The sequence below is a fragment of the Psychrobacillus sp. INOP01 genome, from assembly GCF_018140925.1.
GTDB lineage: Bacteria > Bacillota > Bacilli > Bacillales_A > Planococcaceae > Psychrobacillus.
The window spans coordinates 2306090-2363760 of the sequence record NZ_CP073315.1 but is presented as its reverse complement, the minus strand read 5'-3'; the positions used below and the strand labels follow the sequence as shown (position 1 = coordinate 2363760).

The window sequence follows — 57671 nt, the reverse complement described above, 5'->3', positions numbered from 1 at the left end:
GATAAGTAATAGACCCCTTTACGCGCTGGTATTTATCACTTTTTATACTATTACAGCTATTTTCACGGTTACTTTGAACAAATCTCCGTCTACTTCCATTCTTAAGCTGCCTCCGTGTAAATCCACGATGGATTGTGCGATGGCAAGGCCTAGTCCCGAACCTTCTGTATGACGAGATGTGTCTGCTCTTTTGAATCGCTCGGTAAGTTCATTCACATCATTTCCTAACTCATACTTCGCTATATTTTTGACGACGAAAATGGCTTCTCCGTCAATTTGATCCAAATTGATATACACGCGAGTATTAGGCAAGGCATATTTCAACGTGTTGATAATCAGGTTATCTAGAACTCTCCACCACTTTTGTCCGTCTACATAAGACATGATTGGCTTTGTACCAATGGCTACTCGATACTCTAGCCCTGATTTATCAATGTCTTCCTGGTGCTCTGCGATTGCTTGCTGCAGTAGTTGGGTTAAATCCACTTTTCTTTTATCTAACTCGATATTTCCCGTTGCCATTTTAGATACTTCAAACAAGTCTTCAATTAGCGTTTTCAAACGCATCGACTTTTTATCTAAAATCGCAATATAGGATGCTCGTTCTTCATCTGTAATACTTGGATTTTTCAACAAATCGGTGTAAGTGATGATAGATGTTAAAGGCGTACGCAAATCATGGCTAACATTTGTAATAAGCTCGGTTTTCAAGCGTTCACTTTTCGCTTGCTCAGAATGGGATGATTTTATTCGATTACGAAGTCCGTTTAAGCTAGCCGCATGCTCAGCAATCGGCGACTTCCCTCTCACTTCGATTTCGTTGCCAATTACGCCTCTTGCCATTTCCTCTGTTTTCATAATAATTCGGTTAAGATATGCCATTCTAGACAATAAAAACACAAGTACTGGTATACCAATTAAAATCGTTGCGGGAACCCATACTATTAGAGCAAATGGTTGAACAAGTGTCAGCAACGTGCCAAATCCCCAGAAGAAAATGACAATCAGCATGATCAACGTTTGTACCCCGATAGTGCGTTTTAAGAAAAAGCCCTCTAATGACTTAAACCAACTGTATACGAGGCTTTTCCTCCAATCTATATGTCCAAATCCTTCTTTTACCCACTCCCATTGATAAAATACAAAAGTGGTTGTAAGAATAGCAATAATAAGCATAAAGATCGGAATATCGGCTCCATAATAATGTAAAATACTTATTCTCAATTCATTCGTAGCTGCAAATACAATAAAAATACTGATAAAAAATAATACCCATTGTACATCTATTGGCAGGCTATGATACTTTCGCTTTCCTTCCTCATTCTGAAAATGACTCTTGTCTTTTCTCCATACGAAAGTAAAAGCAATAGTTGCTAGGGCACCTAGGATTAGTATTCCATAAAAGAATCTCTCTTGTTTTTTAAAGTACTGATAACTGTCCGCTCGATCGCCATTCATAATACTTGCCTCAGATATAGCAATAGTTCCTTCAAATTGGGGGAAGCTATAGCCAATTAAATTTTGCACATACCAAGAGTTGTCTATATTTTCATTTATAACATTTCCTCTTAAATAGTTGGACTTACTAGAGTATTCCTTTTTATAAGCAAGCTTAGAGTCCAAGTCGCCTCTTGTAAATTCCTCACCTGTCTCTTCATTTTTCAAACTATAAATAAACCCATCACCATAGTTAATAAATTCATTCTTACGTCGCTCTAATGCTAGGAAATATTCATCCACTTGCTTTTCTTTTTCAAGTCGTACCTTATCTGCTACATGCACATTATCCTCAAAATTTTTCGTTATGTCTTCCATTTTTTTATTACGTTCTGCAATGGATGCTTCGTCCGTTCTTCCTTCATATTGAGATACGATGGAATCTAGTTGATCTTGCAGACTACCAAACCGGTAGCGATGTTCATCTATTTCTTCTGCTGAGACGGTAATATTTTTCTTTATTTCTTCAATATCTGGAACAGCTAAAATAAGTGAAACAATGGAAGACTCAAAGCTACTCACTTCTGCCTCAAAACCATCGCTATCAAAATAGTTTTTCCCAATATAATTACCACCATCTCTGATTAGCGTTATGAAGGCTAAGACCATCATTACCGCTAACAAAGATAACAATATATTCTTTAAAATTGATTTCTTCACCCTGCAACGCCCCCTTTCATGTTTTGGATGATTTCCACGAAGCTCTCTCTAATTTCTACTAAAGGCACTAAGTTGGTTATACAATAAAACAAACAAAGTATTCCACAGACGATTGCCACTATAGATAGGAGGAAACTCATTTTACTTGTCGATTTTATAGCCAACACCCCACACCACCTTTAGATATCTAGGATTTTTAGGATCTGTTTCTATTTTTTCTCTAATTTTTCGGATATGAACTGCTACTATATTTTCAGCGTTATAGGCTGGTTCATTCCAAACTCGTTCGTATATTTCATTGATGGAAAAAACGCGTCCTGCATTTGTCATCAGTAGCTCTGTGATTTTAAATTCAATTGGCGTTAGTTTAACAGACTCTCCTTCTATAGAAAGATCCTTCGCTTCTTTGTTTAAAATTAGTCCATCGATTTCAATCACTTGCTGCTGCCCTTGATAATTGCCTAACTTCGTATATCTTCTAAGCTGGGACTTCACACGTGCCACCAATTCCATCGGATGAAAAGGCTTTGTCACATAATCATCTGCTCCAACAGATAGCCCATGAATTTTATCCGAGTCCTCTGCTTTCGCGCTTAGCATAATAATTGGGATATTTTTTTGTTCTCTGATTTTAAACGTTGCTGATATTCCATCCATTTTCGGCATCATAATATCTAACACGATGACATGAACTTCGTTTTCTTCTATTAACTGCAATGCTTCTAACCCATCTGCAGCTTTTAAAACTCGGTAGCCTTCATTTTTCAAATAAATTTCGATACCATCTCGAATATCTTGGTCATCATCCGTAACCAATACCGTAAACTGTGTCATTCGCTTACCTCCTAGGGGTCATGTATCCGTCCGTTGCCACAGGATGTGGTGTTCTATAGGATGCCCTCTCCGTTGTTCTTATGTTACTTATTGTACCCCTCATTCCTTAACATTCCAGTAGGGAAAATATGAAGAAATTCTTAAGAAAACAATAAATGCGTTCTCAATGGGTTAACCACTAATGAACGCATCTAAGTACCTTTATTTAATTTTTTTGTATGAGTATTTATTAAATACGTTATATTTAACATAAAAGCCATCTATAATGGCAGGGTATTCTCCTTGTTCTATATCAAAACCAAACATTTCGTCCGGCCCCATCCCAACACCATCTGTTTCTATTTTATTATGATTTTTATCAAATAGCAGAATATCATTCATACTACTCTCAGTTGTTATCCCTCCACCTGGATTAATCGTATAATTTACAAGCAAATTGCCGCTTTCTCGATTCAACCGATACTTTGTATCAAAAGAAAAGGTTAAATGCTCGCCTCGTTTCATCACTTCCATTAGAACTACATTTGTTTGATCATCAGTATAGACTATTTCATCAATTTTTAAGGGTTCTTCAGAAGAAAGAGGAATCCAATCTGATTTGATAAAGAACTCAATTGGGACATTCTCCTTTTGGAGCTTGAATGTATAGTCTTTTTGGTTAACTATTTTCTTTTTAATGGCATCTGCACTAAACTGTTCATTATAAATAAAAATTCCAACCATCACAAAAATTATCAGCAAAAATAATATAGATATCTTCCTATTCACTGAATCTCCCCCCATTACACAACTATACCAATTTCTTATTTTTCCGACAATTCATCCTGTAACTTTCTTCAAACTAAAGTGTCTAATATTTAAAGGAGTGATTAAGATGAAAAGAATAATATGGGGTGTATGTTCGATTTTTATTATTTTGATCTTAGCGAGCTGCGGAACAGATAATTCAGATAGCATTACTTCCAGTGAACCGCAACAACAGGAGGGCAAAAATATTACAACTGAACTAGAAGTTAAAGAGGATGGTAATGCTTCATTTACTATGAAAAATGAAACAGCAAAAGAAATGACATTAACATATCCGAGCGGGCAGGAAATTGAGTATCAGCTTTTAAACAATGAAGATAGCATTGTATTCACCTATTCAGCCGATAAGGTATTTGTCCTTATGATTTCTGAAAAAGTGCTAAAGCCAAATGAAGAAATCGTCATACCACTTGACTTAAAAACAGAATTGACAGAAGTACCTGCTGGTTCATACACACTAGTAGCTTGGTCAACCGCAGAAGAATTAAGTGACCAGAAACAAGAGGTATCCTATGACTGGGCGGGAAATGGAATAGCAGAAGAAAGTAATGAAACAATTACCGTCTATAGAGGGGACGCAAATGCGGAGTATGTTGAACCATACGACGTAACTATTGACCCTACAAGCGATTTAGTTCATCAAATTTTTGATGAAATTATGGTGCTCGAAGTTGGGTTAATTGATTATCGTTTGGAGAATAATAACACAAAGCTATTCTTGAATATGGATAGTGGATTAGAGAATGTACAAGGAAGTGCCGGGGAGAATATATTTATTGGGACAATTGTTCATTCCTATTTTGAAAACTTTCCCGATGTAGAGGAAATTTATTTCGAAGAGGAAGGCAAGTCTCCCGTTGAACTCGCACATATAGTGGTGTCGGAGCCATTTACACGCGATCAAGACTATACAAATAAAAAATAGCCTTTTTATACCCATAGTCCGAAATCAGTTTAAAGTGTACACTTAGTTATAACCAACAAATTTTTTAGTAAGGTGGGCTATGGATGACAAATCACGAAGAAACAAATTTACCTCCAAAGACATGTTCCGTTGAAAGATTAGTAACAATGGAATCAGATGTTGCTTTAGTATTACAAGGAAAAAAAACTGCTACACGACGTAATGGTCGCTATGCAGACGTAGGCGAAATTATGGAGCTTCAAGGACAGTCCTTCGTTGTAGACCGTGTTTATATTCAAACACTTGGTGATTTGACGGATGAACATGCAAAACAAGAAGGCTTTGAATCTGTAGAGGATTATAAACAATCCATTCTGTCTTACCATCCTGGTATGCCTTGGTTACCTCATATGACTGTATGGGTTCATGAATTTAGTCCTGTAAAGGCGTAACAATTACTTCTCTGTGTTTCACACAGGGAAGTTTTTTTGTTATACAAAGTATATGGATTATCCCGCTGCAAACCAAGTGTTCACAGAATTAAAAGATACTGCTGACTTCCGTTTCAGGTGGACGCTTTCCGCGGGCGGTCCGTGAGCCACCTTTCACTACAATCAATTAAGTGAGTAGTACCCAACAAGAAGCCTATCGCTACGATAATAGAATTAGTTTAGGTTAATGTGTAGTGATAAAACCATCCAATCAATCGCTATTGTAATAGGGATGTTAATATCTTTTTACGCAAAATTATTGTTCTCATCGTGTGAAACTTTTTATCCAAAAAATGGTCTAATTCGTAAACAGGAGGTGTACAACATGAGAAGTGGCAAAAGAATTAGTTGGTTTTTACTATTTGCAATCCCTCTCTTTATCTTGGCTAGCTGCGGGTCCAGTACAACTGAATCTACAAAAGGTAGCGAAGTGACAGAGGAGCATTTATCCACACGACTTGACCTTACAGGAGATGGAGAAGGATCTTTTACGATTAAAAATGAATCCTCAAAAGAAGCTGTTTTGGAGATGTCGAGTGGTCAACAAATCGAATTCCAACTATTAAATAAAGCGAATGCAGTTATTTACACGTATTCGGCAAATAAATTATTCATACAAGAAATGCAAGAAAAGAAATTACAATCTGGTGAAGAATGGACGATTCCACTCAATCTGGAAGAAGAACTTGCGGGAGTTCCCCCGGGGTCTTATACATTGGTCGTTTGGTCAACAGCAGAAGGATTAAATGAACAAAAAGAAAAGATGGCGTATGAAATATTGACGTCACCCGGAAAACTTGTCGTTCAAACACAGGAGGTCACTTTTACCGGACTAGTGGATTCACACTCCATTGAAGTGAAAAACTTAGATGGTGGTACAGAAGTAATGCAACTATCTGAGGTGGCAATGCCTCTGTTTGAAAACCTGGAGGATGGCACACAAATAATCATTGAATATGTAGAAGAAAGTGGTCAAAAGGTCGTCCAAACTATGTATCTTGCTGAATAGGATTCTAAACAACCATATAAAAATGCACCGCTATTTTGCGGTGCATTTTGTAGAATGATTTTAATTTCTAAAGGATAAACCCTCTCCCTCTAAACTAGACCTAAGTGTTGGTAATGAAGCTGGGCCTATACCATGAAGTTTCAAAATTTCTTTTTCACTGAATTCAGAGAGCTTCTGCAAAGAAGTTATCCCATCATGTACTAGTGCTCTTCTTGCCGGTGCAGAGAGTAGCGAAAGAAATCCACTCTCAGGCTTGTTTTCTTGCTCACAAGTAGGGCAGGTCGGACAGTCACTGCTTTTGTAATATTTATGCCCTTTGCTGCAAGTCCTTAATTCTTTTTCAGAAGTTGCCATCTTAACATGTCTCCTATCATAGGAACTTTTTGATATTTGTGTACCAATTAATTTATCTTAATAATACTTCGTGTTAGTTAATAATAATAGTGGAATGCATAAAAAACCAGCGAGACATAAGCGCCCTCACTGGTTTTTTCGAGTTTAAAGTTATTCCTCGTACATGCCGATGCAACGTTCGCATTCGTAAAGGGATGATTCTACTTGCTCATTAATAACACATCCACACTCACGACAATGCTTTGTATTTACTTCTTGAGTAGTTATTTTCATGCAAATCACCTCCTCGAATGGAATGTTTTTTTTAGCTAATCTTTTCGTAGCCTGGCAATGTTAGAAATTCGATAAATTCATTTTCTCTTACTAATGATAGGAATAGATCTGCTGCTTCTGTGTATCGACCATTTACGTAAACTTCATTGCCAAATATGGCTTTTAGTTTCCCTAATTCTTCTGCTATCACTTGCTCTACTAGAGGTATGGTAATTTTACGTCCATCTTCTAGCTTTCCTTCTGGATGTCTGATCCATTGCCATACTTGTGTACGTGAAATTTCTGCTGTTGCAGCATCTTCCATTAAATTATTGATCGGGGCTGCTCCATTTCCACGTAGCCAAGAGGCTATATATTGAACCCCTACACTACAGTTCATGCGAAGCCCTTCTTCAGTAATGGTTCCCTTAGGTACTTCTAGTAAATCAGCTGCTGTTACGTGTACATCCTCTCGTTTACGATAAATCTGGTTTGGGGTAGGCATATGCTCTTGGAATTGCTCCCAAGCGACGGGTACAAGACCTGGATGCGCTACCCATGTTCCATCATGTCCGTCCGTTGCTTCCCTACGTTTGTCTTCGCTTACTTTTGCAAAAGCCGCAGCATTGGCTGATTCGTCCCCTTTTATCGGAATTTGTGCGGCCATTCCACCAATGGCAGATGCATTTCGTCGATGGCAGGTTTGGATACATAATTGCGAATAAGCACGCATAAAAGGTGATGTCATCGTCACCTGACCTCGGTCTGGCAAAATGACCTGTGATTGATTGCGAAGTCGTTTAATATAACTAAAAATATAATCCCAACGTCCACAGTTTAGACCAGAAGAATGATCGCGAAGCTCGTATAATATTTCATCCATTTCGAATGCTGCCGTAATCGTCTCGATTAATACAGTTGCCTTAATCGTCCTGTTAGGAATCCTCAATTGTTGCTGTGCGTATACGAAAATATCATTCCATAACCGTGCTTCCAAATGACTTTCTAGCTTTGGCAAGTAAAAGTAAGGGCCAGTTCCTCGAGAGATTGCTTCCTTTGCATTATGAAAGAAATAAATTCCAAAGTCGAAGAAACTACCTGAGATTGGCTCACCATCAATTTGTACATTTTTCTCCAAAAGGTGGAGTCCTCTAGGTCTTACAATGAGTACTGCTGGCTTTTCTTGCAGGCTATATACTTTACCATTGTTAGGCTGTGTATAAGAGATTGTTTTGCGAACAGCATCACGCATATTGAGTTGACCTTCAATCATATTTTCCCAAGTTGGTGAAGTAGCATCTTCAAAACAAGCCATAAATGCCTTTGCACCTGAATTTAATGCATTGATGACCATTTTACGACTAACTGGGCCAGTTATTTCGACGCGGCGATCCTGTAAATCCTCTGGGAGTGGAGCAATTGTCCAATCTCCTTCTCGAACCGCTTTTGTTTCTGGTAAAAAGTCTAATGTTCCACCGTTATCTAACTTCTCTTGACGAACTTGACGTGCCTGTAGCAATTCTTTTCTTCTAGTATCAAAGAGATGATGGAGGGAAGCCACGAAATCTAATGCTTCTGGCGTTAAGATTTCGCGTATCCCTTCAACCTCTCTCCCTACGATTTCAATTCTTTTAGTCGTTATTTGTTCCATTTATCGTTAACCTCCCATCCCCATGTTTGGTTTAAGCAAATTGCGCTACCTCTGTAGAGCCTTTCATCGCTGTGGTAGAAGAAGTTCCTCCTGAAACGATTTGTGAAATTTCATCGAAGTATCCAGTTCCTACTTCACGCTGGTGTTTAGTCGCGGTGTATCCTTTTGCTTCGTTTGCGAATTCTGCTTGTTGAAGCTTAGAGTAAGCAGCCATACCATTTGTTTTGTATTCATGTGCTAGTTCAAACATGCTGTGGTTTAAAGCGTGGAAACCTGCAAGTGTTACGAATTGGAATTTGTATCCCATTTTCCCTAGCTCTACTTGATATTTTGCAATTGTATCTTGGTCCAGGTTAGCTTCCCAGTTGAATGATGGCGAACAATTGTAAGCTAGCAATTTGCCTGGAAATTCTGCATGAATAGCATCAGCAAATTGTTTTGCCTCCTCCAAACTTGGATGAGACGTTTCACACCAGATAAGATCTGCATATGGTGCATACGCTAAGCCACGCGAGATTGCTTGCTCAATTCCTGGTTTAGTTTTAAAGAATCCTTCAGGTGTTCTCTCTCCTGTTAAAAAGTCTGCATCACGTGGATCAATGTCACTTGTAACCATGTCTGCAGCATCTGCATCTGTACGTGCAATTAGTACAGTTGGCACACCCATTACATCCGCAGCTAGTCGAGCTGATACTAAATTACGAATAGCATTTTGAGTAGGTAAAAGAACCTTACCTCCAAGGTGACCACATTTCTTTTCAGAAGCAAGCTGATCTTCTAAATGTACGCCAGCTGCTCCAGCTTCAATCATACCTTTCATCAATTCAAAAACATTTAATGGTCCACCAAACCCGGCTTCCGCATCTGCAATGATAGGTGCAAACCAGTCAAACTCATCTTCTCTACCTTCTGTTTGATCAATCTGATCAGCACGTTGTAACGCTTGGTTAATACGCTTGACTACGGCCGGCACACTGTTAGCTGGGTATAAGCTTTGGTCCGGATACATTTGACCTGAAAGGTTTGCATCTGCCGCCACTTGCCAACCACTTAAATAAATTGCTTGAAGACCAGCTTTTACCTGTTGTACTGCCTGATTACCCGTTAAAGCTCCGAGGGCATTGATGAAGTCCTCTTGATGAAGCGACTTCCATAAACGTTCTGCTCCTTTTCGAGCTAGTGTTTGTTCAATGATGACAGATCCACGTAATTTCACTACATCCTCTGCAGAATACGGACGTTCAATCCCGTTCCAACGACTTTCTTCTTTCCATTGTTGCTGAAGCTGCTCTACCTGTTGTTGTCTTTTTGACATTTCCATACACCCCTTAATAGTTTGTGAAGGAACAATGTTTAAAAAATACGACTTTTTTACTGTATCATAACAGTTCCTTTTCTTGTAATCTAATATATAACACAATGATATTTCTTGTATTGGTTTTTGGATGAAAGATCACTTTTTAAGGATGAAAGAAGAATTAGAATGACGAATGCATAATATATAATTTCGGGGGTGTGCTAGTGGATTTTAATAAAGAACAATTAAAACAGTACAGTTTAATAATGGAGGAATGGGTTCCGAAAGAAGCCTCTATTGCTATAGCAGCGGGGGATGAGTATATTTACTATCTCCCAGGGGGACACGATCTTCATGTAAAAGAAGGACAAAAAATCCAGACTAATAGTATTGCAGATTTGGTACTTAAAAAAGCTTGTAGAACTGAGGCTGTACTCGTAGACACATCATTTCAAGTACCTTATTACGGAATCGGTTATCCGATTGAGATTAACGGAGAGAGGGCTGCATTAGTTGTTATACTCCCTCCTCATCACGCAGCAGTACCCATTACTTCTCCTTATAAGTTTTTGACTGGGAAGCAAGAGGATGAGTGGAAGCCTATCCCAATCGAAAAAGTGTCTCATATAGAGAGTCTCCAAAAAAAGACATGGTTCTATGCCAATAAGGAACCGTATAAAACAAGTATCCCATTAAAGGATTTACAACTACGACTACCAGATAGCTTTTTACGGATCCACCGCTCTTATATTGTAAATATTTCATTTATTGACCGAATCGTCCGCGATTTTTCTTCCAATTTACTAGTTCAGTTACTGGATGGGACCGAGTTGCCTGTAAGTCAATCTTATATGGCCGATGTTAGAGGTGCGTTGGGGTTTTAAACTCAGAGAAATGCACCAAATGCTCGTTAAACAAAATCACGCTTAAAAGAGAGCTCATCATTATAATGGTAAGCTCCTTTTTTTAGTTGGTAATAGTTTCTGAGCCAAAACCTATAAAGAATTGTCTTAATTAGTAGTTTTACGTAATATTAATTTAATACATAAAGGAGGTTAATAATGGAAATATTGCATAAGTATATTAAAGCAACGAACACACATGACTTTGAGGAAGTCCGAAAAATTTTACACCCAGAGGCTATATATTTTTTCTCAAATAAAACTTGTATTAATCACCAAGAAATACAGTCCTATTTTGAAAATGCTTGGACTTATATAAGGGACGAGAACTATGAAGCACGAGAAGTTAAATGGCTCTTCAAAGGAGATTCATCTGCTTCATGTATCTATACTTATTTCTACGAGGGTTATATTAACGGAGCTTACGTCAGTGGTGAAGGAAGAGCAACCAATGTATTTGTGAAAATTCACGATGAATGGCTATTAATACACGAACATTTAAGCCCTTCTCCTAATTAATAACAGTATTTTCTAATCTATAGTTTTAAATAAAGTAGGAGAGCACCATATGAGTAGTTTAATTGCCTTTATTCCCGTACTTATTTTCTTTGCTTTTTGGATCTTTTTTATTTGGTTTGTAATAACACTTGTTAAATCTAGTAACGAACGTAATATGCTTTTAAGAGAAATTTCTAGAAAGCTAGACGTGTTACGGAACAACAATAAGATTGATTAGGAAGCTTAACATTTTAAGGAGGGCATGACTCACGTCACACCCTCCCTTTTTGTTATACAAATTGTAATTAGGTTATATAACACTTATTTATTCTGCTAAAATAATTTCTTCGGATATTCGAAGATCTTCTTTGTCAGTTAATAATTCCCAATCCAATACTTTGTCTTTATCTAATAAAAGATATTGTAACTTACCCAACTTTACTAATGGTTTAATGCTTGTTATATTGGTTCCTCGAATATCAAGATATGTTAATTCCTTTAAGTTTTCTAAAGGTGCCAGATCTGATACTTTTGTTTCTGCTATATTTATTCGATTTAAGTTTTCCATTTTGTGAACAAATGTAAGCGTATCTAACTGCGTGTCTTGTAAAGATAGAAATGTTATATTTTCAAGTTTGCTAATAATAGTAAAATCAACAATGGGATTATTGTCTAAAAAGAGAATATCTAAATCAGTTAGACCTTCTAGAGCTTCTATAGAAATAATTTGGTTATTACTTAACTCTAGATACTTGAGTTTTACTAAATCCTTCAATGAAGTTATATCCACTATACCGTTGTCAGCTAAAAAAAGATTTTCTGTATTCTTCAGGATTTCTGCCCCTTGTAAATTCCCTATTCCATTTCCTGTCAATTCTATTGTTTTTAAATGAGCTAGGTCCTCCCAAAAGCTAACTTCCTTGTTTTTATCCCTAGCTGGAATAGGGAGTGTCCCGTCCTCTACATGGCTTTCACTCTGTTCCATATTATCCGTATCATACACATGTTTCTCGTAAGTGAATGTACCATCTTGGTTCACTTTAACAGACATAATCTCTTCTCTTAGTGTTAGGTCTGTAATAATTGGAGTAACAATATTATCTTTAATATTTAGCTCATATAGCTTCCCTCCCATTGTTACCATCCCATGTGCATAGCCTATAATGACAAACATTCTGTCTTCGTCAATCCACTCTACTTTCTTAGGAGTATATTGACCTTGCTCATTGTCTTTCAATTTATAAATGGTAGATTGGTCTGTTTCCAAGTTTTCTATAACTAGTATTCCTTCCCCTTCTTCTCCTGCCTGTTCACCTCTTCCTTCAATTGTTACTTGCTGATTGCCACTTGGTGAAGGCTGCCAGGGAGAATGAAAAGTAGGTTTAAAATTGTTTTCAATTTTCATATCAAAATGAGCAGGGGTTATTACCTCTTCTTCCGTTAAAGTAAATGTGGATAAATCCGTGCTAATTATCGTTTCATATTCACCACTTTCCTTGTCCAAAGAAGCACTTTCCCATTTCACTTCACCAAAACCAGGGACATAATATCTTCTCATCCGATAATCATCTTTTATATTTTCTAAAATCAATACATTTGTAAAATCTCCATAAGTAGTAGTCACCTTTCCTGAAGTATTAATAACAGTCCAATCTCCATACTCATCTCCTATATCCAAAGGAGCTTCTAAGAAAAGCTCTCCCTTAGGTAGCTTGTTCAGCTCTATACTAGACCATTGCAATCGATCTGATACATCATCCAACATCTCTTCATAAACAATTTCGATTTGATTCCCGTTCAAGCGATAAATACGTTCGACACTTCCACCATCATTACTAATCACCTGCTGCACATAATGGTCACCTAACCAAAACGTTTGTGTAGTACTACCGCCATTCTCGAAACCACCTAAAAATACAGCTTCCGCACCGTGAGGAGGAAGATATTGTTTTATCTCCTCATAAAAATCCCCCTTTTCAATGGCGATTTCAGTGTCCTGTTCTTCTGGTGGGACGACTAATCCTGGATCTGTAAGTTGACCATTTTCATTTGTTAATATCGAAGGCCACAAATATGCGCTAAATGCGAGTAACCCTATAAATGTAGCCAATATTCCATAGTACGCCCATCGTTCCTTATTTTCATTAGGCTTTTTTGACTTTTTTAAGTTTACCTGCTGTTGAATCCGATGCACACGTTCTGATGTATCACCCATTTTGGTTAGCAGCTGTTGTTTAATTTCATTCATGGATTAACACCTCCCAATCATTCTCTTTCAATTGAACCTTTAAAAGTGCCCGCGCTTTTCTGAGCCTTGTCTTGACGGTATTGTCTGGGATTGACAGAAGTTGAGAAATCTCTAACACGGATAATTCTTCAAAATAATAATAGATAATAACTTCTCTATACTTTACTGGTAGCTGGAACACTGCATCTGCGAGTTCTAACCTTTCATCCTCTTCTATGATTCGGTCTCTACCCTTTTTTGAAGGATTAAAAAAGTTATTCGTTAACACTTGCTTACGATATCGCCAGCTTTTTAAGTAATCCTTACATTTATTAATCGTTATTTTTGCTAAATAAGTTTTCAATGAGGAACGTTCTTCAAACTGCTCTGCTTTCTGATAATAGGTTAAAAATACATCCTGTACGATATCCTCAGCAGCCGACCAATCCTTTATATATAAATAGGCAAGCTTTAACAAATAATCGGTATATTCTTTCATAACTTGTTGAAATTGTTGCTCTGTCAAAAAACGATTCATCTCACACTCCCCTAACCTTGCCTTTAACTAATAGACGATACTCATCTACATCACGTTTTCAATTGTAAAAAAACAATTTTTACGTACAAGAAAGACTGTTCCGATATTTCTCGAAACAGCCTTTTGTATTTATTTAGTTCTATTTAAACAGACACTTCACCTTCTTTTACAGTTGGTCTGCTAGCGGATTTACTCCCAAACGTTAAAATAGCTATACTACCAAGCAGTAAACCAATCCCTACCCAAGAGGTTGCGCTGAGAATCTCGCCCACTACAATTACACCAAGTAAAGCAGCGGTAGTTGGTTCTGCCAAGGACAAAGTTAACGCGGAGGAAGCAGGGATTTTCCGAAGCCCCCATCCATATAAAACATAAGCGACACTAGTAGTTGCTAACCCCAAATAAAAAATGATACCTATATTCCCTACATCCTTCAACCAACTTACGTCAAATATGAAATAGAAAGGAGTTAACAGTAATGCGCTAAGCGAGAAGGTCATTGCAACTATGGATATAGCTTCTTCTTTTTGGAGCAAATATTTGCTTGTCATTGTATACAATGCAAAAATAATACCTGCGACTAATGAATATAAGATTCCTAATGGATTAATGCTCACTTCACCTTTTGTAATAAATAAAAACATACAGCCAATAATAGCTAAACCTGTGGAGATTCCCCAAACTTTTGTAGGACGCATCTTTAAAAATACCCATTCAATTAAACCTGAAAACACTGGAGCACTTCCGATAGCAACCACACTCGCTATCGCTACTCCTGTCAAACGCACCGATGAAAAGAATAAGAGCTGAAACAAAGATATACAAAGCGCTGCGTATAAGGTGTGCTTCCAAGGCCAAGAACGGAACTTAATTTTCTTCAAAAAAACCATAATAATAAGAAGAAATAATCCCCCACTTGCAGAACGTCCTGCACTAATGATAAATGGGTGAGCACTGTCTGGTAAAAATGTTTGTGCAGTTCCTGTTGTCCCCCACAAAATAGCACCAAAAAGTACAAATATGTATGGTAATACGGTCAAGTTTTTTCCCCTACCTTTCCACATTTTCTAACTTCCAATATAGCACATATTGAGTTACTGCCAATCGTATCTTATACTAATAACGATAGGAGGCATTTTACATGTATATGACAGTAGAAGAAACTGCGAATTATTTATCAATGCCTATTGATCAAGTTAAACGATATATTTCAGAGAAGAAAATTCGTGCCATTTTCGACGGGGAAGAGTATTACGTAAATAGTGCTCAATTCGAAACGCATTTACAGCAGATTGAGGATTTGAAACGACAAATCGACGAATGGCGAAATACCCCAATCCCAGATGATATTGATGTTAAGGACGAAGATTAATACAAAGGAAAAGGACGTTCTCCGAATGAGGAGAATGTCCTTTTGTATTATGGCTGATTAAATCGTTATGAAGAACCCCGCTCGTTTTCCGATAATTTCTGCGTAATCCTCGACCATCACACTTGCTGTTGGATACATTCCCGCTCCTGGACCAACTAACGTTAGTGTTCCAATGTAGTTGGTATCTAGAGCAACCGCATTGTTTACCCCTTCGATTGAGTATAAAGGATGATCTGGCCCGACAAGTTGTGGTCCAACGGAAGCGTATAGTTCTCCGTTTTCGTCTTGCTCTATTTCTGCCACATGGCGGTAACGTAGTCCTTGTTCCTTCGCTTTACGGACGTCCTCTAATGAGATTTCATCGATACCCACTACACGAACATCGTTCCAATTAGGCTGTTTTTTAAATGCTAGTGCACTTAGAATCATCAGTTTACGGAATGCATCTTGCCCGGACACGTCGTTATATGGATCTGCTTCTGCATAGCCAAGGTCCTGTGCCTCTTTTAATGCATCATCAAATTGACATTCGTCCTGTCTCATTTGTGTCAAAATGTAATTCGACGTACCATTTAATATTCCTTGTATTCTTTTCACTGAGTTAACTTGTAATAGATTTTTCAACGTCTTAATAACAGGAACTCCACCTGCTGTTGTTGCCTCATATCCTATAAATACTCCACGAGACTTTGCGCGCTCATGCAACGGGATACTATATTTGGAGAACATCACTTTATTTGCTGTTATTACGTGACACCCTTTATCAATCGCTCTACTTAGGTAGTTATATGCTGGTTCCTCATTTACAATTGCCTCGAATACTACTTGAAGCCCAGGAATATTGATAATATCCTCGAAGTCATCAGTCACTAAGACACCCGGTGTAGCTATTCTTTCTTTTCCAACGTTGTTTACGAGAATAGCACTAATTTCTAGGTCTAATCCTAAAGACTTTTTAAGATCTTCTCTTTTTTCATTTACAATGTGGTAAATCCCTTGCCCGACTGTTCCGAAACCTAGGATTGCTGCTTTTATTGTCGCCATGCTATCTCCTCCAAATGAATCTGCACAATTGAGTTCCAATTTGCTTCTATTAGTAAAATTCTAAATCGCAATTATATACGAAGAACTATTTTACATATTGTAGCCCATCTTTACTCAATTATCAATAAAATTCTACCTAGAGAGGACATTTGTTTTTCCCACAAGTACTTCGTCAAGTGCAGCCTGCAAATCTTCGACTGCCTCTAGTCCTACAGACAAGCGGATTAAGTCTTCCGTAACTCCCGATTTCACTAAATCCTCTGGAGTTAACTGCTGATGTGTTGTAGATGCAGGATGGATTATTAGTGATTTGGCATCGCCAACGTTAGCTACATGCGACCAAATTTCAATATTATCGATAATATTTCGTCCTGCTTCTTTACCACCTTTTACTCCGAAAGTTAGGATCGAGCCAAAACCATTCTGTAAGTATTTTTTAGCAAGCTCATGTGAAGGATGACTTTCTAAACCTAAGTAGTTAACCCAAGTCACTTCTTCGTTATTTTCTAAGTAATCTGCAATTTTCTGTGCATTTTCATTGTGCTTTGGTACACGTAAATGAAGTGTTTCTAATCCTTGTAGAAAGGAGAAAGCTGCTTCAGGACTTAAAGTTGGACCAAAATCACGAAGCAATTGAACGCGCAACTTCACTGCGAATGCTACGTTTGGGACATCTATTCCGTATCTTAGACCATGATAGGTCACATCTGGCTGTGTGAATCCAGGGAATTTCTCTGAATCCCAATTAAAGTTTCCTCCATCTACTACTACTCCACCGATAGTTGTACCATGACCGCCAATCCACTTAGTTGCCGAGTGAATCACTACATGAGCACCGTGTTTAATCGGATTCGATCCATATGGAGTAGCAAATGTGCTATCTACCAGCAACGGAACTCCTACTTCGTTGGCAATTGCTGCAACGTTTTCAACATCTAATACATTTAAGCTAGGGTTTCCGATGATTTCAGCAAAAAATGCTTTTGTTTTATCCGTAACTGCTGCTCGGAAATTTTCTGGATCAGTTGAATCTACAAACTTCACTGTAATACCATATCTCGGCAATGTATGTGCAAATAAATTAAATGTACCACCATACAAATTTTCAGCAGCAATAATTTCGTCTCCAGCTCCTGCAATATTTAAAATAGAAAATGCGATAGCAGCCATGCCGGAAGAAAGTGCAACTGCTGCGGTCCCTCCTTCTAATAATGCAATTCGTTGTTCAAACACATCTACAGTTGGATTCGTAATACGGGAATAGATATTACCTGTTTCTGCAAGAGCAAATAGATTTTGCGCATGTTCTGTATTTTTAAATACGAAGGATGTTGTTTTATGAATAGGTACTGCTCGTGAGCCTGTCACTGGATCTGGTTGTTGGCCACCATGTAAAAGTAGTGTTTCTTTTTGAAGATTTGTCATTTGAATTCCTCCTAAAATGTAGTTTAGATGGACGCTTATGGAGGCGAGGGAGGGTTAGAACAAACAAAAAACCCTCTTCAATTAAGAAGAGGGTGCAAATTCGCATGTTCCTCCTCTTATCTTCCAAATTCGTATTAGAATTTGTAGGATTTAGCACCTTTCCAAGTTGAGAACTTGTTGGTTGCCGGGCATCGCAGGGCCTATTCCCTCCGCCACTCTTGATAAGAGTATTAGATTTAGTTTTCCATCTTGTTACACAGTATAGATTTCTATTAAACTATTTGTCAACACTTTTTTGAAAAGTTAAAAAATTATTTTCGATACACTTCCTTCTACCCTTCTCTATTGCATAAATATTACTAATATTCTAAAGTATTCTTTATTTTACATTTATGACGAAATTTATAGTTTTTTGTAGTCCAATATGTATATACTACATAAGAGTATAAGGAACTATAACGAAAATATTATAACAGGAAATATAGACCAAGAAGGGTGAGAAAATGAAAAATATACAACAGCTTTTTCAAAGTGAAGATGGCAATGGAAAACAAAGAGAACAGTTATTAGGTTACGTGGAAAAAATATTAACGTCCATGGATGCTTTGAAAGATCCACAAAAAACGATGCTAGGGCCTATACAAGAGAGGTCTGCAAACTTCTATAAAGAGATAATGGAAGATTATGAAGTGCCTTTAAATAGTCGTTCGATGGACTTTGTTGTGGAAGAATTAACAGACTTGATGAAGGGTCACCCATATCATACACGAAACTTTGTAACAAATGTTTTGCCAATGGCAAGTATTCCTGGTGTCCTAGGACTACTTACCAATTCCTTATTGAATGGTAATAACTTGTGGGATGTTTACGGACCAGCTGCTGCTGAATGTGAGGTAAAAGTCGTCTCCATGATGTCGAAACTAGTTGGTTACGATTTTACTGAAAGCTTCGGTTATACAACCTGGGGTGGACAAGGCGCAGTGTTCAGCGGCTTGCGCATGGCGATAGCAAAACAGTTCCCAAACGCTAAAGAGGAAGGCGTACCAAATAATTTATATTGCTTTGCATCCGAGAATGCACATTATAGCTTGTTAAAATCTGTAGAGGCTGTTGGAATTGGAAGTAATCATCTTATACGAGTTAAAGCAGGGGCGGATCATTCTATGGATATGGAAGATTTGAAAATGCGCTTAACAGAAGTAATCGAAAAAGGCGGCATTCCTGTCTATATCGTCGCTACTACTGGTGCAACAGATAATTTTGCTATTGATGATGTTAAAGCAATTAAAGAAATGGCAACAGCATTCGAAAGAGAATACAATCTAAAGCAAATTCATATTCACGCCGATTCCGCGCTGGGTGGTTTTTATGCATTCTTCAACGATTATGATTTTATGAATAACCCATTGCACTTTGAGCAAGAAGTGCTAATAAGTCTGCAACATACTCGTGAACGGATGCAGCATATTTCATTGGCTGATAGTTTATGTTTTGATTTCCAAAAGCTTGGACAAACCCCTTACTTAACTAGTTTGTTTTTAGTGAAGGAAGGTAAATACCTAGGCTTATTGGATTTAGAAGATTTCGATACGCCGTATGTTGGCAACCGTGGCTACGGATCTTATCATACAGGCTATACATTAGAATGCTCACGAATGGGAAGTTCGATTGCTATTTATGCTGCTTTGTTGGCGTTCGGTAAGACGGGATATCAACAACTATTAGCAAATTATGTCCGGGTAAATTTAGCATTCCGTGAACAATTGGCCATAAAAATTCCTTCGTTACATGTTGTAAATGAACCGAATATCGGACCAATTACAGCGTATCGCTATTATGAAAAAGGATTGAATTGGAGAGATGAACAAGCTGGCAACTATTCACTGGCACAAGTGAAAGAAATCAATGATTTAAATGCATCGCTATTTGAAGTATTAGGAAAACACCGAGATGAGGTATTTTTTGGTGATACAACTCGTGTCTGCACTGTAGCAGTTTGTGATTCAGATGAACTGGTTCCTGTTGCAGCAGCGAAATTCTTTTCTATTTCACCATATACCGAGGTGGAACATATCCCAGCGATGATAGATTCCCTTCATCAATCCATCAATACAATGGAGGCTTTACAATTTGTTAAATAAATTAAAGAGTTCTATGTTATATAAATATATTTTAAGTTTTATCATCCCAATTGCCTTATTTTCGATTATCTTTAGTGTAATATTATTTACCTCCACTAAAATAATTATAGATAATTATGTTATCGATCAATTTGAAAATACACTACAATTGGTATCGGATGATGTTCTTGAAGAGCTGGATTCTGATCTTGTAGTCGCTGCAGATAGTAATAATGATGAACAATACAGTACATTGCTGAATAAATTAAATGATTCTAAAACAAAACACAATGTGGAAAATGTTTATGTGCTTTCCCGTTCAGATGGAAAAGAGCATATCGTCGCATTGAGCGATACGGATGATCGTAATGCTGCATATACGTTTGATGAAAAAATGAATGAAGCAATTGACCAAGGGCAAGTGAAAATTAGCGATATCTATACAGATGAGTATGGAATTCATAAATCTATTTTCGTACCATTCCAGAAAACAGATATTATTCTTGGTTTAGATATGGATGCATCATTTATATCTAAATTACAAACCCAAATTATTTGGTTATCAATAATCATTACCTTAATCTTTGTTGCATTAGGTACGCTAATCGCTTACTTCATAAGTAAACGTATTATAAATCCGATTAAAGCTGTTTCGATTTTCGTAGAAGAAGTAGCAAAAGGAAATCTAGCGGTAGAGCGTTTGCATATTAAAGGAAGTGATGAAATTGCTCAGTTATCTCACGGTATTCATAATATGACTGATGATTTACGTTCCTTAATTACTCATATTGGAGAAAATGCTGAGCAAGTAGCAGCAACGTCAGAGGAGTTATCAGCGAGCTCTGAAGAAACAAGCGCGTCAATTCAGCAAATTACTTCCTCCATGCAAGAAGTTTCGATTGGTTCAGAAAAACAAACAGAGGCTATAGAAGAAGTGGAGAAAAATGTTTCTACTATTTCAGAAGCAATGAATAAAGTGGCATTAGAGGTTAATAGCGTGTCTGGCAAAGCTTTGAATGCATCTGAAATCGCCTCAAAAGGTAATGATACCATCCATATGGCAGTTCAAAAAATGGATACCACATCCGATGCTATTCATGCTACTTCAGATGTTGTAAAACGTTTAAGCGATTATACGCAAGAAATTGGGGATATTGTTTCATTAATTACAGAAATAACAGATCAAACAAACCTACTTGCTTTAAACGCTTCTATTGAAGCAGCGCGTGCAGGAGAGCATGGCAAAGGATTTGCCGTTGTTGCAGAAGAAGTACGAAAATTAGCAGATCAATCGCGTGAAGCTGCCAATAATATTAGTACACGCATTGATACGATTAAAGCAGAATCTTCTCATGCAGTTAAATCGATGGCAATAAGCTATGATAATTTAAGAGATAGCGTTACTACATTTGATGAGGCGGGTAATGCCTTTAAAGATATTTATATAGCTGTGAATGAGTTAACTAAACAAATGAATGATGTCAACAGCGTAGTTGAAGGAATGAACAATGGTGTACGTAATATTGCTGGTTCCATGGAACAAGTAAGTGCTATTTCTGTACAAGCATCCGGGAATATCCAGAATGTGGCGGCAGCTTCTGAAGAACAAGCAGCCAGTATGGAAGAGATTACAAATTCCTCTAATACCTTGGCTGGTATGGCGGAACAATTACGTAATGCTGTTAATAGATTTGATTTATGATGATAGAGTCTCAATATCCATGTAAATGGTATTGAGGCTTTTTTTTAGGTTCTTATCTAATTCAGAATTGTATTAAAACCTGACACTATAGACTACGCGAGTAGTCTTCTTTAAGGATGCCGTATATTTCTAAATCGATTACTCCTTTACCAGACCATAAAGAGGCTTGTCTTAATAATCCTTCTTTCATAAAACCGTTTTTTAATAGGACTTTCTTTGAAGCCTCGTTTGCAAGCATAACATCTGCTTGAATTCTGTTTACGTTAACTTCTTCAAATAGAAACTTTACTAGTATACCAACGGATTCAGTTGCAATTCCCTTATCCCAACTATCCTCTGCCAAAAAGTAGCCAATAGATAAAGTGTTCACTTTTTGGTTGAAATCCATAGCTTCTATAATGCCCACCAATTTACTACTTTGATACTTCTGAAAGATGCCCCACTTAACTCTACTTTTTTTATGGTAGTCCCTATCAAAATGTCCAATCATCTTACTTACCGTTTGTATATTATGCTTTGGAATGATTCCACAATATTCAAATACATTTTCGTTATCGTAGATTGTATATACTTCCTTTAAGTGTACATCTTCGATTTTTCTTAATACTAGATTAGCAGATTCTAATACTGGGAAATCACCAAAAATTATTTCTACATTCATGTTTTTCTCTCCTTTAGTCGCCGAATAAACAGACACTTTCGTATTAAATTATTTTTACTTTATTAAATTATAGTATTCACTACCCTGAAGAAGGTCTTTTGAGTGAAGTCTTGTCCATCTTGAAATTGAAGCATCTGGGTTATTCTCTATATAACTTTGAGTAATTTGATAGCCTACTTTATAATCCGACCATAATGGTATTCCTTTTGCTGAATTCCCATTAAAGAAGTCCTTATATATTTTTATTGAGGTCGAATCGGCATTTTCCCTTAGTTCCTCTAGTACTATTGCTGTAGATTCCTCTGATAACGGCTTTGTCCAAGGAGCACTTACTTCAGGATAAACAATACGGGCAAAGGAATCTGCTTTTCCTTCAAAAAGAATCCTGTCTAAAACATTATAAAAAGCCATCTCTCCATTTGCTAGTATATTTATTGCATGATGGTATTCATGTGCAATCACATACTTTAACATATCTTCACTAAAGGAAATGTCTATCTGGATGAATATATCCTTATCGTTATATGTCACTCCAGATACTCCGTTCATTTTTTCAATTACAAACTTATCTTCAGGTCTAACAGGCATAATATAGACGTTTTTATCTCCACCAGGTAGATGTTCTGCAGAATTAATAAGTGCTTCTCTTATTAACTCATTTATTAGCTCTTGTTTTTGAAGGAGCTGAATCGTATTTTTTTCAAACTGTTCCACCTCGGTAGAAGCCGTAAAAGGATACTCCAAAGGTAAATCTAAAGAGGATTTTTCCTTAAGAGGTTCTAACACTTTTTCCACATATGCCCCTGGATTACTCTGGGATGGGTTGTTATTGACATAGTCAGTATAATTAAGTACTTCCTCATAAAACGGGATTATTTTAAAATCTTTTCCTTCATGCGAAAAACTAACTTCTTTTTGCGAAGGTAGTTTCGGTAGTTTATTCTCATCCTCCATATCTTTATCTTTAGCTTGGTCATTTGAACAGCTTGCAAGTAATAATGAAAACAGGATTACTATACCAACTAATCGCTTCATTTGGTTACTCCTCATTTTAGAACTACATTAGTATCCATACCGATTAAATAAAAAAATCGGATGCAGTAATTTTAATACGCTTTTCATGATCATAAGTTTCAATTTTAATAATACAAAGTCCACTTCTACTTTAAAATTCTGAAACTTCTTATCTCTTCGTTCGTTAAATATATTGAAGTTAGTGGGAGGTGAAAAAATGGTCGTTTCAATGATTAGTATCCTCGTTATTAGTTATCTGGTTGGATCTATTCATGGTTCTAAATTAGCGCAATATCTAAGTGGAGTAAATATTAAAAAAGAAGGTTTAAAGAACTCTGGCGCTTCAAATGCCGCTATTGTTCTAGGTGCAAAATATGGTGTTTTAGTTGCAATTATTGATATTTTAAAAGGAGTAATAGTCGTAATTGGGACGCGTTTCTGGGTGTTAGAGTACGCTGACCTTTCGTTAGTTGAACAGGACGTACTGCTATATAGTGCAGGTGCTGCTGTAATACTCGGGCATAACTTTCCGCTTTACACTAAATTTAAAGGTGGAAAAGGCACTGCCACCCTTATCGGAGTGCTACTAGCTCTTAGCTGGCCACTTGGCTTAATCGGACTTATATTATTAATCGGAACTACATTTTTAACGGATTATTTATTAATTGGTGTTTTTGTTTTTTACTTTGTCTTTATCGGTGCATCTATTTGGTTTGCAGAAGGAATTGGACCAATGGCTATTGCCGGATTTCTATTTTTGATGGCAGTTGTTTTACATATCGAGAATTTCCGTCGTTTAATGCGAAAGGAAGAGATGAAAATCTCCACTTTTTTAAGTAAGAAGAAGCCGTCTGTATGAAATGAGTGAATATCATGAAGAATAAATTTAGGTGGTTAGTGCTTATCCCATTAATAGTTGTTGTTTCTTGTGGGATTGGGATTTGGTTACTCACGAGTAAGTGGCTCGAGGATGGTCTAGACCCAAAAGCTGATGGGACTAATGAGTATGCCATTGTGCTTGGCGCCAAAGTGAAAAAGGGGAATATCCCTTCCCTCTCTTTACAGTATAGATTAGATGCTGCTCTTGCCTATGCCCAAAAATATACCCATGTAAAATTAGTACTCTCAGGCGGACAAGGTCCTGACGAAGATATCGAAGAAGCTGTCGTGATGAGAGATTTTCTATTGGAGAACGGAATAGATGAAGAGCGGCTCCTCTTAGAAGACAAAGCGACTTCTACGTATGAAAATCTTTTATTTTCACAAGAAATATTGCCAAGTGATATTAACTCCGTAACGATTATTACAAGCGATTATCATTTGCAACGTGCCAAAATACTAGCAGGCAAGCTCGATTGGGAGTCAGATGTTGTGGCTGCTAAAACGCCAAAAGTTGTCGAACTCAAGGTTCGTTTACGGGAACGAGCTGCGCTGTTAAAAGCATATATATTAGGAAAATGATTGATGAATATTTTTAAAAAAACTATTGCTAATCTTTTTCGAAGTACTTAGGACAGCCTTGTTGCTATACTATTACCGTGTGAATTTTATAAAAGAGCTGCTAGTTATGACGTCCGTCACAACCAGCAGCTCTTTTTTCGATAATCTTATGGCATTTATCTGTCCGTCGTCCTTCAAAAGCTTTCGGAAACAGGCTATTACATTGTTTGCTAACTAGAGAATAGCTACTTTCCTATTCATAAAGGAAGCTCTCGAAGATACAATTTCGTTCGCTATTTCGCTTTTTTATTGGGTACACACTAACTATTTTCTCTAATATCACCTGTATTATCAATTCTTTTAAAAAGGCTTTCATCTTAAGGAAAGCTTTTTTATTTATTAGGAATGATATCCTTTTTCACCATAGGGCTGTAGCTTATCTAACCATTTCTCCAGTAACTTTTCTAGTTCTTTTTTATCCACTCGGTTTTTATCTTCTTCTTTTTTTAATACCTCGACATGCTCAATATCAAAATTATCCTTACCATATTGTTTCCATTCATTTTGGAGTTCTTTATTGGTATGTAGCCCGTTTACTAAAGTGAACTTAACCCCATTTAATGTTTTAAAATTAGGTGTCGATGCCACTAACTTTTTACCATTTTGTTTGTTTGTGATAACGTAAATTCCACCCTCTACTTTTATTTCTTTATATTCTTGTTTTAGCTCTTTCTTGCGATCCATTTATATTCCATCCTTCTAGTTTAGTTTTTCACCCAATATGCACTGCCATCGTCTTTTCTGTCTAAAAACCCATATTCTATTAAGTAACGTCTTAATGTTACGAAGTCAGCGTAGGCTTTTTCTAAGATGTAATTTATTTCTTTTTCTGTATAGGTTTTTTCCTTCTCAAATCTTCTAATAAGTACTCGTAAAGTTGCTAGCTTTTGCTTTTCTTTCTTCGGAAACTTCATAAGAGGACCATCTATTCCATCTGGAAAAAATTTCTTTTCTACATCTTCCTGCTCCTCTTGCGTGATGTTATACCGATCATCCACCATCGTTGCTGTTTTATGCAGAGGAAGAAATGTTGGGGCATGGTCGTCTTTTTCCTTTAACAATTCCATCATCGCTAGAAATACTTTTGCTTGTCGCTCCTTTTCTTTTAACACGAATCGATGATTACGAATCGTTGAGGAGCTTCCAATTTCTAGTTCTTTCTGTATTTCTGCATCACTTCTACCCTCATAAAATAGACGTAATAGGCTATTTTGATGATCAGTTAACCCAGTAAGCTTTTTATTTAACCCTATTAGATAATGAAAAACAGATTCATGCTCCGTTTCAATATGTAGCCTCATGAATTTTTCTGCTTCATATAACATATTATTCTTTGGATAAATGAATCCTTTTTCTACCTTACTGCCGCACAAAAGGCACACATACATTTCTTTCTCTTCGATATAACCATTCTTTAACTGTTCTGAAGATGCATTCCACAATAGTTCCGATATTTCCATATACAAACACAACCAATCTTTGTTTATTAATTTACAAACATTATATAATAACGTTTGTTTTTTATCAACCTGTAAAAATGTGGTTGCAATTTATCTGAAAATAATAAACAATATGAATAAGACGTTTCGTAAAGCGAAACGATAGAGAGGGGAATTCCAATGGTTACATTTAAGGACTATGAATACAAACGTCCAAATTTAGAGCAATACAAAGCTACATTTCAAGGGTTATTAACAAAATTTAAGGAAGCATCATCAATGGAAGAACAGAGTAAAGCTATTGAGGATATCAATTCATTCCGCAATGACTACTCTACAAACGCAAACTTAGTTTATATTCGTGCATCTATCGATACTAATGATGAGTACTATCAAAAAGAGCGTGATTATTTTGATGAGACCAACCCTGAAATAGAAGAAATGATTACTGAATATTACAAAGCGCTGGTTGAATCACCGTTCCGAGATGAACTGGAAGATAAATGGGGCAATCAGCTTTTTGACTTGGCAGATTACCAAATCAAGGCTTTCTCTCCGGAAATTATTTCCCTTATGCAAAAAGAAAATAAACTTTCTTCCGACTACTCGAAGCTGGTTGCGTCTGCTCAGGTTGATTTTAATGGAGAGACATTAACACTTGCACAACTCGGTCCATATACTGAATCAACAGATCGTGATACACGTAAAAAGGCTAGAGAGACTAGTAGTGGATTTTTCCATGAAAACGAAGCAAATTTTGATGACCTTTATGATCAGCTTGTAAAAGTCCGTCATGAAATTGCAACTACCCTTGGTTACAAAAACTTTGTAGAGCTCGGTTATATTCGTATGAACCGTATCGATTACAATGCGGAAATGGTAAAAAAATTCCGTGATCAAGTTCGTGATTTCATTGTTCCTGTTGCAACAAAGCTTTATGAACGCCAGGCAAAACGTATTGGGGTAGACAGTTTAAAATATTATGATGAGCCCTTTAACTTCCTTAGTGGAAATGCAACCCCACAAGGTTCTCCAGAGTGGATTGTGGAAAATGGGAAGAAAATGTACGAGGAGCTTTCTCCTGAAACCGCTGAGTTCTTCCAGTTTATGATTGATCGTGATTTGATGGATTTAGTTGCGAAAAAAGGGAAAGAGGCTGGTGGTTACTGTACATTTATCGATAATTACGAATCTCCATACATTTTCTCTAATTTCAATGGAACGTCTGGTGATATTGACGTACTTACGCATGAAGCAGGTCACGCTTTCCAGGTGTATACAAGTCGTAACATAGGTATCCCAGAGTATGTTTGGCCAACTTTTGAGTCTTGTGAGATTCATTCGATGAGTATGGAATTCTTTACGTGGCCTTGGATGGAATTGTTCTTTAAGGATCAAACCTACAAATATAAGTTTGCCCACTTAAGTAGCGGACTTCTGTTCCTACCATACGGAGTCGCAGTGGACGAATTCCAGCATGTTGTCTATGAAAATCCTGAAATGTCTCCTGCTGAACGTAAGGCTGCTTGGAAGAAAATCGAGGAAATTTATTTACCTCATCGCAATTATGATGGAAATAGTTATTACGAGGCTGGTGGGTTCTGGCAACGCCAAGCACATATTTATGCTAGCCCTTTCTATTATATCGACTACACACTTGCTCAAATTTGTGCGTTCCAATTTTGGAAACGCTCAAGAGAGGATCATGAAGCTGCTTGGAAGGATTATTTACATCTTTGCCAACTTGGTGGATCGAAGTCTTTCACTAAATTAGTAGCAGAAGCAAATTTGATCTCTCCATTTGAGGATGGTTGTGTGGAATCTGTTATTGGTTCGATTGAGGAATATTTAAATAGTGTGGATGACTCAGCACTTTAGGTTATTGAAAGGAGTTAATTGAATTTGAATCCAGCTGGTTTTTGGATTAGATTTGGTGCCAGTCTTTTAGATGGCATTATTATTGGTATACCGCTAGCTATTATTAGTTACCTTATTTTTGGAGACAGTGATACATGGTTTACTACTTTAGGGTCGTATCTATATTTCATATTACTCCCTACATTATGGGTAGGATACACTTTAGGAAAGAAAATTCTTGGTATTCGCATCGTGAAATTAGATGATACTGACGTCAGTTTTTGGACCATGATTAAACGACATTTTATTGCTGGCCTTATTTATGCGTTAACCTTAGGGATTGGCGTTATTGTTAGTGCCTTTATGGTGGGGATTCGCGAAGATAAACGAGCAATTCATGATTTTATAGCAGGGACTTATGTATCTTTCAATCCGCCTTGGCAAAAATAGATAAGCAAGAACAAGCATTCAGTAAGATGCTTGTTCTTTTTTCTTTGATACTTCATACATTTTTATAGCTTCAATACTGGATGATTTCCTGTTAAAAATGCAGGAAATCATTTTTATTTTTCTATAATTACTTTTTGTAAGCAAATGTATTGAATTTATTTAGTAACTATATTATATTTAGTTACGTAAAGTAACTTGATTTGGAGGGTATCTATGAAAAAACAACAACTTGCAACACTTATTTTGCGTGTCGTGTTTGGATTCACGTTCTTAATACATGGCATATCAAAATTCCAAGGAGGTATTTCAAATACAGTTGGTTATTTTGATTCACTTGGTTTACCAGGATTTCTAGCATACGTAATTGCAATTATTGAATTAGTTGGTGGATTATTATTAATAATTGGATTTGGAACGCGTGTAATTGGTGCTCTATTTGCTGTAATAATGATAGGTGCAATTTTTTCAGCGAAATTATCATTAGGATTATTAGGCGACGGTGTATCAGCTGGTTATGAATTAGAATTAGTCTTCTTAGCTATAGGTGTTTATTTTGTCTTAGCTAACCCGACTAATTTATCACTTGATGAAAAACTGTCACAAAAAAATAGATAATGATTTGAGGTATAAACATGAGCTTTATGAAAAAATTATTCGGATTAAATTCAAATGAAGAGCAAACAGGAGGAAATGACATGATGAAAATTGGTATTGTTTTAGGGAGTACACGTGAAGGACGCGTTAGTCCACAAGTTGGAGCATGGGTAAAAGAACTAGCAGATAAACGTGGGGATGCAAACTACACTATTATCGACATTGCAGATTTCAAATTACCACTATTAGGTGAAGCAGAAGGCGACGCATCAGGTGCAGCAGCATGGTCAGAAATCATTGCAAAACAAGACGGATTCGTATTCATCGTTCAAGAATACAATCACTCGATCACAGGTGCACTTAAAAATGCATTAGATTACCTACGTGAAGAGTGGAACAACAAAGCAGCTGGTATCGTATCTTACGGTTCCGTTGGTGGAGCTCGTGCAACAGAACATTTACGTGGAATTTTAAGTGAATTACTTGTAGCACATGTACGTGTACATCCAGCATTATCATTATTTACAGACTTCGAAAACGGTACAGATTTCAAACCAGCTGCCGTTCAAGCAGATTCAGTCAACCAAATGTTAGATCAAGTTATTCCTTGGACAAAAGCTTTAAGTACTATACGTAAGTAACGTAAGTAATTGAATGTTATAAGATTATTAAACTCGCATTCGACGACAAGAAAAGAAACTATTTTGAACAAAATTTGTTCAAAATAGTTTCTTTTCTTATGCTAATTTATAGTTTTCATAAAAAGGTTAATCTTTTTTGTTACCCTTGCGCAACTAGAGCCCTACATTACTTGAAGAATTATTCTTAATGACGAGGTGCGAATAATATTACCAAAACCCCAACTAAACAAATACCTGCACCTATCCAATCGTATAAATCAGGTGTTTTTTATCAATACCCCACCCCCATAATATAGAAAGAACGATAAACACTCCACCATAAGCAGCATAAACTCTTCCAAACGACGGAAAGGTTTGAAATGTAGCAATAACACCGTATAAAGCTAAGGCTACTCCTCCAAAGATCCCCCAATAGAACGGTTTACCTTCTCTTAGCCATAGCCAAATAAGATAACCTCCACCAATTTCAGCAAGTCCTGCAAATAGAAAGAATGCAATTGTATAAAACATTTAAAAACACTTCCTTGAACAGTTTAATCTATTACATTATTTTTGAATTGCTCAATTGTTACCTACTTTTAACCACAATCTAATTCCTTTGAAAACTTATTAATACTATTTTTCTATAAACTATATTCTCTAACTCCTCGTTATAACATTCAACGTTTCGACTAAATGAATATTCATGTCATCAACGGACTCCTTAAAGTCATTACGATGCCATTCAATAATTAAACCAATAATAGCATTGGTCATATAGGAATATACATATTTTTTTGATTCGTCGTATTTCCCTATTTTACTATCCTCTATGAAATTAGAACGGATTGCATCAAAGAACATATAATAGTAAGTAGTCGATACATTATCTGATAAAATAATGCGATAAAAATCTTCATACTTTTTGACATGATGAAAAATACGAACCGTTTTTGGATCTAAATTTTTGAAAACTAAAGTTTCTAATTGTAGAGCAGAAATGTGTTTGTATGGTTCTTTATAGGATTCTTCTAAATCTCTAATTACCTCTTCAAAAAACTCCTTAAAAACATCACCAACTTCTTCATAGTGAAAGTAAAAGGTCCCTCTATTTATACTTGCTTCCCGACAAAGTTCAGTTACATTGATGTCTGTTAAAAGCTTATCTTTCAATAAATGAGTTAAGGCTTGATAGATAGCTTTCTTTGTCTTTATGATTCGCAAATCATTTTTCTTCAAAAATATCTCTCCTTTATCGAACACTTATATCGATACTTGTTTAATATTATACAATAATTGTGAAAACTGTTGATTGAATGCGCTTACACTTTAAATTATACTGTTATTGTACAACTGTATGAAAAAGTTTAAGGAGGAAATGATTATGAGATTACAAGACAAAGTAGCTATCGTTACTGGCGCAGCTTCTGGGATGGGTAAAGCTATCGCTGAAGCTTATGCAAAACAAGGCGCAAAGGTCGTTGTTTCCGACTACAATTTGGAAGGTGCAGAAGCTGTAGTAGCAGGTATTAAATCAGCTGGCGGTGAAGCAATTGCTAACCGTACAAACGTGGCAGAGCTTGCTGACGTAGAAAACTTATTCGCTGAAACAAAAAACGCGTTTGGTAAATTAGATATTTTAGTTAACAATGCAGGTATTATGGATGGAATGGAGCCCGTTGGTGAAATTTCAGATGAAAAATGGGATCGCCTATTCGCAGTAAATACTACTGGTGTTATGCGTGCAATGCGTATCGCAACTAATATTTTCTTAGAACAAGGACACGGAGTTTTCGTGAACAACATCTCTGCAGGTGGATTATGTGGTGCTCGCGCTGGTGCAGCGTACACTGCATCTAAACACGCTGTTACAGGTTTAACTAAGAACACGGCTTACATGTACGCAAACTCAGGAATCCGTTGTAACGGAATTGCTCCAGGTGGCGTGATGACAAATATTCAAACTTCTATGACTAGTCTTTCTGAATTTGGGATGGGTCGTCAACAAACTGGTAGTGGGACAATGCCACGTGTTGGTCAACCTGAAGAGATTGCGCACCTTGCGGTATTCTTAGGTTCTGACGAGTCAAGCTTCGTCAATGGTCAAATTATTGCCGCTGATGCTGGTTGGACCGCTTACTAATACTTCGTAAAAAGCAAGACTGAACTATAAAAATAAGAACTTAATACACCAGTTACTGATATTCAATCGGTGACTGGTTTTTTCTTTTTTTGAATTTTGGACTGTTCTTTTCGCATACAATGTGAAGGAAGTTTCACCTCCAGTAACGAATCTAAAGGAAAGGGGAGTGTTTGTTTTTATGTGGAGTAAAATTATTGGGGTTTTAATAGGGGTTATGGGCATTATTTATATTTTTTTCATACCAAGTGATCCTGTTGCAACAAAGATTGTTTTTAAGCTTATTCCGATGCTGCTTATTATATTGTTCGCATTTCTTCAACCTGTCGGAGAATCTCGTAAATATAAGACCCTTATTATAATCGGTCTAACGGTATGTATGCTTGCTGATGGGTTAATTTATTGGTTTATTGCCGGACTTATCACATTTTTAATCGGACATATTTGGTATATCTTTGCTTTTAAGCAAATCCAACATACGTCTCTTCCAAAATGGGCTATTGCATTGCTTCTAGCATACGGGTTTGCAATGGTGATTTGGCTAGCAGGAACTCTTTGGTCCCAAGGAGATACAGTATTGGCTTTTGCAGTTATTATTTATATAGCAGTTATTCTAATGATGGGATGGAATGCTTTTCAAACTGCCAATAAGTTCGCGATTATCGGTGCTATTTTATTTATCTTCTCGGATTCTACTCTCGCTATTAATAAATTCATTGTAGATATTCCTTTCTCAGACGCACTTATTATGATTTCCTATTACGGTGCTCAATTTATGTTTGCTCTTAGTATTAATTATTCCGCAACTCGAAAGAATCTGTTAAAATAGGAAGTAGCTTTATAAATCGAAAGGAGATTTAATCTCATGAAAGAAACTTTAATCGAGCGTTTAGTTCGTTATGCAAAAATAGATACACAATCAGATGCCTCCAGTACAATCTGCCCATCTACTGAAGGGCAATGGGATTTACTTCATGAGCTTCAAAAAGAATTAGCTACAGTTGGTTTGGAGGAAATTACATTAGATGAAAATGGATATCTTTTCGCAACACTTCCTGCTAATACCGACAAAGATATTCCAACCATTGGCTTCTTAGCACATGTAGATACAGCTACAGATTACACCGGGAAAAATGTAAAACCACAGCGAATCGACAGCTATGACGGACAAGATATTACTCTAAATGAAAATACAATTATGAATGTTCAGGACTTCCCTGAATTAAAAAATTATGTTGGCCACACACTTTTAACTACAGACGGAACTACTCTTCTTGGCGCAGACGATAAAGCCGGAATTGCCATCATTATGACTGCAATGGAATATTTCATCCAGCATCCAGAAGTAAAGCATGGTAAAATTCGTGTTGCTTTCACACCGGACGAAGAAATCGGACGTGGACCACATAAATTTGATGTGGAAAAATTCGGAGCAAAATTTGCCTATACAATGGATGGTGGTCCATTAGGAGAATTACAATTTGAAAGCTTTAACGCAGCAGGTGCCAAAGTTGTTACAAACGGGAAAAGTGTGCACCCTGGTTCTGCAAAAGACAAAATGGTGAACTCCATTACTATGGCTACGAAATTCCAATCTCATATGCCAACAGATGCTGTCCCTGAAAAAACGGATGGTTATGAAGGGTTTATTCATCTGATGAATATTACTGGGGACACAGAAAAAACAGAGCTTAGCTATATAATTCGTGACCATGACCGTGAAAATTTCGAAGAGAAAAAACAATTATTTCTTGATACAGCCGAGAAAATTAAAGCTGAATACGGCGAAAATGCTATTTCTGTAGAGTTAAACGATCAATATTACAATATGGGTGAAAAAATTACGCCTGTAATGGAAATTGTAAATGCAGCAAAAGATGTGATGATTGCATTAGATATTGAACCCTTGATTATACCTGTACGTGGTGGAACGGATGGCTCTCAGCTTTCTTATATGGGAATGCCTACACCTAACGTATTTACTGGTGGAGAAAACTATCATGGAAAATATGAGTTTATCTCTGTAGATGTAATGGAAAAATCAACAGAAGTTGTAAAAGGGATTATCCAATCATTTGAAAAACAGACTTGAGTAGGTGCGAATATGCGTGAAATATTACTAGGAGTTTTAGCCTCCCTATTTTTTGCAGTTACCTTTATACTTAATCGTTCAATGGAAATATCGGGAGGGAGCTGGATTTGGAGCTCCTCCCTCCGATATTTTTTCATGCTTCCTTTTTTATTCATCATTGTTTATTATCGCAAAGGTCTGTCTGCTACATTTAAAGAAATAAAATCTGCTCCTGCTGCTTGGTTACTTTGGAGCTTTGTAGGTTTTGTATTATTTTATGCACCACTCACTTTCGCAGCCGCATATGGACCTGGTTGGTTAATATCCGGGATGTGGCAATTTACGATTGTCGCAGGGGTTCTACTTGCACCATTATTTATGATGAAAGTGGAAAACAGAGTCATTAAACAAAAAATCCCAATCGTTTCGCTGTTTATTTCCCTCCTTATTTTAATAGGAATCATTCTTATACAAATTCCTAATACCGAATCAGTTAATTTGCGAATGATTTTTTTAGGGATTTTACCTGTACTGATAGCAGCATTTGCCTATCCTTTAGGGAATCGTAAAATGATGGGACATTTAAATGGACGTTTAGATACATTTCAGCGCGTCTTAGGTATGACTATTGCGTCCATGCCTGCTTGGATTTTATTGGGGGTTTATGCAGTTTTTACTGTGGGCTTACCATCTTCTAGTCAAGTATTTCAATCCCTTATTGTAGCTATCAGCTCTGGAGTGATTGCTACTATATTATTCTTCATGGCAACCGATCGGGTTCGGGACCATCAAGGTAAATTGGCAGCAGTAGAAGCAACACAGTCAACTGAAATCATTTTCGTTATTATTGGTGAAATGTTTTTGCTGCATGTTCCTCTACCAGCACCAATTGCGCTTATAGGGCTTGGAATCATTATTCTAGGTATGTTCTTACATAGTTACTACACAAAAATATTAAATACAAGAGCTTTAACAATACAAACAAAATAGCGCATTAGAAAAAGATAAAATGGAGTGTCGTGAATAATTCGTGGCACTCCATTTTTTTCTGCGAATATATGAACACTCAACATTTCTAATTAACTCTCTAATACTGGCTGATAAAGTAGAGACACTCCCGAAGAAATTGCTGCTTCACTTACTGCTGCAGCTACAACTTGAACGACTCTTTCATCCAAAGCTCTAGGAATGATGTAGTCATCTCTAAGTTCGTTTTCATTCACTAACGAAGCAATTGCCTCGACAGCAGCTAACTTCATCTGTTCATTAATATCCGTTGCTCTTACATCTAAGGCACCTCTGAAAATCCCTGGAAACGCTAAAACATTATTAACCTGGTTTGGATAATCAGAGCGTCCAGTTGCCACTACTCTAACTCCCCATTCTTTTGCAAGTTCAAACGGAATTTCAGGAGTAGGATTAGCTAGGGCGAAAATAATAGAGTTTGTATTCATCGATTGAACTAAATCTTTTGTAAGTAAATTAGCTACAGATACGCCGATAAATATATCTGATCCTTCCATCGCATCTTTTAAAGAACCAGTTAAACCAATTGGGTTTGTTAAGTTTGCAATCGACTGTTTAACAGGATTCATACCTTCTACTCGGCCTTCGTAAATAATTCCTGTTGAATCACACATAATAATATTAGTATATCCTAACTGAAGAAGCACTTTTAAAATGGCCATTCCAGCAGCACCTGCTCCATTAATCACAACTTTAACATTATTATTTGTTTTATTTACAAGTTTCATCGCATTTTGAAGCCCCGCGCCTACGACAATTGCCGTACCGTGTTGGTCATCATGAAAAACCGGTATATCTAATTCCATGCGAAGTCGATCTTCTATTTCAAAACAACGTGGCGCGGAAATATCCTCCAAGTTTATGGCACCAAAAGTTGGGCTCAATGCTTTTACGATCTGGACTATTTCATCTACATTTTTTGTGTCCAAACAAATCGGAAATGCATCAACGTCAGCAAACCTTTTTAGTAAAATTGCTTTACCCTCCATGACGGGTAAAGCTGCTCCTGGCCCAATGTCACCTAGGCCTAATACGGCAGTACCATCTGTTACCACTGCAACTAAATTCCCTTTAGCAGTATAGTCATAAATAGTGGAAGGATCGTTATGGATTTCAATACACGGTTCTGCAACACCTGGTGAGTAGGCCAAACTTAAATCCTCCATGCTGTCCATTGGAACTTTAAAGACAACTTCCATCTTTCCCTTACTTTCACGATGCAATCTTAATGCTCTTGATCTCAAATCCATCTCCACACACTCCATCCTTTTAGTATTTTCCCCTTTGATAAGGATTATTAGAGTGTTTACTCAATAATCTTTATATTCTGAGAATTATAAATAGTATTAAAGTGGATGTCAACGGTTAATACTTAGTGAATATGTTCACAAATAACTTCCTATGTTTATATTTTATTGGAAAATAAAGTATAATTTTTATCATTTAAATTAATTTCAATTAAAAATTTGCAAAAAAAAATCGGCAACCATTTTTTTGGCTACCGACATATTAATGCACTATCTCAACTTTGAGGGGGTTAAGGTGTGCCGAGTAATCAGCTACAATTTGGAGAAAAGTCGCTGTTTAGAATTTCTCAATTAGGAGAAACTTTCTATATGGTAATGATAATCATTTTCAATTAAAAAGTCAACAATTTATATAAAAAAATGTATACTATATTTATGACAATCTTATCGAATGACCAAATCCAACTTTTAAATAACTATAGTGTTTATATCCAGCCGAGTGGAACAACGCTATTCAATGGAAACAATCTAGCTAGTGCACTTCCTATTATTAAGCTAATTTCTTCTGCACCTAATGATCCTATTGCTGCTTCTTTCTTTATGAGACGAGTTGGAATGTTCATCTCCATGCAGTTTTACATGATGACGATGTATGATGAAATTTGGGATGGTCCTCTAGAACAGCTGCATTTTTTTGGCACGACCGAATACGGAAATAAAACAATTAGTACTTTTATCCCTCAAGAATATTTTCGAGACGTACAAGAAAATCGCAATGTGGATGTTCAGCTTATTTGGGAGCAACAATGTTTTACTATTATTGAACAGCTTCGCTCACAATGCAGTATTTCTCCACTAACGCTTTGGGAAAATGTTTTTGGTTACTTACTATGGCATTACTATACGTTTTTTGAAAATCCAGCGTTAAAAGAAAAAGCAAGGCATGACTGGAATCTCTTAATAGATTCAACAATTTGGAACGCATTTGCTTCTAAAGAATATTTACGTTTTTATTTGAAAGACCGAAATCCCGTAGAACTCATAAATACAACTGTCAGAACCACCTGTTGCTTTTCAAAGGATATACCTGGATTGCAAAAGTGTAGTTTTTGCCCACAAGTAAAATAATTATATTGAATAAATAATGCATGTTTGCTCAATCTTTGGACATACCTAAGAAGAGTTCAATAAAAAGGAGTGAGGAAGATTGAGCAATAACATAAATGAACGTGTCGAAGCTAAGCTTAGTAGTATTGGTCAAGAAGAAAAAGAAGAAATTCTAAGTAATTTCTCTAGCTTTAAATCGTATTTATCCGGAAAAGTAGCTGCGGGCGAAAAAATGGGACTAAGTGACGAAACTTTAGCTAAAGCTACAGAAAAAGTTGCTGGTTACTTAGCCAACCACGAAGAACCACGTAACCGTGAAGAACATGTTCTTCAACAATTGTGGAAAAGCGGAGACAAGGATCAGCAACAAGCGCTTAGCCATATGCTTTTAAACATGGTTAAAAATGGCTGATATTCGCAAGGATGCAACAGGTAGGTTCCTCGACAATCCCGATGGTGTACGCACCACCAAGGAAAGCTTATTTGACATGCATGAGGACATGCAAACTGTAGATGCCCTCCCTGTCGAGGATATAAACATTGAGTTTCTTGATGAAAAAGACCACAACCACACAAAAAATCGTTCACTCAGTTCAGAACGATACCCCAAATAAGAGAAAAGCTTGCTCCCATCCACTCAGGAGCAAGCTTTTTTTATGCGACGAGCAACTACCTTTATATTAGTTTCGCCGCTACCAGTCTTGTACGAATGATAATACCTATTACCGCAGCAACAACCGCTTTCGCTAGGTCAGGAAGTACAAATGGGAGCATTCCACCTTTAAATGCTGCATTCCAGGGTAGTTCAGCCGCAACTTTTAACCAAATAGAACCAAGGATTAATATGATAAATACAGCTATTATATTTGCAATAATTGCTTGTACCTTTGAATACTGAAATGTATCTAAATACCACCCAACAAATAAAGCGGCAGGTATAATTGCTACTAAGTATCCACCTGTTGGACCAAGTATAATCCCAAATCCACCTTTCATACCAGCGAATACTGGAATTCCGATTATCCCCATCAATACATACACAGTTACTGCAAGTGTGCCATACTTAGCTCCCAATATCGTTGCGGTTAGCATTACCGCAATCGTCATTAATGTAAACGGTACTGGTGGTATATTGATCATGATTTGTGCAGCAACTGCTATGATAGCTGCAAACAATGCTGCTACAATCATCATTTTTAAACGTTCATTTCTCATAAGTAATCCCCCTAATCAAATGAGTTAACAGAAATATAAAAAAAGTTAACTCATTTATATCTTAGTAAGAAATGGTACGCTCGTCAATACAAATATTTGTGGGGTATATTAACTAGCAAATAAAAATGCGTCACATCCCTGAGGAATGTGACGCAATCATTATTACCATCTACTACTTGCAGTATCTATTGTTTCTAATCTCACTGTTCCTTTTTGCATAGGTGGTGGACATGCTTTGTTATACTGCATTATTTTCTCATTCACTTTTGTTACTCTAAATTGTAAACCTTCTCTGTCAAAAGCTGCATATTTTTGGGCAATTTCATGCAATTCATCTTTTATCTCATGCTGAAGTTTTAACCAGTGTGGTTTAAATCCCGCATCCTTCGCTATTTTTTGGAAGTGTTGAAAGATGTCACCAGAGAAGTATTCCTCTGAAATCGGCTTACCTGTTCCCTTTAGATTATCCATACCACCTGTCTTGGCGTACTCTTTTAAAATTTCTCCTATCAAATCATTACTTGGCTTATTGAAGTCGTCATTATCCATTAGTGCTCCTCCTTCATGAATGATTGAGTATCTAGGAATGCTATTGAAAAATTTCTTCTATGAGAGGGATTGTCTTCTATGCGAGAGAGATCATACTCTTACCTATGCAATATGTGGTGCTTTTTCTAATAAAACATTTAAAAACTGTTCTTGATTGTCGGGAGAAATTATTATACTCCCCATTAATGAGTGATTATAGTGAATTTCCAATGCGTCCTTGGAAGACAGAATACGATATCCAGCTAATATATTGGACGATTTATTTACCTTTGTCATATCCTTATACTTTATTTTACTTCGAAAAGGACCACCTTTGACATACAAATAATCATCGTAAAAAGTGTAATGGATATCTAAGGAAATCCATATTAGGAAACCTGTACATAATAAAAACAAAGAAGTCATTATCCATATAGCAGGATATTCAGGAGAATTAGTAAAAAACAATTCGTATGCTACCGGCCACAATGTCGCTAGCGCAACAATAACCAGCGCTACTGACATGATAACAATAAATGTCCGGTCTATTTTTGAACGGAACGTCATAATTTTCCCCTCCTATACCGATTTTATAGCTGCATCCTTTATGCCCTCTCGGTGCGCATATATATTTTTTAAAATTACTTTAATCACTGCGTAGGTAGGTATGGCTAATATAATTCCCCATAATCCGGCAATATTACCAGCTGCCAAAATAACCGTAATAACCGTTAATGGATGAATATCTAGTGATTTCCCCATTACATTTGGTGTGATAAAATTACTTTCAATTTGCTGTGCTACTAGCATAATAATTGCTACATAAATCGCCAGCTTTGGCTCTTGGATAAGTGCAATTATTATCGCTGGAACAACAGAAATATACGGCCCTAAAAACGGAATTACATTCATCACCATCCCAAAGATTGCTAGTAATAAAGCATATTCTAAGCCTATTGCAAAATATCCAATCAACAGCATCAATCCAACTAAAAAACTAACAAATAATTGACCTTGAATATATGAACGTAATGTATCATCGATATCAGATAAAGTCTTACGAAGCCATTTCTTTTTCTCCCCTTTAACAAAACTAGAAACAAAGGGTGCAAACTTTTCATGATCTTTTAACATATACACTAGGAAAAACGGTACAAGTACGAGTAAGAAGATTCCTTGGAATACATTTTGAATGAATTTAAAAAGCAAGGAACCAGCTGAAACAGCTATATCGTTAATCTTTCCTGTAGCATCATTTACAGTATCTTGAAACTTATCCGGTAAAAGATCCCTTTGAGAAAGCATATATTTTGTAAATTGCTCGACTTCTTTTACAATCTCCGGTGTGTTCTTAACTAATGTATTCACCTGTTTTGTAAGAGGAGGACCAATTAGGGCATAAAATAGCCACCCAATTAGACCAATCACAACAAATACCGAAAGAATGCTTGCCCATCTCGGAAATTTGACTGACTCCAGCCAAGTTAGGAGCGGACGTGATAGATAAAAAAGAACACCACCTATAAGTAAAGGTAAAAATATCGTTTGTCCAATTATCAAAAGTGGTGAAAAAATGCCTTTGACTTCCATGAACATACGAATAATAACTAACGTCAGTAGTATGGCTACTCCTGTTTGAAACCAAAGTTTCTTTGTCATGTGATGCTCACATCCTCTATTATTAATAACTACTACTTCTACGAACATTCTAACTTAAAGTTTCAATTATTATTTCATATCGTATCATTATTAAGATACACTTTAAAACTAAATAGTAACGGAGGGACGATTTAACATGGAGTACTATAAACAACTACGAAAATATGTAGGCCATCAACCCCTTATTCTACCAGGATCTAATGTACTTATTTTGAACGATAAAGGCGAAGTATTATTGCAAGAACGAGAGCCAGATATTTACGGTCTACCTGGTGGTTTAATGGAACTCGGTGAAAGCTTCGAGGATACAGCTAGACGTGAAATATTGGAAGAAACCGGGCTTCATATAGGAGCGCTCCAGCTTTGCAAAGTCTACTCTGGTCCAGACTATTATGTCGAAAATCCAAACGGAGATACATTCTATTCAGTTTCTGCAGTTTATAAAACCTTCGAATATAGCGGTGAGATTTTTGCAGATGGAGTGGAATCCATTAGCCTTCAATTTTTTTCACCTACTCAATTGCCTGAAGGAATTATGGTGAGTTATCGTAAGTTTATTGAAGATGCTTTGCTTTTTTAGCATCTTGATATTTTTCAGAAAAACTAGGCAAAAAGATAAATACATTACCGATTGACTTTTGGGAGAGGCTGTCGTGGTTTACGCCAAGACAGTCTCTCTTTATCTGGTAACTTTATGGTGCTTGTCATAAATTTGGTTTTTACTTGCTCTCACCTATCATTTACTTGCGGCCGTAAAGAATTTACTTGCTCTAAATCGATATTTACCTGCGTTCAATTACCTTTTACATGCGGAACGAAAAATCAGCAGCATCTTAATATGAGGAACATTGGATTCAAAAAGGAAAAAAGCTTTCCATAGTTGGAAAGCCTCTTTTTTATTTATTGGCGATATGAACTTTTAGTAATTTGCCTTTGACAGTTGTATTTCTCATCTTTTTCAATACAAGCGGACCTTTGCCGTTTAATATTTCTACATAAGATACGGTGTCTTGAATTGTGATAATTCCAATATCGTCTGCAGTAACTCCTTCGATTTTAGCTATAGTTCCAACAAAATCGACTGCACGGATTTTCTTTTTCTTTCCACCATTGAAATACAGTTTTGTAATATCTGCGTTTAGTTGCTCACCTTTAGATTTTTTTACCTCCGGCTGCTCCTGCATTTTCACATCAAATGCAGCACGACCTTTTACAATTTCCTCTTTTGTTGGCTCTGATGCTGTAGGAATTTCGAAACCAATAAACGATTCGATCTCTCTGACAAACTTGTCCTCAAATGGTGTCGCGAGCATAATCGACTTACCACTTCGCCCCGCTCGCCCTGTTCTGCCTGTGCGATGTACATAGCTTTCTTGCTCCAGTGGCACATCATAATGAATAACATGTGTAATATCGTCAATATCAATCCCACGAGCTGCAACATCCGTAGCAATTAAATAACGGAATTCCCCTTTGCGGAAATCGTCCATCACCTCGAAGCGATCTTCCTGCATCATACCACCGTGAATTTTGTCAGCTGTATAACCCTTTTCATCCAGTACATCTACGAGCTGTTCTACTCGTTCCTTTGTACGACAGAAGATAATACAACTGTCTGGATTCTCGACAATTGTTAACTTCTCAAGTAACGAAAGCTTTAGTTCTTCTACTACAACATACTTCACATGTTCTATATCGGGCGCATTTTCTTCAGATGCATCAATTTCAATGGATACTGCTTGTTTCATATACTTAGTACTTAATTTTTTTATTTGGTCCGAAAGTGTCGCTGAAAATAGCATGGTCGTGCGCGCTTTTGGAAGTAATTTAATAATGGATTCAACTTGTTCTAAAAAGCCCATATTCAGCATTTCGTCTGCTTCATCAATAACAAGATACTCCATTTTAGACACATCTAGCGTTCCTTTTTCTATATGGTCTAATACTCTACCGGGCGTACCTACAATGATATGTGTTTTTTGCTTTAGAGCTAATTTTTGTCTAGCAAATGGTGATTTCCCGTATAAAGCAAGTCCTTTTATACGTTTATAACGACCGATATTTGTGATATCCTCTTGGACTTGAACTGCCAATTCTCGTGTAGGTGTTAGTACTAATGCTTGCGGTTTGTTTTCCTCCCAATCTACAAGCTCGCATAATGGCGTCGCAAAAGAAGCTGTTTTTCCACTACCTGTTTTAGATTTCACCAAGACATCCTGTTTCTCTAAAACAACTGGTATTACTTTTTGCTGTACTTCTGTTGGCTCTGTATATCCTAACTGTTCAATGGCGCGTAAAATCTTCTCATCTAACTTAAACTCTTTAAAATGCACTATACATAATCTCCTCTTACAAACTAATTTTAGTCACAACTATATCCGAATCTTCTAATGCCTTTAAAGCACATTTGTAATTTGCTTCTCTTTTTCGTCCAATACATAAGGTGTTCCGACTAAATTATCTTATGTCCCCCATTCATATTGGCTCAAAACAATTCTCTTAACCCTATCATATACGTAGTTTTATAAAAAATAAAATAAAGCAACAAAACAATTAATTACGAAACAAACCGTAAGAGCACTGACCCTCTTACGGTTTCTCCATTATGTCGAGAATATTCGACACTATACCCACATATTCGAGTATTTATAAGCTCTTTTCCGATTTTTACCCTTAATCTATGGTATAATTAAACTATCGCTAATTGCGTAATAAAACTAGAAAAGAGGCAGACGCATGAGTTTCCAACGACAACCTAAGGAAGTTTCACCCTTCGTAGCAGCTAGGAAAATTGATGAGAAGATCTCTTTCACTCGTAATGATCACGAAGTTCAAGGTACTATTTTTAAAATTTTAGAGCAATCGGTAATTGTTGAGATCTCCACCGAAGATGCTAAAAAGATTAATGTTCCTTCGAATCTTACGGTAGTATCTCATAAAAACTACACGGTAATATAATTGTGAATCTCCTCGAGAAAAGCTTGTCCATATTTTTCTCGTTTGTTTTCGCCGATTCCGTGAATTTCTAATAATTGTTCTTCGGTTTGCGGACGCTCTGCACACATATGCTGTAGAGTCTTATCTGAAAAAATAACAAATGGTGGTACACCTGCTTCGTCCGCAATTTTTTTCCGAAGTATTCTTAGTTTTTCAAACAATGGATTATTATTCGCAATTTGTTTTGTTACAGCTACGCCTTTGCGCTCCACTACTCTATTCCCCATCAGTACTTCTTTCCCTGCATCCGATACGTAAATTGTTGGTAAGCTTCCATGATTCACCGAAAGTAAACCTTCTGCAATCATAAACTCCATTAAACCAGACACTTCTTTTAATGACTTACCCTTTAATATGCCATACGTCGATAACTTCGTAAAACCAAAATCGACTACTTTTTTGTTTTGAGATCCGGTCAATACTTGTGCGGTAATTGTCTTGCCAAATCTTTGTCCCATCCGAACCACGCACGAAAGAACCATTTGAACTTCCTTTGTTACGTCTTGAACTTCCCTAGAATCTGTGCAGTTCCCACATTGACCACATCTGGTAGCACCTGACTCTCCAAAATAAGTAACAATAAACTGCTGCAGACAATTTTCAGTATGGCAATAATCCACCATCCCTTGCAGTTTCTCTAGCTCCCTGGGAATTCGTTCACGATCCATTGCTTGATCTATTAAAAATCGTTGCGTTTGAACGTCTTGGGATGCATACAAAACGACACATTCACTTGGTAAACCATCTCGTCCCGCTCTTCCGGCTTCCTGATAGTAGCTTTCCATATTCTTCGGCAGCTGATAGTGAATCACATAGCGGACATTGGATTTATCAATCCCCATACCAAATGCATTGGTTGCAACCATTACCTGCGCTTCATCTGTTAAGAAACGTTCTTGTTCCTTATTTCGAAATGCCTCTGGAAGTCCTGCATGATATTTAGCAGTCTGAATACCTGCTCTATTTAGCAAATCATATAACAGATCTACTGTTTTTCTAGTAGCAGCATAGATAATTCCTACTTCGTTCGCATTTTTTTTAATAAATTCTTTTAAAAACTTATTTTTATCCTGTCCTAATACGACCGAAAAAGCTAAATTGGACCTTGCAAATCCAGTAATAACTGTATTGTCCTCTTGAATTTGTAGCAATCGACATATATCATCTCGCACCGCTGGGGTTGCAGTAGCAGTTAAGGCGAGGACAGTTGGTTGCTCAGTAAATACTTCCTTTAATCGATGAATAGCCCGGTAGCTTGGACGGAAATCGTGACCCCATTGTGAAATACAATGCGCCTCGTCCACTGCTATTAAAGGAACCTTTACTTTTTTTAATTGATTTAAAAAGTGAGGAGATTCTAAACGCTCGGGAGCTATATAAAGTAAACGATATTGGCCATTTTGTACTTCTTCCATTGTTTTCCTTACTTCTTCTGCAGTTAATGTACTGTTTATGAAGGTTGCAGGAATCCCAGCCTGAATTAATGTATCCACCTGGTCTTTCATAAGGGAAATTAATGGAGAGATAACAATCGTAGTGCCTTCTAGCATAAGAGCGGGGATTTGGTAGCACAGAGACTTACCTCCCCCTGTAGGCATTACACAAAGGCTAGAATTCTCATCCAATACATAGTTAATAACCGTTTCTTGGCCCTCACGAAAGGAATCATATCCAAAGTAAGTTTGTAATAATTGACGTGCTTTATCTAACACTTAGGTCACTCCTGTCATTTATCCCGCATTAACGGGCAGTACTACTCTCACTTCAAGGCTCGGGCCAAGTAACAAAGCATAGGTGAGAGATAACTGCCCGTAAATGCCCGAATGGTTCAGCTAACAATCAGTGGGGGATGAAAAACCCCCGCTGTTTAAAGTTTCACTTTATTGAGAAAGCCCTCTATTTTCTACCACTATTTTTCTTATTTATCTTGTTCGCTGTATTATCATTTGGTTTCGGGTCAACTTTATCTACATCAGATCCTAGTAGAAAATAGCCAATTACGGAAGACACAATAGCTGCTCCTACAATGATAAGTATTCTATTTATAATTGTTACTTCCGAATATTCTTCTTGGCTTAAAATTATGGTAGCTAGTACTGTCACTACAATCATAATTGGCAGGATAATTTTCGACTTTTTCATAGCAAACTTCCTTCCTATGCGCATGTATAGTATATTGTACCATAAGACTATTAAGGGTTTTTACCCATACGTATGAGATAATATATAAAAAACTTATAAGGATGACTACAATGATGCGAAATGAATTAGATATCAAAGTAACTGAAGCACTTGCCCAAGATTTACAAAAAGGCGTTCCGATTTTAATGAAAGACGGCTTCCACGAAACAGAATCTCTTGAGGAAGGAAGCATTTTAAAGTTGCAAAATGCTGCTGGCAAATTTATCGGTAAAGGCTATGTCGGAAAACAAAATAAAGGGATTGGCTGGCTGTTAACGAAAAATGAAAATGAAAAAATTGATAAGTCATTTTTCCAAAAGAAAATCTCCACAGCGATCAAACATCGTGACGATTATTATCATAATACTGATACAACAGCCTTTCGTGTATTTAACGGTGAAGGGGACGGTATCGGCGGTTTGATTATTGACTATTTTGATGGGTATTATTTAATCAGTTGGTATAGTGAGGGAATTTATTCCTTTAAAGGTATGATTTTAGAGGCACTTGAAGCTTCTGTTTCTTATAAAGGAATTTATGAAAAGAAACGTTTTGATACAAAAGGACAGTATGTGGAAGACGATGATTTCGTCAAAGGTGATCGTGGGGAATTCCCTATTCTTGTAAAAGAAAATGGGCAGAACTTTGCTATTTACTTAAATGATGGGGCAATGGTTGGGGTCTTTTTAGACCAACGCGATGTTCGGAAAACAATTCGAGATAACTATTCAAAAGGAAAAACAGTACTGAATACATTCTCGTATACTGGAGCTTTTTCTGTATTTGCTGCAGCTGGTGGCGCTAAGAAAACAACCAGTGTAGATCTTGCCAAACGTAGCTTAAGTAAAACGACTGAACAATTCGAAGTAAATGGAATCGATGTAGAACAACAGGATATTATCGTGATGGATGTATTTGATTATTTTAAATATGCGAAACGGAAGGAATTATCCTTCGATATGGTAATACTCGATCCTCCTAGCTTTGCACGTTCAAAAAAGTATACGTTTAGTTCTGCTAAAGACTATACAAAGTTACTAATGGACGCTATTAATATTACAGAAAAAAACGGTGTTATTGTAGCATCTACTAATAATGCAACATTTGGGATGAAAAAGTTCAAAACGTTTGTGGAAAAAGCTTTTAAGGAGAGCAATCGAAACTACACAATCGAGGAAGAGTTTTCACTTCCAAACGATTTTAAAACTTCTCCCCTCTTTAAAGAAGGTAATTATTTGAAGGTGCTGTTTGTGAGAGCGAAATAATATCTGTGCGGGGAAGTTATGGGATAGAGAAAGTAATAAGAAAATAAGTTGAAGTCAGGAACAACGATAGCTTAAACGTTACTAATACGCCTAGTCCTGTTAGCTTATGTTACTCTATCCCTCTAGTTCACCCTCCACTATGCTCAAATACTTGGGGTTCACTATTTTCAAATAGTTCTTGATATAAATCAAGAGATTTATTTGGATTTTTCCTAATTGATTGTATAACCTTTTCTATTTTGTTAAAGGCAATATGATGAAGCTTTATATGACTTTGTTGTAAGTTCCTAAATTGCCCATTTAGTATTTCCATATTAATCATGCAGATGCTTTTCACCATACAACTAGATATTATCGCTGAAATATTTTCGAAAGTGGCTGTAGAGCGAAGAATAATTGGATAGATTTTTTCAATTTGAAATAATCCTTGCAAAAATTTTATAATTGGGTGAGAAAAATATTCCTGAGGAATAATAATAATAACAGTTTCTGTTATAGCTTTTTCTAGAGAGAGATAAAATCTTTTTTCTTCAGACATCTCTTTTAGTGATTCCATTGAATTATTAAATTCACCATCAGTTATGAAGTTTTGTTCAAACAATATTTTAACTGTATTATAAGTAGGAATTAATACTTTAGTATATACTTCTTCTAATTTCAATCCATCTATTAATTTTTCATACTCATTTTTCACTTCCATTTTATTGTCCATTAGCAAGTTTCTGATAAATATTTGAAATATATCATCCATTTTCTCGGATTCATAAGTAATCATCTTTTCAATTTTTAATTGGAAGTCATTAGGAAGAAAAAATTCAATACTATCTTTATCTATTCTACTTACCTTTGGAATCCATGGCAAAGATTCATTCACATGCTTTACCTTTGCATATGTATTATCAGATAAAAGAACTATAGAATTCTCCGGATACACTTTTAAATACTCAACAAATCTACTTAATAAAGGAATATCAAACTTGTTTACATCTCGATAAATTAGAGACAGCGTTTCCGAGGTTGAATATGCTTCTTTATAGATTCTTTTAGTGGTTAGTGCAGAGTATACGTCTACAATTTGAAGAATTTTCAATTCATTGGTAAGTTGATTCCCTACTAAGCCTTCTGGATATCCAGTACCATCCTGACGTTCATGGTGATACTTAGCATAAATAGCGATATGTCCTAAATCCATTGATTGAAGTTTTTCATATCCTCTTATTGTGTGTGATTTAATCAAACTAAATTCCTCAAAGCTCAACTTCCCATTTTGTTTTAATAGATTTTGCGGAATAAAGAGTTTTCCAATATCATGGAACAGATATCCCAATGCTAATTCTTCTAAGTTCCCTATATTTTCTTCATACGCAAATAATGTCCCTAATACAAATACATCAAACGAATGTATAAATGAATAGTAATCCCATTCCCTTAGTTGAAATAAGATACGACTATATGTAGGGTTTTTCATAATACCTAAAAATATTTTTTCTATTAAGTCCATCTCACTCTTTTTCTTTAAAATATTTCCATACCTTGATTCTCTACTAACTTGTTCCATGCTTTTTATAAAAATGTTTTTTAAGTCAGTTGTAGACAAGTCATCCTTTTCATTAAGAAAACCGTTGTTACCTACATGCAACCCATCTTCTAGTGGCACTTCCATTTTCAACTCATCTACTATTGAAATTGTCTTTACATTTCTATTTTTGAGTAATGTGATTAATCTTTTCGTTAATATCGTATCCTTTTTTATCAATAACGTATTCTCAACATAAATATCTTGACCGCTTATAGAATTAGCTTTTATGTCTTTAATATCATACGTGAAAATATTACTCATTTTGCTTTATTCCTCCTTATAGATTTAACTAATTTATAGAAATTTCACAAATGACTGTTTATTCGCCCTAAAACATAGTCTTCATTATATGGTTCTTCCATTTTGGGTACTACTGAGGAATGTTAATTGATATGACTTTTATTCTTATACTCTTCATATTTTTACAAGTATAATAGACTAAAAGATTGGTATTGCTTAATAAGCAAAAGGCTAACTAAAAAATACGGATTATTAGACGGAGGATATAAATGCAAATGGTTTGGTTAAGTTCTAAAACGACTGTGCCTCGCACTAGGAACAAAGTGGTTAAAAGAGATAGATTAAATTATTTACTTCAACATGATAGTTCCCAAAAAATAACTATTGTCCGAGCACCAGCAGGATATGGAAAGACAACCCTGCTCAGCCAGTGGTTCAATCAATCAACTGACCTAGTCGCATGGATGTCTATTGATAAGGCGGATAATGATCCTATACGCTTTTGGAAATATGTTGTACATACAGTATCCAATGTTTCACAAAGCAACATTGATAATGTGCTTTCTTCTTTGTTTAACTCACAAGAGGCTTCTGCGTTTGAATTTCTCATTGATACTTTTTTATATGAAATGAGTTTGATTCCGGAAACCATTCATATTGTAGTAGATGATTATCACTTAGTTGAAAATGATACAATCCATCAGATGATGGTTCAATTTATTGAATTTTTACCAGAAAACATACAGGTATATTTAACGAGTAGAACGGATTTACCTCTTCCAATCGCTAAATGGCGTGTGAAGTCATGGCTTAGAGAAATTAGCATGGAGCAATTATCCTTTACGTATGAAGAAGCTAAACTCTTCTATGAGAAAAATAACCTTCTTTCTACTGATTCGAAATTTTTACAGCATGCGTGGGAAACAACAGAGGGATGGGCAGCTGGTCTCCAATTAGCTAGCCTTGCGATGGGGAACTCTACAACAGATGATGTGGTTATGGATACCGCTCATCCATTTATAACAGAGTTCTTACTGCAAGAAATTTTGTCGAAGCTCCCAGCATCTACTCAGGATTTTCTTATCCGCACCTCTTTATTAAACACGCTTGAACCAGTCCTCTGTGATGCTCTCATGAATCGCTCGGATAGTTATGATGTTCTGGTAAGTCTTGAGAACAAAGGACTTTTCATCGCCCGTTTACATACTAGTCAGCCTGTTTTTCGCTATCATCATTTATTTGCAGAAGCTTTGCAGGTTGAACTAAGAAATCGTTATTCCCAGGAGTTAGTAACTTCGATTGTTAGAGAAGTTGCAACTCTATTACGGGACCAGGGAGATTTTATCACCGCTATTGAATTAGCTTTAAACGAACAGGACTATGAATTGGCAGAATCATGGATCACAGCACATCTTGTTGAATTATTTACCTCAGGTCAAACCTCTACTTTCATGCGTTGGGTGCAAATATTCCGTTTCAACAACCATCCTGTTCCTTATGAGATGCTGGTCATGGATATTATCGCATTGATATCTCTACAGGAAATAGAAGAAGCAAGTCAGCTCATGACCGAATTAGAATATCGACAGTTGACAGAACAATGGATGGATAAAAGTGAATATCAAGGGATCGTGAGTATCTATGAAAATGTAAAAGCATATGCTCTATTTGGAATGGGCGAAGATCTTGAAAAAATAGAAAGTATTATTCAAGGGCGGTTAGAGAAGGGTATCGTTAGCTCTAGATGGGATAATGTTCCGATGCGATTTAACTTGTTTGAACACAAGATTTTACGCACGAGTATAGGAGCGAAAGGTAAACTTGTTTCGTTGGAAAAAGCAATTCCATTTGCCAACCTATTCCGTGAAACCGAATATAATCAAAGTGTTACTGCTTTTAGTTACGGTACGTCTGCAGAAACGTTATATGAAAAGGGTTATATAGAGGCAGCATGGTCGGAAATGGAATTGGCCATTAAATATGGGCATCAGTTTAAAGACCCAGGGTTATTTATCCCTATGTATATATTAAAAAGTCATTTTTATGCGATGAAAGGACAATTTGTTGCAGCACATTCCGTACTAGACTACGCCATAGAAATGGTGAAGGAAAAGCATTGGATCAATTCATTACATACAATGAAGGCTCGCTGTTATTTACTTGATGGAGATTTGTTGAAAGCAGACGCTGAACTTTTTAGAGCCAAATCCAAACAGCCCTTTTGGTTGTTAGTAAATGCTCGCTCCCTTACTTTAAAAGGGCAAATAGGTGAAGCGTTATCTGTTATTATCGGAGTGAAAATGAAAGCATTACAGGAGAGTCAAATCTCGACCATTATTGAAGCATCCATACTGGAAGCAGTTTGCGAAATGTCCGTTGGCAATGAAGATGCTGCACTTTCCGCATTGCATGAAGCATTAGAACATGGTGCGCAATATGAGTATGTACGAACTTTCTTAGATGAAGAAGGAATTATTCCCTTGCTTCAATTATATCTGGAAAGACGTCAAAAAAGGGAGTATCCAAATTGGAATTCAGTCGAACTTTCCTATGTAGAACAATTGGTAGAGAGTAAACTAACAAAGAGTAGTGTCCTTGATATTCTCACACCACGCGAACAAGAGGTTTTTTCATTGCTAAAGGAAGGTTCCTCTAACCGCGAAATCGCAGAACGACTCATCCTATCAGAAGGAACAGTACGCGTATACTTAACAAATATTTACAGTAAACTTGGTGTCAATTCCCGAGCAAAGGCTATTTTACTTAAGTGACAATATGAAAAAAAAGAGGACGCATTTGCGCCCTCTTTTTTCTTAAATCATGCTTTTTACTACTTTAGACATAGTTGATCCATCTGCTTTTCCTGTAAGTAACGGTTTAGCAATTTTCATTGCCTCTCCCATGTTCATGCCTTTTGTAACTCCAGCTTCAGTTAAGACCTTCACGATTTCTTCTTCAGTTAATTGTGTTGGCAAGAAGCTTGCTAGTAGTTTTAGTTTTGCATTTTCTTTTTCTATTAGATCCTCGCGATTTGCTTCTTTTGCACCTTCTAAAGCTTGGTTTGTTTGTTTCACTTCTCTATTTACGATGGCAATTTCTTCATCTGGTGTAAGGGCAGCACCTTTTTCTTTTTCCGCATTATCTAGAGCAGATTTTAGTATGGTTAATACTCCCTTAGCTAGGACATCTTTTTCTTTCATGGCGCGTTTTATTTGGTCGAAAACAATCGTTTTTAACATAATTTTTACTTCCTCTCTTTTGTACTTACTTATTTGCTAATGGTATAGAAAATAAATCGTTTAGTCTAGAATCTTTTCTCGGTCTTGGTTCTCGGATACGCCGGCCCACCAGGAATTTAGCATACCACTACAATAATTGAAGAAAAGCTCCGAGTGAACGAAGAAAACTTCAGAACACTAGAGCTTTTTAGAAAAGTGATATTAATTTATCCCGCATTTACAGGCAGACTGAATAAAGTTTCACTATATCCGAAACTATGTATTATGCTTCGTCCGGTGTGAATGTTCTGGATGCTAACTCAGAGTCTAGCATAAACATAGCATTAGAATCATTTTCAATACGTTTAATTTTATTAATTAGTGTATCAAATGACGCCTCTTCCTCTACTTGCTCATCAATGAACCATCTTAAGAATGCCATCGTTGCATGTTCACGCTCATCTAATGCAATATCAGATAGATGATAAATACGACGCGTCACTTCTTTTTCATGCTTTAAGGAAGTTTCAAAAACGTCTAGAGTCGAAGTAAATTCATTGCGCGGCTTGTCAAATCCATCAATTGTAGCTCGGTAGCCTAAGTCACTTAAAAAGTTATAAAATTTCATGGCATGGAAACGTTCTTCTTCTGCCTGGACTAAAAAGAAATTAGCAAATCCATCGTATGCTTCAGCCGTACAATAAGCGGCCGCAGCAAGGTACGTATGTGCAGAATAAAACTCAAAGTTCATTTGATCGTTTAATGCTTCATGTAAATTTTTAGACAGCATAGTAAAACTCCTCTCATATTAGAAAGATTCAATTTCCCTTCAAGTATACAACTTTATCCAATTTAAAAACAATTAATAAGTGATAATGATTATCAATCACTTAATAATTTAGAGGGGTTTCTTCTTTCTCTTGGTTTTTCAAGTATACTCTTAAACCTCTGCTTGTACTTCCTCTACAGTTTGTTCTACTTCGAATCGGGTCATTTTTTCTTTTCCGCTCTTCAGTGCTTTCAGTGTTTTGTGGGCAAGTGCAAGAGGGAGTTTACAGAATAACAATATGCTTTTTCGGTTGATACTCTTGATGTATTCATCTGCTTGCGCTAAATTGTCCTCTGCATAATCGAACATGTCTGCTCTTGTCCATCCTTCTGGGAAGAATTGTACACCACGTTCGCTATCTTCGTCCTTGTTTCGCAATATATTAACTGCTTGAAGACCACGTCCATACGCAATTGCTAAATCACGGTCAGTGTTAATGTCCGCGTTCCACTTCCATAAATCCGAAAGCATCACTCCAACAAGACCAGCTACATAATAGGTATACTCATCGAGATCTTCTTTTGTCTTCACTTGCCAGTTCTTACCTACCCATTTAGCCATACCTTCTGCCATTTCACTAGTATAGTTTTTTACAGTTTCTAATAAATCAGTCGGGCAAATCTCCAGCCAATCTCCTAGTCTTAATGAAACTGGAGGAAGAATTTCCTTAAATGGTTCTACAAGCTGTTCGTATTCTTTCTTATCAAACGTATTTTTAAGCATCTGGCTAGTAGCAAGTAATAGCTCTTGTTTCTCCTGCGATCTTAATGACTCGTGATCTTCAATCTCATCTATCGCACGCATGCATAAATAAGCAGAGGCAACCGCCTTTTTTAGTTTAGGTTCTAAAAAAGTGATTGGGATATAAAAAGTTCTACTTGTTTTCTTTAGCATGTCCATCGCTTCTTTTTGTAACTTTGCTACATCATGCACGACTAGTCCTCCGTTTCATTCAATTACGCCTCGGCGCAATTGCGTCCAGATTTTGAATTGAGCTTAGGCCTGCGTGATGCAGGTCAGGTAGCCGTTGTCGCATGGAAGCGACGCACTTAGGCTAACACCCTTTAAAAACTCTCTTCAAAATCTGTGACATCCGCCGGAGGCTTAACTTGAATCCTATACTTCTATTGTATAGGATTTTTGCCAAAAGATAAAATGACTACTATTTATGGAGAACGACAATGGTAAAAGTTACAACTGTTTTATTGTTCTACTGTTTCTTTAAATACTGTTTTTTGTTTCTTCCAAAATAACGAAATTACAAAGCTAATTGCGAGTATAATCATCGCTAATACATATGGATAATCAATATGCACGTCAAACAAAATCCCTGCAATACTTGGTCCAATAATATTTCCTATACTCGTAAATGTAGAGTTTAGTCCCCCAACAAAGCCTTGCTCATTTCCAGCTATTTTAGATAAATACGTTGTCAACGCAGGTCTCATTAAGTCAAACAACAAGAAAATCACAAAGGTAACGAGTAATATTGACCAGTAAGCAGAAACCTTAATCATCGCAAAAATGAAAATCGTTGACACACCTATACAAATTTGAACCAACCTAATTTCACCAATTTTTCCTACAACACGATCAAAGGTTAGCAATTGGAATATGATTCCGAGAACGCCACTTACAGTAATGATTAATGCAATATCCTTTGGTGTAAATCCATATTTATGATCTACAAAAAGGGAATAAACGGTTTCAAAAGCAGCTAATCCAAAGCTAGATACTAGAATGATAATCATTGGAATTAAATACATTGGTTCCAATACTTTACGAAAACTTGGTTTAACTACCTCTCCTGCCCTTTCTACACGCGCTCTTTCAGGCTCCTTCAAAATAACAAGCGAAAATACTCCTCCTAAAAATCCTAGTACCGCGGCAACAAAAAAGGGAAGTCTAGTTCCATGTTCAGCTAAAAAGCCGCCAATTCCAGGTCCGATGATAAATCCAGCACTAATTGCTGCAGCAACATAGCCCATCGCTTTTGGCCGTTCTCTTAAAGAGGTAACATCTGCTGCAAAAGCTGTCACAGCTGGCATAATGAATGCCGCACTAATTCCTCCCAAAATTCTAGAAATATATAATATCTTCACGTCTTGTCCAAGACCGAAGAGCATTTCGGATACTCCAAATATAAACATACCAATTACAATCATTTTTTTACGACCAATTGAATCTACCCATTTACCTGCAATTGGAGATATTAACAATTGCGCGAATGCGAATGCCGCTACTAAATAACCCATCGTAGAACCTTCTAAGTTCATCTCACGCATTAATGTAGGCATCACAGGAATAACTAGTCCTACACCTAAAAATACAATAAATAAGTTTACTAAAACTAAATAAATCACTTTATTTAAACCACTTCTTTGAGAAACCATGTTCAAACTCCTTATAATTCAAATTCAGCATATTTATAAAAATAAACCCTATAGTAACTATAGGGTCAAGTAGTTTGAATAGGTATTTTTAGTTCTACTAAGAATTCATCCTCTTTGGTAGCTGTATAATTTATCGGCATCCAAACATCATATACAATCGGCTCAACAACTAATTGGTGTTTCTCAATATAGTCCATCAATATCTGATAGCATGCCTCATATTCGTCGTCCTCTAAAACAAAAGAAATGCTAAGGTAGTCTCCAGCAGGTAACGTGCTAATTTCCACATCTTCGTATTTTTCTTCAAAATCCTTATTTGTCACAATATAGGTAAATAGATAATCATAGTTAATATCATTTAGGGATTCATACCTTTGGAAAGGAAAGGCTCCACCATACAATGTATCAAATATGCTTCCCTCTTCTTCTAACACCTTACTAATACGTCCATATTCCCTATTTGGAATATCATCGACTTTCATATTAGCCGTTTTGATCTTCACTATTTTCTGTGCAGGTAAATTCTTTATGCAGACAGTCATCATATTCCGCTCCAGCACGAACGCTTGTATTTGCTCTTTTTTCCGCTGTAATACCTGTTTCGTCTTATTCAGCCGTTGAAACTGTTCCTCAATCCTTTTCTCCTGATCCTCAAGATATACAACTAACTCTTCTGGCTTTAGTGTTAAGGCGGATCGAACTTCCTCAAGCGATAACCCAAGATACTTCAATGATTTTATAATATCCAAGTAATATAATTGTGTATTTTGGTAGTACCTATATTGATTGCTCGGGTTTACTTCCATGGGTTTAAACAAGTCTATCTGATCATAGTATCTTAAGGTTTGAACCGATATATTACTTAGCTTTGCTACTTCACCTATCGTCAAATAATGAATCTTCAAGTAATCCCCCCATTTTTTGTACAACTGATTTTAAGCTGTAATAAAAGCTATCCTATTGAATCTAGGATAGCTTTCATTTATCCCGCATTAACAGACAGTAAAACTCCCACTTTAGGCTTGGCCGAAGCAACAAAGCGTAAGTGGGAGATAACTGCCCGGAAAAGCCCGAATGGTTCAACTAACAATCAGTGGGGATGAAGAAAATCCCCGCTGATTTAAGTTTCACTTTATCTACTATTCAATTCCTTGAATCGTTACTTCTTTGACTGGCAAGAAAAGTTCTTCTGTATTTAAGAATGTCACTTGTACCTTATCTCCTTCTTGCATATAAACTGCAAGGGGCGCAACTTCGGAAGATACGATATAGTTTTGTTTGTTGTCTAATAGGAACGATACTTGAGTAAAGTCACCTACACGTTCCTTAAAGACACGTATAACCGTACCAGCTATCGATTTCTCCTCGGCATTGGAGCTACCGTCTACGGAGCTTCCTCCACGTTGAATCGCTGTTTTATATAGTTTTAAGGCTTCGTTTGGCGTATTCCCATATACAGAGATTTCTGGATTTGCAGCTGATACGATGAAGTAATTTTGCAAGAACCCATTAGAGTCTAACACTGGTGTTAACCAGCTAGCTTCTCCGTAAAAGTTGTACAATACAGGCATCTCGCCAGACCATTTCTTTTCGATAAATTTCTTTTCAATGATTTGTAATGCTCCTTGGGAATCCATATAAGAATCCTCTAAATTCCCTGTATAGAAAGTAGCCTCACCTGTTCGACCATCTGTTAATGAGTAGCCCAGCATCGAGTCTACTCCCTCTTTCGGACTCGTAAAGTCGGTAAAGTAATACATTTGCCCGTCTTCCCCGAATATTGGACTTACATTCGCTTCGGTTCCTTCATCTGATGGTAATCTCACATCTTTTTTACCAAATAGACTATTGATAAATCCATGTACATATTTACCAAAATAGCTATTTTGCAAGCTCACCGTTTCCGGGGATACTGCTCCATCTATAAACGTTGGTACGTCTGCAATTTCATAGGAATTTGTCTGACCTGTAGCGGGATCTACCGCCACGATTCCTTTTACTTCAAATCCATTTCGAGCAGAGATGAAACTACCATAGGATCGGATGTAATATGGTTTTCCATCCTCGTCAATTTCTAACTGAGGATCGCCATAGAAAATTTTAGTAGGATGCTTCATACGCATATGTCTTTCTAAGTTTTTATGGAAATAAGAAGATGGTGTATAGCTCATTTCTGCTTCTACAAATTTCGGATTATCCGATGAGTCGGTTGCACTCATTGTAAAATAACCCGGTGTAACGTCTCCATTCCACCACT

At 36.6% G+C, this 57671-nt stretch carries 57 protein-coding genes, 1 pseudogene and 1 riboswitch (1 of these 59 cut by a window edge); of the genes and pseudogenes, 25 read left to right on the top strand and 33 right to left on the bottom strand.

Going from position 1 to position 57671, the window contains the following annotated elements:
• Positions 1-42: 42 nt before the first annotated feature.
• The 3 genes from KD050_RS11995 to KD050_RS11985 all read right to left on the bottom strand — a co-directional run bounded on the left by KD050_RS11995 (position 43) and on the right by KD050_RS11985 (position 3759).
• Complete coding sequence (locus KD050_RS11995; protein ID WP_211892591.1) at positions 43-2157, bottom strand: MFS domain-containing histidine kinase; 2115 nt, start codon at positions 2155-2157, stop codon at positions 43-45.
• Positions 2158-2298: 141 nt separating this feature from the next.
• Positions 2299-2991 carry a response regulator transcription factor gene (locus tag KD050_RS11990; RefSeq protein WP_211892590.1) on the bottom strand — a complete coding sequence of 231 codons (693 nt, stop codon included), beginning with the start codon at positions 2989-2991 and terminating at the stop codon, positions 2299-2301.
• 201 nt (positions 2992-3192) lie between these two features.
• Positions 3193-3759, bottom strand: coding sequence for a hypothetical protein (locus KD050_RS11985; RefSeq protein WP_211892589.1), 567 nt, complete (start codon positions 3757-3759; stop codon positions 3193-3195).
• Positions 3760-3865: 106 nt separating this feature from the next.
• Between KD050_RS11985 and KD050_RS11980 the strand changes: the two genes are divergently transcribed.
• From KD050_RS11980 to KD050_RS11970, 3 genes are all read left to right on the top strand, one after another.
• A complete protein-coding gene (locus KD050_RS11980) occupies positions 3866-4723 on the top strand; it encodes a BsuPI-related putative proteinase inhibitor (protein ID WP_211892588.1) in 858 nt (285 codons plus the stop codon).
• Between the two features lie 83 nt (positions 4724-4806).
• Entirely contained in the window at positions 4807-5154 is a 348-nt protein-coding gene (locus tag KD050_RS11975; protein ID WP_211892587.1) for an ASCH domain-containing protein, read from the top strand.
• Between the two features lie 364 nt (positions 5155-5518).
• The gene (locus tag KD050_RS11970; protein WP_211892586.1) at positions 5519-6202 is read left to right on the top strand and encodes a BsuPI-related putative proteinase inhibitor; all 684 of its coding nucleotides are present in this window, start codon (positions 5519-5521) and stop codon (positions 6200-6202) included.
• 60 nt (positions 6203-6262) lie between these two features.
• Here KD050_RS11970 and KD050_RS11965 read toward each other — a convergent pair whose 3' ends face one another.
• From KD050_RS11965 to aceA, 4 genes are all read right to left on the bottom strand, one after another.
• Positions 6263-6556 (bottom strand): RNA polymerase alpha subunit C-terminal domain-containing protein, encoded by a 294-nt coding sequence (locus KD050_RS11965; protein WP_211892585.1) that lies wholly within the window; start codon positions 6554-6556, stop codon positions 6263-6265.
• A gap of 150 nt (positions 6557-6706) precedes the next feature.
• Positions 6707-6829 carry a protein YhfH gene (gene yhfH, locus KD050_RS11960; RefSeq protein ID WP_211892584.1) on the bottom strand — a complete coding sequence of 41 codons (123 nt, stop codon included), beginning with the start codon at positions 6827-6829 and terminating at the stop codon, positions 6707-6709.
• A gap of 31 nt (positions 6830-6860) precedes the next feature.
• Positions 6861-8459, bottom strand: coding sequence for a malate synthase A (gene aceB, locus KD050_RS11955; RefSeq protein WP_211892583.1), 1599 nt, complete (start codon positions 8457-8459; stop codon positions 6861-6863).
• Positions 8460-8490: 31 nt separating this feature from the next.
• On the bottom strand, positions 8491-9774 hold the full coding sequence (gene aceA / locus KD050_RS11950; protein ID WP_211892582.1) for an isocitrate lyase: 1284 nt from the start codon (positions 9772-9774) through the stop codon (positions 8491-8493).
• Positions 9775-9980: 206 nt separating this feature from the next.
• Between aceA and KD050_RS11945 the strand changes: the two genes are divergently transcribed.
• On the top strand, positions 9981-10640 hold the full coding sequence (locus KD050_RS11945) for a LytR/AlgR family response regulator transcription factor (RefSeq protein ID WP_235753800.1): 660 nt from the start codon (positions 9981-9983) through the stop codon (positions 10638-10640).
• Between the two features lie 177 nt (positions 10641-10817).
• Positions 10818-11177, top strand: a complete 360-nt coding sequence (locus tag KD050_RS11940; RefSeq protein ID WP_211892581.1) for a YybH family protein — start codon at positions 10818-10820, stop codon at positions 11175-11177.
• Between the two features lie 304 nt (positions 11178-11481).
• Here KD050_RS11940 and KD050_RS11935 read toward each other — a convergent pair whose 3' ends face one another.
• The 3 genes from KD050_RS11935 to KD050_RS11925 all read right to left on the bottom strand — a co-directional run bounded on the left by KD050_RS11935 (position 11482) and on the right by KD050_RS11925 (position 14961).
• Complete coding sequence (locus KD050_RS11935; RefSeq protein WP_211892580.1) at positions 11482-13404, bottom strand: DUF4652 domain-containing protein; 1923 nt, start codon at positions 13402-13404, stop codon at positions 11482-11484.
• Complete coding sequence (locus KD050_RS11930; protein ID WP_211892579.1) at positions 13397-13921, bottom strand: sigma-70 family RNA polymerase sigma factor; 525 nt, start codon at positions 13919-13921, stop codon at positions 13397-13399. The genes KD050_RS11935 and KD050_RS11930 overlap by 8 nt, the downstream gene beginning before the upstream one ends.
• A gap of 143 nt (positions 13922-14064) precedes the next feature.
• Positions 14065-14961, bottom strand: coding sequence for a DMT family transporter (locus KD050_RS11925; protein WP_235753799.1), 897 nt, complete (start codon positions 14959-14961; stop codon positions 14065-14067).
• Between the two features lie 101 nt (positions 14962-15062).
• On the opposite strand from KD050_RS11925, the gene KD050_RS11920 reads away from it, so the two are divergent.
• Positions 15063-15293 carry an excisionase family DNA-binding protein gene (locus KD050_RS11920; RefSeq protein WP_090569977.1) on the top strand — a complete coding sequence of 77 codons (231 nt, stop codon included), beginning with the start codon at positions 15063-15065 and terminating at the stop codon, positions 15291-15293.
• Between the two features lie 57 nt (positions 15294-15350).
• Here the strand turns inward: KD050_RS11920 and KD050_RS11915 are convergent, their stop codons facing one another.
• Positions 15351-16337: a homoserine dehydrogenase gene (locus tag KD050_RS11915; RefSeq protein ID WP_211892577.1), complete on the bottom strand. Its 987-nt coding sequence runs from the start codon at positions 16335-16337 to the stop codon at positions 15351-15353.
• 132 nt (positions 16338-16469) lie between these two features.
• Positions 16470-17762: an O-acetylhomoserine aminocarboxypropyltransferase/cysteine synthase family protein gene (locus tag KD050_RS11910; RefSeq protein WP_211892576.1), complete on the bottom strand. Its 1293-nt coding sequence runs from the start codon at positions 17760-17762 to the stop codon at positions 16470-16472.
• A gap of 113 nt (positions 17763-17875) precedes the next feature.
• Positions 17876-17990, bottom strand: a riboswitch (SAM riboswitch).
• Positions 17991-18265: 275 nt separating this feature from the next.
• On the opposite strand from KD050_RS11910, the gene KD050_RS11905 reads away from it, so the two are divergent.
• Together KD050_RS11905 and KD050_RS11900 are read left to right on the top strand one after the other, a co-directional pair.
• Entirely contained in the window at positions 18266-19903 is a 1638-nt protein-coding gene (locus KD050_RS11905; protein ID WP_211892575.1) for a pyridoxal phosphate-dependent decarboxylase family protein, read from the top strand.
• Positions 19893-21584, top strand: coding sequence for a methyl-accepting chemotaxis protein (locus tag KD050_RS11900; RefSeq protein ID WP_235753798.1), 1692 nt, complete (start codon positions 19893-19895; stop codon positions 21582-21584). The genes KD050_RS11905 and KD050_RS11900 overlap by 11 nt, the downstream gene beginning before the upstream one ends.
• An 85-nt stretch (positions 21585-21669) precedes the next feature.
• On the opposite strand, the gene KD050_RS11895 is transcribed toward KD050_RS11900, so the two are convergent.
• The gene (locus KD050_RS11895; RefSeq protein ID WP_211892574.1) at positions 21670-22245 is read right to left on the bottom strand and encodes a GNAT family N-acetyltransferase; all 576 of its coding nucleotides are present in this window, start codon (positions 22243-22245) and stop codon (positions 21670-21672) included.
• Between the two features lie 54 nt (positions 22246-22299).
• Positions 22300-23280, bottom strand: a complete 981-nt coding sequence (locus tag KD050_RS11890; RefSeq protein ID WP_211892573.1) for a DUF2268 domain-containing putative Zn-dependent protease — start codon at positions 23278-23280, stop codon at positions 22300-22302.
• Positions 23281-23476: 196 nt separating this feature from the next.
• Between KD050_RS11890 and KD050_RS11885 the strand changes: the two genes are divergently transcribed.
• Both KD050_RS11885 and KD050_RS11880 read left to right on the top strand, forming a co-directional pair.
• A complete protein-coding gene (locus KD050_RS11885) occupies positions 23477-24118 on the top strand; it encodes a glycerol-3-phosphate acyltransferase (protein ID WP_211892572.1) in 642 nt (213 codons plus the stop codon).
• A 14-nt stretch (positions 24119-24132) separates the two neighbouring features.
• Positions 24133-24720: a YdcF family protein gene (locus KD050_RS11880; RefSeq protein ID WP_211892571.1), complete on the top strand. Its 588-nt coding sequence runs from the start codon at positions 24133-24135 to the stop codon at positions 24718-24720.
• A 378-nt stretch (positions 24721-25098) separates the two neighbouring features.
• Here the strand turns inward: KD050_RS11880 and KD050_RS11875 are convergent, their stop codons facing one another.
• Positions 25099-25443, bottom strand: coding sequence for a GIY-YIG nuclease family protein (locus KD050_RS11875; protein ID WP_211892570.1), 345 nt, complete (start codon positions 25441-25443; stop codon positions 25099-25101).
• 20 nt (positions 25444-25463) lie between these two features.
• Entirely contained in the window at positions 25464-26219 is a 756-nt protein-coding gene (locus KD050_RS11870; protein ID WP_211892569.1) for a DUF2087 domain-containing protein, read from the bottom strand.
• Positions 26220-26378: 159 nt separating this feature from the next.
• Between KD050_RS11870 and KD050_RS11865 the strand changes: the two genes are divergently transcribed.
• From KD050_RS11865 to KD050_RS11850, 4 genes are all read left to right on the top strand, one after another.
• Entirely contained in the window at positions 26379-28076 is a 1698-nt protein-coding gene (locus KD050_RS11865; RefSeq protein ID WP_211892568.1) for a M3 family oligoendopeptidase, read from the top strand.
• 18 nt (positions 28077-28094) lie between these two features.
• Positions 28095-28505, top strand: a complete 411-nt coding sequence (locus tag KD050_RS11860; protein ID WP_211892567.1) for an RDD family protein — start codon at positions 28095-28097, stop codon at positions 28503-28505.
• Positions 28506-28718: 213 nt separating this feature from the next.
• Positions 28719-29120 carry a DoxX family protein gene (locus tag KD050_RS11855; RefSeq protein ID WP_211892566.1) on the top strand — a complete coding sequence of 134 codons (402 nt, stop codon included), beginning with the start codon at positions 28719-28721 and terminating at the stop codon, positions 29118-29120.
• 17 nt (positions 29121-29137) lie between these two features.
• Positions 29138-29740, top strand: a complete 603-nt coding sequence (locus KD050_RS11850; RefSeq protein ID WP_211892565.1) for an NADPH-dependent FMN reductase — start codon at positions 29138-29140, stop codon at positions 29738-29740.
• A gap of 184 nt (positions 29741-29924) precedes the next feature.
• On the opposite strand, the pseudogene KD050_RS11845 reads toward KD050_RS11850, so the two are convergent.
• Both KD050_RS11845 and KD050_RS11840 read right to left on the bottom strand, forming a co-directional pair.
• Positions 29925-30250: pseudogene (locus tag KD050_RS11845) on the bottom strand (YnfA family protein).
• A gap of 129 nt (positions 30251-30379) precedes the next feature.
• Positions 30380-30958: a TetR/AcrR family transcriptional regulator gene (locus KD050_RS11840; protein ID WP_211892564.1), complete on the bottom strand. Its 579-nt coding sequence runs from the start codon at positions 30956-30958 to the stop codon at positions 30380-30382.
• Between the two features lie 145 nt (positions 30959-31103).
• On the opposite strand from KD050_RS11840, the gene KD050_RS11835 reads away from it, so the two are divergent.
• From KD050_RS11835 to KD050_RS11820, 4 genes are all read left to right on the top strand, one after another.
• On the top strand, positions 31104-31862 hold the full coding sequence (locus KD050_RS11835; protein ID WP_211892563.1) for an SDR family oxidoreductase: 759 nt from the start codon (positions 31104-31106) through the stop codon (positions 31860-31862).
• 178 nt (positions 31863-32040) lie between these two features.
• Positions 32041-32688, top strand: a complete 648-nt coding sequence (locus KD050_RS11830; protein ID WP_211892562.1) for a lysoplasmalogenase — start codon at positions 32041-32043, stop codon at positions 32686-32688.
• Positions 32689-32724: 36 nt separating this feature from the next.
• Positions 32725-33951, top strand: coding sequence for a peptidase T (pepT, locus tag KD050_RS11825; RefSeq protein WP_211892561.1), 1227 nt, complete (start codon positions 32725-32727; stop codon positions 33949-33951).
• A gap of 12 nt (positions 33952-33963) precedes the next feature.
• Complete coding sequence (locus tag KD050_RS11820) at positions 33964-34920, top strand: DMT family transporter (RefSeq protein ID WP_211892560.1); 957 nt, start codon at positions 33964-33966, stop codon at positions 34918-34920.
• An 89-nt stretch (positions 34921-35009) separates the two neighbouring features.
• Here KD050_RS11820 and KD050_RS11815 read toward each other — a convergent pair whose 3' ends face one another.
• Positions 35010-36206, bottom strand: a complete 1197-nt coding sequence (locus KD050_RS11815; protein WP_211892559.1) for an NAD(P)-dependent malic enzyme — start codon at positions 36204-36206, stop codon at positions 35010-35012.
• 432 nt (positions 36207-36638) lie between these two features.
• On the opposite strand from KD050_RS11815, the gene KD050_RS11810 reads away from it, so the two are divergent.
• From KD050_RS11810 to KD050_RS11800, 3 genes are all read left to right on the top strand, one after another.
• Positions 36639-37331, top strand: a complete 693-nt coding sequence (locus KD050_RS11810; RefSeq protein WP_211892558.1) for a hypothetical protein — start codon at positions 36639-36641, stop codon at positions 37329-37331.
• A 79-nt stretch (positions 37332-37410) separates the two neighbouring features.
• Positions 37411-37722 carry a DUF3243 domain-containing protein gene (locus KD050_RS11805; protein ID WP_211892557.1) on the top strand — a complete coding sequence of 104 codons (312 nt, stop codon included), beginning with the start codon at positions 37411-37413 and terminating at the stop codon, positions 37720-37722.
• Entirely contained in the window at positions 37715-37924 is a 210-nt protein-coding gene (locus KD050_RS11800; protein WP_211892556.1) for a hypothetical protein, read from the top strand. The genes KD050_RS11805 and KD050_RS11800 overlap by 8 nt, the downstream gene beginning before the upstream one ends.
• Positions 37925-37985: 61 nt before the next feature.
• Here the strand turns inward: KD050_RS11800 and KD050_RS11795 are convergent, their stop codons facing one another.
• The 4 genes from KD050_RS11795 to KD050_RS11780 all read right to left on the bottom strand — a co-directional run bounded on the left by KD050_RS11795 (position 37986) and on the right by KD050_RS11780 (position 40712).
• Positions 37986-38525 carry a biotin transporter BioY gene (locus tag KD050_RS11795; RefSeq protein ID WP_211892555.1) on the bottom strand — a complete coding sequence of 180 codons (540 nt, stop codon included), beginning with the start codon at positions 38523-38525 and terminating at the stop codon, positions 37986-37988.
• 162 nt (positions 38526-38687) lie between these two features.
• The gene (locus KD050_RS11790; RefSeq protein WP_211892554.1) at positions 38688-39074 is read right to left on the bottom strand and encodes a DnaJ family domain-containing protein; all 387 of its coding nucleotides are present in this window, start codon (positions 39072-39074) and stop codon (positions 38688-38690) included.
• Positions 39075-39176: 102 nt separating this feature from the next.
• Positions 39177-39620: a PH domain-containing protein gene (locus tag KD050_RS11785; RefSeq protein WP_211892553.1), complete on the bottom strand. Its 444-nt coding sequence runs from the start codon at positions 39618-39620 to the stop codon at positions 39177-39179.
• A 12-nt stretch (positions 39621-39632) separates the two neighbouring features.
• The gene (locus tag KD050_RS11780; protein ID WP_211892552.1) at positions 39633-40712 is read right to left on the bottom strand and encodes an AI-2E family transporter; all 1080 of its coding nucleotides are present in this window, start codon (positions 40710-40712) and stop codon (positions 39633-39635) included.
• A gap of 136 nt (positions 40713-40848) precedes the next feature.
• Here KD050_RS11780 and KD050_RS11775 point away from each other — a divergent pair, with 136 nt between their 5' ends.
• Positions 40849-41292 carry an NUDIX hydrolase gene (locus KD050_RS11775; protein WP_211892551.1) on the top strand — a complete coding sequence of 148 codons (444 nt, stop codon included), beginning with the start codon at positions 40849-40851 and terminating at the stop codon, positions 41290-41292.
• Between the two features lie 316 nt (positions 41293-41608).
• Here the strand turns inward: KD050_RS11775 and KD050_RS11770 are convergent, their stop codons facing one another.
• Positions 41609-43048 carry a DEAD/DEAH box helicase gene (locus KD050_RS11770; protein WP_211896281.1) on the bottom strand — a complete coding sequence of 480 codons (1440 nt, stop codon included), beginning with the start codon at positions 43046-43048 and terminating at the stop codon, positions 41609-41611.
• 400 nt (positions 43049-43448) lie between these two features.
• Here KD050_RS11770 and KD050_RS11765 point away from each other — a divergent pair, with 400 nt between their 5' ends.
• Positions 43449-43670: a DUF2187 family protein gene (locus KD050_RS11765; RefSeq protein WP_090570704.1), complete on the top strand. Its 222-nt coding sequence runs from the start codon at positions 43449-43451 to the stop codon at positions 43668-43670.
• Here the strand turns inward: KD050_RS11765 and recQ are convergent.
• Positions 43655-45421, bottom strand: coding sequence for a DNA helicase RecQ (gene recQ, locus KD050_RS11760; RefSeq protein ID WP_211892550.1), 1767 nt, complete (start codon positions 45419-45421; stop codon positions 43655-43657). The two genes, KD050_RS11765 and recQ, sit on opposite strands and share 16 nt — an antisense overlap.
• A gap of 184 nt (positions 45422-45605) precedes the next feature.
• The gene (locus tag KD050_RS11755; protein WP_211892549.1) at positions 45606-45851 is read right to left on the bottom strand and encodes a hypothetical protein; all 246 of its coding nucleotides are present in this window, start codon (positions 45849-45851) and stop codon (positions 45606-45608) included.
• A gap of 113 nt (positions 45852-45964) precedes the next feature.
• Between KD050_RS11755 and KD050_RS11750 the strand changes: the two genes are divergently transcribed.
• Complete coding sequence (locus KD050_RS11750; protein WP_211896280.1) at positions 45965-47155, top strand: class I SAM-dependent rRNA methyltransferase; 1191 nt, start codon at positions 45965-45967, stop codon at positions 47153-47155.
• A 127-nt stretch (positions 47156-47282) separates the two neighbouring features.
• Here the strand turns inward: KD050_RS11750 and KD050_RS11745 are convergent, their stop codons facing one another.
• A complete protein-coding gene (locus KD050_RS11745) occupies positions 47283-48995 on the bottom strand; it encodes an HD-GYP domain-containing protein (protein WP_211892548.1) in 1713 nt (570 codons plus the stop codon).
• A gap of 248 nt (positions 48996-49243) precedes the next feature.
• Here KD050_RS11745 and KD050_RS11740 point away from each other — a divergent pair, with 248 nt between their 5' ends.
• Positions 49244-51745, top strand: a complete 2502-nt coding sequence (locus tag KD050_RS11740; RefSeq protein WP_211892547.1) for a winged helix-turn-helix domain-containing protein — start codon at positions 49244-49246, stop codon at positions 51743-51745.
• 42 nt (positions 51746-51787) lie between these two features.
• Here the strand turns inward: KD050_RS11740 and KD050_RS11735 are convergent, their stop codons facing one another.
• The 6 genes from KD050_RS11735 to KD050_RS11710 all read right to left on the bottom strand — a co-directional run.
• Positions 51788-52213 carry a GatB/YqeY domain-containing protein gene (locus KD050_RS11735; RefSeq protein WP_211892546.1) on the bottom strand — a complete coding sequence of 142 codons (426 nt, stop codon included), beginning with the start codon at positions 52211-52213 and terminating at the stop codon, positions 51788-51790.
• Between the two features lie 262 nt (positions 52214-52475).
• Positions 52476-52982, bottom strand: coding sequence for a ferritin (locus KD050_RS11730; protein WP_211892545.1), 507 nt, complete (start codon positions 52980-52982; stop codon positions 52476-52478).
• 150 nt (positions 52983-53132) lie between these two features.
• Positions 53133-53954: a squalene/phytoene synthase family protein gene (locus tag KD050_RS11725; protein ID WP_211892544.1), complete on the bottom strand. Its 822-nt coding sequence runs from the start codon at positions 53952-53954 to the stop codon at positions 53133-53135.
• A gap of 269 nt (positions 53955-54223) precedes the next feature.
• Positions 54224-55414: an MFS transporter gene (locus KD050_RS11720; RefSeq protein WP_211892543.1), complete on the bottom strand. Its 1191-nt coding sequence runs from the start codon at positions 55412-55414 to the stop codon at positions 54224-54226.
• A gap of 65 nt (positions 55415-55479) precedes the next feature.
• Positions 55480-56319, bottom strand: a complete 840-nt coding sequence (locus KD050_RS11715) for a MerR family transcriptional regulator (RefSeq protein WP_211892542.1) — start codon at positions 56317-56319, stop codon at positions 55480-55482.
• 234 nt (positions 56320-56553) lie between these two features.
• Positions 56554-57671, bottom strand: the 3' portion of a protein-coding gene (locus KD050_RS11710) for a hypothetical protein (RefSeq protein WP_211892541.1). The gene runs 541 nt beyond the window's last position; the window shows 1118 of its 1659 coding nt (coding positions 542-1659); its start codon lies off the right edge, out of view; the stop codon is at positions 56554-56556.

Bases quoted from the DNA above. Each gene is read 5' to 3' on its own strand.
- KD050_RS11990 (WP_211892590.1), bottom strand. From the start codon at position 2,991: ATGACACAGTTTACGGTATTGGTTACGGATGATGACCAAGATATTCGA.
- KD050_RS11980 (WP_211892588.1), top strand. From the start codon at position 3,866: ATGAAAAGAATAATATGGGGTGTATGTTCGATTTTTATTATTTTGATC.
- KD050_RS11975 (WP_211892587.1), top strand. From the start codon at position 4,807: ATGACAAATCACGAAGAAACAAATTTACCTCCAAAGACATGTTCCGTT.
- KD050_RS11970 (WP_211892586.1), top strand. From the start codon at position 5,519: ATGAGAAGTGGCAAAAGAATTAGTTGGTTTTTACTATTTGCAATCCCT.
- KD050_RS11965 (WP_211892585.1), bottom strand. From the start codon at position 6,556: ATGGCAACTTCTGAAAAAGAATTAAGGACTTGCAGCAAAGGGCATAAA.
- yhfH (WP_211892584.1), bottom strand. From the start codon at position 6,829: ATGAAAATAACTACTCAAGAAGTAAATACAAAGCATTGTCGTGAGTGT.
- aceB (WP_211892583.1), bottom strand. From the start codon at position 8,459: ATGGAACAAATAACGACTAAAAGAATTGAAATCGTAGGGAGAGAGGTT.
- aceA (WP_211892582.1), bottom strand. From the start codon at position 9,774: ATGTCAAAAAGACAACAACAGGTAGAGCAGCTTCAGCAACAATGGAAA.
- KD050_RS11940 (WP_211892581.1), top strand. From the start codon at position 10,818: ATGGAAATATTGCATAAGTATATTAAAGCAACGAACACACATGACTTT.
- KD050_RS11935 (WP_211892580.1), bottom strand. From the start codon at position 13,404: ATGAATGAAATTAAACAACAGCTGCTAACCAAAATGGGTGATACATCA.
- KD050_RS11930 (WP_211892579.1), bottom strand. From the start codon at position 13,921: ATGAATCGTTTTTTGACAGAGCAACAATTTCAACAAGTTATGAAAGAA.
- KD050_RS11920 (WP_090569977.1), top strand. From the start codon at position 15,063: ATGTATATGACAGTAGAAGAAACTGCGAATTATTTATCAATGCCTATT.
- KD050_RS11915 (WP_211892577.1), bottom strand. From the start codon at position 16,337: ATGGCGACAATAAAAGCAGCAATCCTAGGTTTCGGAACAGTCGGGCAA.
- KD050_RS11910 (WP_211892576.1), bottom strand. From the start codon at position 17,762: ATGACAAATCTTCAAAAAGAAACACTACTTTTACATGGTGGCCAACAA.
- KD050_RS11905 (WP_211892575.1), top strand. From the start codon at position 18,266: ATGAAAAATATACAACAGCTTTTTCAAAGTGAAGATGGCAATGGAAAA.
- KD050_RS11895 (WP_211892574.1), bottom strand. From the start codon at position 22,245: ATGAATGTAGAAATAATTTTTGGTGATTTCCCAGTATTAGAATCTGCT.
- KD050_RS11890 (WP_211892573.1), bottom strand. From the start codon at position 23,280: ATGAAGCGATTAGTTGGTATAGTAATCCTGTTTTCATTATTACTTGCA.
- KD050_RS11885 (WP_211892572.1), top strand. From the start codon at position 23,477: ATGGTCGTTTCAATGATTAGTATCCTCGTTATTAGTTATCTGGTTGGA.
- KD050_RS11880 (WP_211892571.1), top strand. From the start codon at position 24,133: ATGAAGAATAAATTTAGGTGGTTAGTGCTTATCCCATTAATAGTTGTT.
- KD050_RS11875 (WP_211892570.1), bottom strand. From the start codon at position 25,443: ATGGATCGCAAGAAAGAGCTAAAACAAGAATATAAAGAAATAAAAGTA.
- KD050_RS11870 (WP_211892569.1), bottom strand. From the start codon at position 26,219: ATGGAAATATCGGAACTATTGTGGAATGCATCTTCAGAACAGTTAAAG.
- KD050_RS11865 (WP_211892568.1), top strand. From the start codon at position 26,379: ATGGTTACATTTAAGGACTATGAATACAAACGTCCAAATTTAGAGCAA.
- KD050_RS11855 (WP_211892566.1), top strand. From the start codon at position 28,719: ATGAAAAAACAACAACTTGCAACACTTATTTTGCGTGTCGTGTTTGGA.
- KD050_RS11850 (WP_211892565.1), top strand. From the start codon at position 29,138: ATGAGCTTTATGAAAAAATTATTCGGATTAAATTCAAATGAAGAGCAA.
- KD050_RS11835 (WP_211892563.1), top strand. From the start codon at position 31,104: ATGAGATTACAAGACAAAGTAGCTATCGTTACTGGCGCAGCTTCTGGG.
- KD050_RS11830 (WP_211892562.1), top strand. From the start codon at position 32,041: ATGTGGAGTAAAATTATTGGGGTTTTAATAGGGGTTATGGGCATTATT.
- pepT (WP_211892561.1), top strand. From the start codon at position 32,725: ATGAAAGAAACTTTAATCGAGCGTTTAGTTCGTTATGCAAAAATAGAT.
- KD050_RS11820 (WP_211892560.1), top strand. From the start codon at position 33,964: ATGCGTGAAATATTACTAGGAGTTTTAGCCTCCCTATTTTTTGCAGTT.
- KD050_RS11815 (WP_211892559.1), bottom strand. From the start codon at position 36,206: ATGGATTTGAGATCAAGAGCATTAAGATTGCATCGTGAAAGTAAGGGA.
- KD050_RS11810 (WP_211892558.1), top strand. From the start codon at position 36,639: ATGACAATCTTATCGAATGACCAAATCCAACTTTTAAATAACTATAGT.
- KD050_RS11800 (WP_211892556.1), top strand. From the start codon at position 37,715: ATGGCTGATATTCGCAAGGATGCAACAGGTAGGTTCCTCGACAATCCC.
- KD050_RS11795 (WP_211892555.1), bottom strand. From the start codon at position 38,525: ATGAGAAATGAACGTTTAAAAATGATGATTGTAGCAGCATTGTTTGCA.
- KD050_RS11790 (WP_211892554.1), bottom strand. From the start codon at position 39,074: ATGGATAATGACGACTTCAATAAGCCAAGTAATGATTTGATAGGAGAA.
- KD050_RS11785 (WP_211892553.1), bottom strand. From the start codon at position 39,620: ATGACGTTCCGTTCAAAAATAGACCGGACATTTATTGTTATCATGTCA.
- KD050_RS11780 (WP_211892552.1), bottom strand. From the start codon at position 40,712: ATGACAAAGAAACTTTGGTTTCAAACAGGAGTAGCCATACTACTGACG.
- KD050_RS11775 (WP_211892551.1), top strand. From the start codon at position 40,849: ATGGAGTACTATAAACAACTACGAAAATATGTAGGCCATCAACCCCTT.
- KD050_RS11765 (WP_090570704.1), top strand. From the start codon at position 43,449: ATGAGTTTCCAACGACAACCTAAGGAAGTTTCACCCTTCGTAGCAGCT.
- KD050_RS11755 (WP_211892549.1), bottom strand. From the start codon at position 45,851: ATGAAAAAGTCGAAAATTATCCTGCCAATTATGATTGTAGTGACAGTA.
- KD050_RS11750 (WP_211896280.1), top strand. From the start codon at position 45,965: ATGCGAAATGAATTAGATATCAAAGTAACTGAAGCACTTGCCCAAGAT.
- KD050_RS11745 (WP_211892548.1), bottom strand. From the start codon at position 48,995: ATGAGTAATATTTTCACGTATGATATTAAAGACATAAAAGCTAATTCT.
- KD050_RS11740 (WP_211892547.1), top strand. From the start codon at position 49,244: ATGCAAATGGTTTGGTTAAGTTCTAAAACGACTGTGCCTCGCACTAGG.
- KD050_RS11735 (WP_211892546.1), bottom strand. From the start codon at position 52,213: ATGTTAAAAACGATTGTTTTCGACCAAATAAAACGCGCCATGAAAGAA.
- KD050_RS11730 (WP_211892545.1), bottom strand. From the start codon at position 52,982: ATGCTGTCTAAAAATTTACATGAAGCATTAAACGATCAAATGAACTTT.
- KD050_RS11720 (WP_211892543.1), bottom strand. From the start codon at position 55,414: ATGGTTTCTCAAAGAAGTGGTTTAAATAAAGTGATTTATTTAGTTTTA.